Here is a 57671-nt window from a genome sequence, read left to right as displayed (position 1 = left end):
CGCAGATGATTAATCAGTTGATTAATTGCAAATTCGTCTTTCTGCAAGATATGAATATCAAGTAACAGTAAATACAACTCATGCTGTGAATTGTCTTTGTTTAAAGCCTGGTTAATTTGTGCTTCAGCAGAGAAAAAATTGTTTTCGTGAATTAGTTTTTCAATTTTATTGCGTACATCAGCAGCTAAAGGGGTGGTTTCTTTCTTGGTAACCACCGAGCTTTCCACAATTTGAGTTTTTTGCGGTGACTTTTTGGTTGAAGTGACTTTTTTCGCTTTTGACGCTTCTTCTGCCTGTTTATTTGAGTCACGTTTTTTTAATACAAATGCGATCACTAATAACAATATAAACGGAATCACATAAAGCAGCATGTTGTTACCCCTTGCAGGATTGAGTCGTTATCAATGGAACCCATCCTAAAAAATCAAATTGTATAACACCTTAGTGTGTTGGCTTTTTCTCTGCTTGCTGTGCTTTCAATTGTTGTTGCAATTGAGCAAGACGAGTATTTAATAATTGAATTCTGTGATCCTTTTGATGCAGTGCCAAATCTAATTGTGTTACGTTTCTCTGTAATTTAACGGTTTTTTCACGTGATGTCATAACTTTTAATGACAACTCGTTTGAAGTTTGATTTTTTTCCGTGTTCTTTTTGGCAGAACCGCTGGCTGAATCTTGTTCTTTCTCTGCAACCAGGCTCATTTCTGCCTGATTCAAGCGATATTTGGCCTTGGCCGACTGCTTAGACGGGTGGGATGGTGCTTTGGCTAAATGGGTAACTTTGGCTTTTTGCTCTTCTTTAGCGTTTCCTGCGGGATTTAAATTCAAAGCCGCTCCACGGCGTAAACGATTCACATCGCCTTGAATAAAGGCATGTTCGTTGTTGGTTTTGATTTGTTTCATTACTTCGCCAATCGGACGATTTTGCTCAGTCGCCACGCGTGATGCAATCGCCCAGAGCGATTCATTGGATTGCACTACATGCTTTGTGGTTTGTGCGGTAACAGCAGGATGAGGAGATGGAGTTGGCGCTGTTACTGCTGGTTTGGCTTTTACAGCAGCTTGCTGAGCCGGTTTTTCTGCACTTGTATTTGCCGCAAGCTGTTTAGAACGGGATTCGGCATATTGTTTCGCTAATGGATCTGCAGAAAACGGGCTGTTACTGGTACTTTTGATCGGATTTTTTGTGCTGGCAGATTCGGGAGTTGCCGTTTTTTGTGCAGCTGCTGCAGCTTGATTGGGCTGTACTACAGTTTGAGCTGCAGGCATGGCCATAGATGAAACGACTGTCGGTACAGATATGCCAGTATTTAAGCTTGGCGGAGCTGACTTTTGAAGCTTTAATGGTGTGCCAAAAGATGCAGCAGTGTTGGTTTGGACTTGAGCAACCTGATATTGCCTGCTTTCAGGCAGCTGTAAAGCAATATCTTTTTCATTCACAATAGTGATTGGGGTTAAAGGTTTTTCATTGCCAGTAATTCGTGCCTGAGCCTTTGCCGAGCTACGTTGCAGGGGTGTTTTAATATGCTGTAAACGTGTCGCGTTGCCTTCCTGAATTTTAATAATAATATTGAGTTCGGCTTCAGTTAAAGGGCGTGAAGAGGTAATAGTAATCACACCATTCCCCGAGCTATCGCGACGGGTAAAGAAATTGAGATGGCCGGGAGGTTGATAGGCAACCCCTAAAGTTGCAATATCTTCCGCATTTGCCAGGCTGGCTTGTATTTGTGCCTGAGGAGCAGCATTGCGAAAATTCATTTCGGCATACAGTAATTCACCTGGCGCAGATTGAATTTGAATAGGATCAATAGTAATCGCATGAATATTCTGCGAAGCAATAATGGCTAAAATGGCTATCTTTAATTTGTTATATACGGTCATCTTAATCTTTAGCTCGATTTTTTTATGGCATTGCGACGGTTATAGATTAACTAGCTGTTGAAGAATTGTAAAACAATAACATAAAGGATACATAAAAAAAGCCAATCAATTGAGACCGGCTTTTCTTTTTTTCTTGCATCTAGCAATTAAGCATTTTTGTAATCAATCAAAATACGTAACATACGACGTAAAGGTTCCGCAGCACCCCATAGCAGCTGATCGCCGACAGTGAATGCACCAAGGTATTCTTTACCCATGTTCAGCTTGCGTAAACGGCCCACTGGAACAGACAGGGTACCTGTGACTGCTACCGGAGTCAGATCAGTCATAGACGCTTCACGAGTGTTTGGTACTACTTTAGACCAGTCATTTGCATTTGCAATAATGTCTTCGATCTCGTTCAACGGAATGTCTTTTTTCAGTTTCAAGGTAATCGCTTGAGAATGGCAACGCATTGCACCAATACGAACACAGTGACCATCAATAGGTACAATCTGTTGATTGCCTAAGATCTTGTTGGTTTCAACCTGGCCTTTCCATTCTTCTTTCGACTGACCGCTTTCAAGCTGCTTGTCGATATATGGAATTAAAGAACCAGCTAAAGGCACACCGAAGTTTGCCGCAGGGAAACCTTCACCGCGTTGTAGCGCTGCAATTTTAGAGTCGATGTCTAAAATCGGTGATTTAGGATCGTCTAACAAATCTTTAGTGTTGTTATACAAGTAGCCCATACCGTTGATCAGTTCACGCATGTTTTGCGCGCCTGCACCAGAAGCCGCCTGATAAGTCATTGAAGTTGCCCATTCCACCAAGTTGTTTTGGAACAGACCGCCTAAGCCCATCAGCATCAATGAAACTGTGCAGTTACCACCAACGAATGTTTTAGTACCATTCACCAAACCATCTTTGATGACATTCATGTTGACAGGGTCAAGCACGATAATGGCTTCATCATCCATACGTAAGGTAGATGCCGCATCAATCCAGTAACCATTCCAGCCTTCAGCTTTCAGTTTCGGGAAAACTTCAGTGGTGTAATCGCCACCCTGGCAGGTAATAATGACATCCATTTGCTTCAGACAGTTAATGTCTGTTGCATCCATAAGTGCTGGGGCAGTCTTACCGCCAAACGCAGGTGCTTCACCACCTGCATTACTGGTAGAAAAATAGAATGGCTCAAAATGAGCAAAATCATTCTCTTCAACCATACGTTGCATAAGGACGGAACCCACCATCCCGCGCCAACCGACCAGACCTACTTTCATGCCACTTCGCCTCGGTGCGTTAAAAAAAATCAAAAGGGATTCGAGTGTATCAAAAAGGGACGTGACTGCAAGTACTACATAATCAAAACATCAATATTATTGAGAGAAATATCTTGTTTATGTTACATACAAAATTGATAAAGTTTTTCAACTGCAGATCGAATTACCAAGATAAACAGAGTAAAGCTGATGATTTGGGTGGAAATAATTGCAGTTTTAGTGATATGGCTGACATTCTGGTCACTGATTCCACGGGATGAGTGGTGGATTCGAGGTGCCGATTTTCCACGGTTACAAATTCTGGTTTTAGGGTTCATTGCTTTTATTTTATTGTTGGTCTGGGATCGACCCTGGAGTCTGCAGCGTGAAATACTTGTTATTGCCCTGATCGCGGCACTGGCATATCAGCTCAAAATGGTGCTGCCTTATACCTTTCTTTGGAAAAAGCAGGTCAAGCATGTTCGCAAACATCAGCTGAATCCTGACAAGCAAATCTCCCTGATCATTTCCAATGTACTGACGCCGAATAACCAATACCAGTTGCTGATTGAGCAGATTCAAAAGCATCAGCCAGATTTGCTGTTAACTCTAGAATCAGATCGGGTCTGGCAAAAAGCACTTTTCGTCATTGAAAAAGATTATCCCTTTCGTGTGGCTGTACCGTTAGATAATTTATATGGCATGCACCTGTATAGCCGTTTAGAGCTGAAGGATACTGAGGTCAAGTTCATTTTAAGTAATGAGATACCTTCCATTCATACCACAGTCATTTTACGTTCAGGCCAGCCGGTACAGCTTTATTGTCTGCATCCCAAACCACCGAGCCCCACTGAAGCGAAAGATTCGATGCTACGGGATGCGGAACTATTAATTGTAGGTGACCAGATCAAGGATCTGGATGAAAGCTGTATTGTGATGGGAGACTTGAATGATGTGGCTTGGTCGCGAACGACCCGACTGTTTCAGCGCATTAGTGGCTTGCTCGATCCACGGGTGGGGCGTCACTTTGTCAATACCTTCCATGCCGATTATCCCTTATTGCGTTGGTCACTGGATCATATTTTTCACAGTACCGATTTTGCGCTGATTAGCATGAAACGTTTACCGCATATCGGCTCGGATCACTTTCCGGTCTATGTAGTTTTACAGACAGGACGTGTTTTTGAACGGGTGCAAGAAGAACTGGAGCAAACGGATGCCGATGAGCAGCAGGCACAAGAAACAATAAAAGAAGGTATTGAAAAAGCTGAAAAAGAAGAAAAACCAGTCACCGATGAAATTGCCCAGAGCTATAAAAATGCAATCAAGCAAGCTGAGTAAATAATAGAAAAGTGTACGAAATGGCTTACATGAATTTAGGTCAATTGCGAATGGTTCTTTTTTCGAAACTTATTTAATCTAGACTCATCAGCCAAGGAGCCGGGAAAGGAAAATCCCATTATGGAAGATGAAACACATGGCTGATAGAAAGTCATCATGGATATGATGCAGCAATGGATAGCAATAACAGAATAAAAATAACATTTGAAAGCACAACCTCATGTACCCGAGTTTTGCAGGATGCAGAACTCGGGTCTATGCTTTTATATAACCTCTTGAAAATAAAATTTCAGCCATGTATTTATCAATATTTCAAGAACTTAAAATTTATGTCGTAAATTTTACTGAACTATCACGTGATGCTTTATATATTTATGCGGGGCTGGTGCTATTCTTTATCGTGGCGTTTTTCCACCATCCTCAGTTGAAGTCGAAGTGGGCGATTTTGGCTGTGGTTGTTGTTGCAATTGCTGCAGAGCTGTTGGATGCCCGTAATGATTTGATCAAGCATGGTTATTGGCGCGTGGGAGCCAGCATGCACGATATGATCAATACCATTTTCTGGCCTTTGCTGATCTGGTTAATGGCAAGGTTTAGAGTGTGGAAAGGGTATCAGGCTATGACTTTTGCAATATCCATGCATGATGAAGTTGATGAAGAAGAAGTCTTAAAAATTTATCGGGCAAATCATTGGTCATCCGCCCAGAAGCCAGCTCAGCTGATGGCGGTATTACATCACTCACATAGTCTGGTGACAGCCAGGCAGGTGGTGGTGTATTTTCCACATTTGCTGGTACATCCCAATTTTCAAAAATTGGGGGGCGATTAATGATGGAAGCAATGTTATTAAAATATAAAGATTTTCACCAAAAGATACTGGTTGCGGAACATCAAGCCATAAAATTTTATCAAGCAATCGGTTTTGTTCGTGCAGGACAAACTGAACCTATGTGGATTTATGCAGGAACAGAACATTGATGATTTCTAGATTGATTCAATTTTATATTTTGCCCAGTCCGCTTTAATCTGTTACGACAAGATGAAAAGCGGCCGGGATATAAATAGACTTAACTTTATTTCAGAATCTGATTATACAAATTCAGCGTCTGATCGCACATTTCTTTTAAGCTAAATATCGTCACCGGCTTAACCTCTTGAGGTTCATCCATATGATGCTTCACTGTATTGAAAAGCGCAGTTTGATCATTGACTTCAATTAAACCCTGCGGATAAAGCTTCGATAAAATTTCTGCTACACCGCCTCGGTTCCAGCCAATCACGGGCGTACCGACAGATAATGCTTCTAAAGCCGTACGGCCAAAAGTTTCCGCCTGATTGGAAAGCGATAAAACCACATCAGAAAAGGCGAGCCACTCCCGAATATCTGAACGGTGACCGACAAAGGTGATTTTTTCCGTGAGACTTTTGGCTTGAATGTTTTCCTGCATTTCTTTGAGGTAGGCCGCTTTTTTCGGGTCAGCTCCGCCCACCACCACCGCATGTAAATTGGGATAGTGTTGCTGTAATTTTTCAACCAATCCAATCAGGGTTTCATGACCTTTTAAGCGGGTAATCCGTCCGGGAAGACAGACTAAAAACTTGTTTTCCAGTTCAGGAAAATCTTTAAAGGTTTGATTCAGCCATTGCGCAGAAGGCTGATAACCATGCGGAAAAGCGGCAGGGTCAATGCCACGGTAAATCCGGACAATATCCTGTGCTGGGCAATTTTTGTAATTGTCAGTGATGTATTTGACCACGCTGTCCGATACGGCAATCACTTTTTCAGCTTGGATCATGATTGCGCTATAACGGTTAATCGAATAGAAACCATGCACGGTGCTGACCAGATGCGGACGACGCTCTGCAGGAATTCCTTTTAAGGCAAAATGGGTCAGCCATGCAGGTACACGGGAACGCACATGTACAATGTCGGGTTGATGCTGCTCAATCAGCTGACGTAATGGGCGAATTTGCCATAAGCTCGAGAGGGCTTTTTTATGAATGGCCAAAGTCAGATGTTTTGAGCCTTCTACTTCAAGTTGCGCTACCAGCCGGCCACCATTGGAAACCACCAAAGACTCATGACCTTCTGCAACTAGGGCACGGGCAATTTCAAGGGTGCCGCGTTCTACGCCACCGCTATTAAGTTCAGGAAGAAGTTGCATCACTTTCATGTCTTTTGCCTTTAGGATTGTCGCAAAGCGGAGTTTTACCGTTTATTTATCCAATATTTGGAGTTTATTCCTTACTTTTGTTTCGGCAAAAGTAACAAAACCATTTGTTGGACTGACGACACATCCATGATATCGCAGTCAAACGGGCGACATCCTTGTCGCCTTCACACGATAGCGGATTCTATGTGAGCTTTCTTAATTGTCTTATTAATAGATTTCCTCAAAGCCTTCAGGGCGGGTTTTAAAGCGACGGTGGAACCACATATATTGGGTTGGGGCAATACGTAGCTGATTTTCAATAATCCGATTGACGCGTGTGGCATCATCTACTTCATCTTCGCTCGGCAGATTTTCTACGGGAGCTTCAATCAGTACTTTATATCGGGGATTGGCAATATCACCATCACGATAAAAATACAGCGGAATAGCGGCAGCTTTGGTCATTTTAATCAAGCGACGATGTGCGGTCATCGTTGCAGCAGGCACACCAAAAAAGGGTGCCATCACGCCTTGTTTTAGGCCATAGTCCTGATCGGGACTGTACCAAATGGCACGACCATTTTTTAAATGACGAATTAAACCACGCATATCGTCATGATCAATCTGGTGGGTATAAATGGTGGCGCGGCAGCGGTAAATCAGCATATCCAGCAGTGGGTTATTCTGCGGACGATAGACCACATCCGGTTCGAAATACTGGGCGCAAAGGTAGCCACCAGCATCCAGCAAAGTAGAGTGAGTGCCTAACAATAAAACCCCTTTGCCTTCGGCTTGTGCTTTTTGGAGATGTTCCAGACCTTCAATACTGACACGACCCTTAAACCACTGTGGACAGTACCAGGCATTCAGAGTTTCAAAAATACCCATCATCTGGTCAACAAAAACCTGTCGGGTATTTTCCTGAACCTGTTCAGCTGACCATTCAGGAAAACAGAGTTCTAAATTTCGAATCGCGGTTTTACGGCGTGATTTAAGCTGATTAAAGGCAATATTGCCAATAAAGGTTGCCAAGCGGTGCTGAATGGCCCACGGTAAAATCGCCAAAATCATCAGGAACACAATTCCAATCCAGATACCCCAATATTGAGGTAGCAGGAATGACCATTGGAATTTTCCGGGTTGGTAATCTGGCTTTTTACTCATAGTGACCATTTTGAACAAAAGTTTTTTGCAAGTGTAACATGAAGTTATTTTTTAAATAAAAAAGCACCTGTAAGGTTAATTACAGGTGCCCGTATGATCAATCAGATCAGTTGCCGTTAACAAGATTTTCTAATTCTTCCCAACGTTCTAGTTTTTCCAGTAACAGCTCATCAATTTCAGTTAAGCGATTGGAAAGTTTCATGGCTTGATCGGCATCTGAAATAAACAAAGCACCATCTGCAAGTTGAGCGTTAATTTCAGCTTGCTCTTTTTCCAGCGCTTCCATTTCAGCCGGCAGCTGCTCTAAAGCACGCTGATCTTTATAACTGAGTTTCACTTTCTTCGGTGCTGCTGCGGCAGCCGCTGCTTCAGCTTTGGCCAAGGCTTTTTTCACATCACTTTTTTGATCAACAGCAGTTTGATCAGGACGTTGTTCCAGATAATCCTGATAACCACCGATGTATTCATCGATATTGCCTTTACCATCAAACACCCACGTCGATGTGACCACATTGTCCATAAATGCACGGTCATGCGAGATTAAAAGTAATGTGCCGGTATAACCACCCAGCATTTCTTCTAATAGCTCAAGCGTCACCATATCCAGGTCATTGGTTGGCTCATCCATTACGATCAGGTTCGATGGTTTAAGTAACAGTTTTGCCAATAGAATACGGTTACGTTCACCACCAGACAAGGCTTTTACTGGAGTACGCGCACGTTCAGGCGAGAACAGGAAATCTTGTAGATAGCTGTAGATATGACGACGGCCACCGTTGACATCGACAAAGTCCGAACCTTCAGACACGTTATCTTTAACCGATTTTTCCAGATCAAGTGCATTACGCAGTTGGTCGAAATAGGCAATTTCCAGCTGGGTTCCGGTTTTGACCGAACCACCGTGTTCAATTTCACCTAAAATGGCTTTGATTAGCGTGGTTTTACCCACACCATTGTCACCGACTAAACCAATACGGTCACCACGAAGGACCAATGCAGAGAAATCTTTGATGATTGGAGCATTGTCACCGAAGGTCACACTTAAGTGTTCGATATCGAAAACCAATTTACCCGAACGGTTGGCATCTTGCGTTGCCATGCTAACTTTGCCTTGCTGCGAGCGACGTGCTTTTGATTCTTCACGCAATGCTTTTAATGCACGTACACGACCTTCGTTACGGGTACGACGGGCTTTAATCCCTTGGCGAATCCAGACTTCTTCTTCAGCTAAACGTTTGTCGAATAAAGCATTTTGCTTTTCTTCCGCTTCCATTTGCTGCGCTTTAAGGTCAAGGTAACGTGAATAGTTGCCTTCAAAACTGCGCAATTGACCACGGTCCAACTCGACAATACGGGTAGCAATGCTGTCGACAAATGAACGGTCATGCGAAATAAATAATAAGGTTAAATTATTTTGATCGAGCAGGAATTTTTCCAGCCATTCAATGCTTTCAACGTCCAGATGGTTGGTCGGTTCGTCGAGTAGTAAAACATCGGGTTGCATCAGCAATGCACGAGCAAGCAGTACACGACGTTTACGACCACCAGATAAATCGGCTAAATCGGCATCCGGATCTAGACCCATTTTACTTAAAATGGAATTGACTTTATTTTCTAAAGCCCAGCCATCCAGCTGATCCATTTTATGTTGCAAGTGACCCATACGGTCGCAAGCTTCCATATCACCGAGTACACAGGCATTACTGGCTTCATGATATGCTTTTAATACTTCTGCGGCTTCACCTGCACCATCGGCGACAATGTCAGCGACTTTACCGGAATCCATCGGTACATCCTGAGCCAGCATGGAGATGGTGATACCATTTTGTAAAGAAACTTCACCACGGTCGGGTAGCAAGCTTCCCTCAATGAGTTTAAGTAAAGTAGACTTACCCTCACCGTTGCGGCCGATTAAACAGACTCGTTCACCGCGTTCCAAAGTGAAGTTCGCGCCGTCGAGCAGGGAAGGTCCACCAAACGCAAGTTGGACATCCCTTAAAGTAATATAGGCCATACTGTTTCCTGAAATCCCCAATGAGGACTTAAAATGACTAAACAAAAAAATCTTAATGATCAGGCGTCATTTTCCGCACCCATAGAAGATTTGCAAGTCCGAATTACATTTTTAGATGATTTAGTTGAACAATTAAATGAACAAGTGACGCGTCAACATATTGAAATTGAAGATTTAAAGAAACAAATGCGGTTATTGTATCAACGTGTGGAATCGGCAGATTTATCGGAAGGCATTGCTGCGTTTGACCCGATGACCAACCGGCCACCGCATTATTGAGCTTAATCAATCTGTGCATTAAAGCCCGGGTATATACCCGGGCTTTTTGTTTAAAGAAGGATTGAACTTTTTCTACTCTTTGACATTAGCCTTTAAAAGCAAGGCACTCAGGCTGAGTGAGGGTGCTGAATAAAAATTCAAAAGCACAAAAATATTTGACCTTTGCCATGGTTACCGTTCTAATGCACCGCATCTGCCTAGCTGAACTGTCTATTCGAAGATGAATCATAAAGTCGTTCTTCTTGATCTTGAAAATAATATGCCGACTGCACAACTGTTGCGTAATATCATTCAACATTATGCGGTGGTTTATCTATTTAATTGCCAAGGAAAATTTGAATATTCTCTTGAAGATTTAACTGAATTTTCAGGCTGGGTCAGCAGTGGGCAAGTGGTTATTCTGGAAACTGCGGAAGTCGAACACAAAGAGTTTGAATATGCGGTTGTGGTCGGGCAGCTGATAGCGCTGTTAGATGAGGATAGTTCTATTGAACTGATCTCGGCTATGCCAAGTAGTGAAATGCTGCTGGAAATGATGCAGTCTTCAAATCTGAATTGTAGCCTGATTCACATTCAGCCAGAAGAATCCTCGCAAAATTCAAAATATAAAATCCCCAGTACTGAAACCATCAAGCAAAAACCTGATTTGCTCTTGATTAAAAAATACTGTGATACTTTGGGGAAAATGAAGGGTAAGCCGAATACGCTTGAGAAACTGAAAAACTCAATCAGCAACATTTTGCAGGTGGAGGATAATCAGGCACAGCAACTGACTGGTTTATTGATTAATCTCAAGATTGTGAAACGTTACGACGAGCAGATCAGCTTCCGTAAAAAACTGCTGAAACAATGGATGCAACTGGATTTAGATCCGGACACTTCTGTAGAAAAAGCACCCAACCTTTCCTCCATTTTGACGGATTTATCTGCTGAATCTTCCCAGCAGGACGAATCAGCACCGGCAAATAGTCTTTATCAAGCACAAAAAGAGTTATTTAAAAACTTTTCCAAAATTGATCCTGTTCAGGTGATTGTGGCGCAAAAATTACGCGAATTAAAATCCGATAAACCCAAAGACATTTATGCCTTGCGTGATTTACTGGAGCAGATGTTCCCTAAATCGGATGTGCGATTGTTACTTAAAGAATTGATTGAGAAGGGATATATTTACTGGAATGGCAGTGAAATACTGTATAGTCATGAGATGTTCTTGAATTAATTTCATCGCTGTAACTTGCGTTTTGTATTCAGCTTATGCAACTCTAATAAAGGAATAAAAAGGTTGTACTATGGAAAATACCGGAATTTGGATTACAGTCTTCATCGTACTTTTTGTGCTGGGCTCAATTTTTGGACTTCGTGTCAGTCCAAGAGAGAAAGCTTTAGGATTGATGCGTGAAAGAGCGCGTAAGATGGCTTTGCATCCACGATTAGTTGCAGCTCCCGATTGGACTAAAATTCCAATGGCAACTGAGAACCGTGCCAGTATGGTTGCTTATTACAGTGTTTTAATTCCTGATGCCAGACTTCCCCTGATGCGTGCACGTGTAGAAGATCAAAAGCTGAAACTTGTGCAGGGTGATGAGAAGTTTAACGATTTGCCCATTGCATTAAAGGGCATTTATGCTATTGATATGCAGGCAAACTGTGTAGGACTCTATTGGGATGAAGAATCAGACCTTCGAGCAACGCAGTTAGAAGACATCAAAACATATTTACAGTCTCTGGCTGAATTTTAATTTATAGACCTCTTTACAACAGGAATGATGGTTAACTATGGCGAACGCTCCTCGGTCAACATCCAAAAGCACCACAGCAAAATCACCGAGTGCTGCGAAAAAACGTGCCTTAGTGATTGTGGAATCGCCTGCAAAAGCGAAAACAATCAATAAATATCTAGGTTCTGATTACATTGTAAAATCATCGGTGGGTCATGTCCGTGACTTGCCGACAGGTGGATCTAAAAGTACAGAAAAAAAGCCTGTATCACGTGCCAAACTCAGCGATGAGCAAAAGGCTGAAAAAGCCCAAACGGCTTTGGTTAATCGTATGGGGGTTGACCCTGAACACGATTGGAAAGCTCACTATGAAGTGCTTCCTGGCAAAGAACATGTGGTTGCTGAACTGAAAAAACTGGCATCGCAAGTTGATGAAATCTATCTCGCAACGGATATGGACCGTGAAGGGGAAGCCATTGCCTGGCATTTAAAAGAAGTCATTGGTGGCGATGATTCACGTTATCAGCGTGTGGTCTTTAACGAAATTACCAAAAATGCCATTCAGGAAGCCTTTAAACAGCCTTCACGTTTAGATATCGATAAGGTTAATGCCCAACAAGCACGCCGTTTCCTAGACCGCGTGGTCGGTTTTATGATTTCGCCATTGCTATGGGAAAAGATTGCCCGTGGTTTATCGGCAGGTCGAGTGCAATCGGTTGCAGTAAAATTGGTGGTAGAACGTGAACGTGAGATTCGCGCTTTTATTCCTGAAGAATACTGGCAGGTTTTTGCAGATACCAAATCTAAAAAAGATGACATTCGTTTAGAAGCAGTCAAACAAGGTGGCAAAACCTTAAAACTGCAAAATAAGGCACAAACGGATGCTTTATTAAAAGTCTTGAATGATGCCGAATATAAAGTATCGACGCGTGAAGATAAACCGACCAAGGTTAATCCAAGCGCACCTTATATCACATCGACCTTGCAACAGGCCGCAAGTACCCGTTTAGGCTTTTCTGTAAAGAAAACCATGACGATGGCACAGCGCCTGTATGAAGCAGGTTTTATTACTTATATGCGTACTGACTCAACATTCTTAAGTGATGATGCAGTCAATATGGTTCGTAATCACATTGAACTTGAGTTCGGTGAAAAGTACTTACCTGGCAAGCCAAACCGTTATGGTAATAAAGCAGGTGCGCAAGAAGCCCATGAAGCGATTCGTCCATCCAATGTTTCCCTTAAAGGGGATCAGTTGGTCGGTGTCGATCGTGATGCACAGCGCTTGTATGATCTGATCTGGCGTCAGTTTGTTGCATGTCAGATGACACCGGCAGAATACCTGTCTTCTACTATTTTAGTTGATGCCAATGGAGTGGAACTTAAGGCTAAAGGTCGTACTTTAGTTTTTGACGGTTTTACCAAAGTTCGCGGGGCAAACAAAGCCGATGATGATATTTTGCTACCGGCAGTTAAAGTGGGTGAAATTCTCAAACTTGAGAAACTTGATCCATCTCAACACTTTACCAAGCCACCGGCACGTTTTACCGAAGCTTCATTGGTTAAAGAACTAGAGAAAAAAGGTATCGGTCGTCCATCAACTTATGCGGCTATTATTTCGACCATTCAAGATCGTGGTTATGTAAAGCTCGACAATCGTCGTCTGTATGCCGAGAAGATGGGTGAAATCGTGACGGATCGTCTCGATGAAAACTTTAACAATCTGATGAATTATGCTTTTACCGCGGATCTTGAAGGTCAGCTGGATAAAGTGGCTGATGGACAGCGTAACTGGAAAGAATTGCTGGATAATTTCTACGGCGATTTTAAAAAACGCTTGACCACCGCACAAGGTGAAAGTGGCATGCGCCGTAACCTGCCTGTAGAAGTGGAAGCCGTACATTGCCCTGAATGTTCACGTCCTATGCAGATTCGTACCGGAACAACAGGCGTGTTCCTAGGATGTTCGGGCTATAACTTGCCGCCTAAAGAACGTTGTAAAGGTACGCTGAATTTAACCCCGGTAGAATCTTTGGCAGCACTTTCTGATGATGATTCAGCAGAAACCGCAGACTTGATGTCGAAAAAACGTTGCCCGATTTGTGAAACGGCAATGGACAGCTATGTGATTGATGGCGGTCGTAAATTGCATATCTGTGGTAATAACCCGGATTGTGCCGGTTTTGAACTCGAAGAAGGTGAGTTCAAAATTAAGGGCTATGATGGCCCAACCATTCCATGTGATAAATGTGATGGCGAAATGCAGTTGAAGACCGGCCGTTTCGGACCTTATTTTGCCTGCACCAGCTGTGACAATACCCGTAAAGTGTTAAAGAGCGGTCAGCCTGCACCGCCACGTGTAGATCCGATTAAGATGGAACAGTTGCGTTCTACCAAGCATGATGATTTCTTCGTCCTTCGTGATGGTGCAGCAGGTTTATTCCTGGCAGCAAGTAAATTCCCGAAAGTCCGTGAAACACGTGCCCCTAAAGTTGCTGAACTGCGTACTGTGGCCGATCAGCTTGATCCAAAATATCAGTTTATTCTGCAAGCGCCCGATGTCGATCCTGAAGGGAATCCGACTTTGGTGAAATTCAGCCGTAAGAACCAGTCTCAATATATTGGTTCGGAAAATGCTGAAGGCAAGCAAACCAAGTGGAGCCTGGTATTCCAGGATGGGAAATGGGTTGAAGCTTAAGTTTTAAGTTCTGAAAAATGCTGACGAAAGTCGGCATTTTTTATGTTAATGGCACGACTAGGGTTTACCGTGAATAGCTTAGATGGGAGGAGCTTGTATGTTACTTTGGTTTCGCCCTGAGAAGCATTGCTTCGTAAGACCAAAGGCAGTGTCATCCACAGAATTCGCCAGTTACCGTCAGCTTTTTCATCCTTCGTAGAAACATTATATATTTTAAAAGGTCTGACTCGAACAGCTGTGGATGACGTCGGCGCATATCTAATTGGGAAAGTAGACATTTTTTAAAATAACGAGAAAAGAGATGTGGAAAAACATTCGGATACTGTGCTTGCTCATCGTGCTATTGATTGTTGCAGTCAATGCTTATCGTGATCAAAATCAGGACTGGTCGAAACCTATTATTGTTAAGTTGCATCCCATCAATGCAGATGGGCGGTCGGCAACTCAAAATTATATCCAATCACTTCATCTGGCGGAGTTGAGTGGCGCTCAAGAATATTTACAGCAGATGTCGGCACAATATCGTGGACAACCAATAGCACTGTATTTTCAAATGGGACGTGAGCTTAAACGAGTACCTCCTAAAGTGCTTGAGCATGCAACACTGATTGATACCATTTTATGGAGTTTAAGATTCCGTTTTTATGCCTGGAAACAGCATGAAAGTGCTGACGGTTCACCCAGTGTGACCCTGTATTTAAATTATTATGATCCCGAACAGACTAAAGAATTAAAACATTCCACAGCCCTGCAAAAAGGCCGAATTAGCTCGGTGAATTTATTTGCATCAAAAAAGCAGTCTGCACAAAACAAGATTGTATTGGTGCATGAGTTACTACATGCTTTTGGGGCAAGTGATAAATATGATTTAGCGACAGGGCAGCCCATTTATCCGCTAGGTTATGCCTATCCAAAGCAACAGCCTTTATTTCCTCAAGCCAAAGCCGAGTTGATGGCGGGGCATATTCCGCTATCTGAACAAAAAAGCAAAATGCCAGATCGCTTGGAGCAGACTTTAATCAACGAAATTACTGCAATCGAGCTGGGCTGGAAAAAATAGTATTGGGGATAATGTTGCTTTTATCCCCAGTTGAGCAGGTGGCTGTGGATAAAAATGCATCTAAAGAACTGACTTTTGTGCTGAAATCAGATACAACTAACAGTATTCCTAAACAAAAGACTTGAGAAAAACATGAAAACAGTAGGAAATGACTTAGTCCGACATCAGCTGCATGAAAATCGAAAGTGGTATTTGGGTTTGGGTATTCTGCTCACACTGTTTGGGATTGTGCTGCTTGCATCTTTGCCTTTTGCCACACTTTCTGTGGTGTTCCTGTTTGGCATATTGATGATGATTGGCGGTGTGCTGCACTTTATTGCAGCTTTTAAAATTTTTGAAGGTGGCGCTCGCTGGTTATGGGCATTGTTTGGTGTGCTGTATCTTGTTGCCGGATATTATGCTTTTAGCACACCGGTAAAAACTGCCATTGTATTGACCAATTTGCTGGCGATTGTGCTAATTGTGGCGGGGGCCATCCGGGTGATGAGTGCCTTTATTTTTAAAGCCTATCAAGGTTGGGGATGGATATTATTTTCCGGCCTGCTGACCCTGATTACAGGCATCATTATTTTAATATCACCGGATGCATCCTTCTGGGTGTTGGGGCTGTTCCTTGCCATAGATATCTTGTTTCAGGGCATTAACTATCTGACTCTGGCGTCTTATATTAAACGTGAATTACCGCCAAGTTCGGCTGATATATAAACTGTATTTGGTACAAGAGCGCTTTATGCGCTCTTTTTTATTATTTTTCCAGGTTGTATAAAAGATTTGTTCATTTCACTTGTTAAAGATTATGCCTAAAACCTTTGTGCTTGCTCCCGACTCATTTAAAGAAAGTATGACCGCTGAACAGGCTTGTCAGGCCATGCAACGCGGCATCCAGAAAGTTTTTACAGATGCACATTTTATTCATGTACCTATGGCGGATGGCGGCGAGGGTACTGTGGATGCTTTGATTACTGCACAGGGCGGACAAAAAATTGAGTGTGAAGTGACTGGCCCATTAGCCTCACAAAAAATCCACACTTACTTTGGCCTTGTGGATGAGGGAAAAACAGCCATTATCGAAATGGCCAAAGCCAATGGCATCCATCTTTTAGAACCCGTTCAGCGAAATCCTTTGCTCACCACCACATTGGGTACGGGAGAAATGATCAAGATGGCACTGGGTTTAGGCGTATCTAAAATCATTATCGGTTTAGGCGGTAGTGTCACCAATGATGCCGGTGCGGGCATGCCGCAGGCTTTGGGTGTGAAATTCCTCGATGCAGCAGAATGCGATGTTGTTGTAGGTGGTGGTCAGCTTGATCAGATTAAAAAGATTGATCTTTCCGGTTTGGATGCGCGTTTAGCACAAACAGAAATCATCATTGCCAGTGATGTGAGTAATCCTTTATGTGGTGCAAATGGTGCATCCTATGTTTTTGGCCCGCAGAAAGGGGCTACGCCTGAAATGGTGAAAATTCTGGATAATAACTTAAATCATTTTGCCGATATGATTGAGCAGCAACTTGGAATAGATTGTCGAGAGATTGCGGGAGCCGGTGCAGCAGGCGGTTTAGGTTTTGGCTTGATGGTGTTTGCGGGGGCAAAAATTCAATCTGGAGTTGAACTGATGATTGAGCAGACTCATCTGGTCGAAAAAATTGCCCAAGCCGATTATGTGTTGACCGGTGAAGGTAGAATTGATTTCCAGACCAAGTTCGGTAAAACGCCTTATGGCGTGGCACAGGTCGCGAAGCGATTGAATAAGCCTGTGATTGCCTTTGCTGGTTTGGTGGGTGAGGGAATAGAAGAGCTTTATGAGGAAGGTTTTACTCAGATTATAGGTATTAATCCACCAGATTGTGATTTGGAGGATGCATTAAAAAATGCGGAAAGGCATTTGGAGGATGTGGTAATGAACATTGCTTTAGAGGTTATTAATAATTTGGATACAGCCCCATTTGGCGTACAGAAGACAGAATGATTTTTGTAGGCATTGCTTTACTTTTCAAGGATGAAAAGTAACAAAAATCCTTTGTTGAACTGATTCAACATCCATGTTTCACAGTTCAACAGGCGACATCCATGTCGCCTTTCTGGATGGCAGAATATAGGGATAGCTTCAATTTTTAAGTAGATCAATCTCAGATTTATGGCCAGCTCTGTTAAACTATTCGTCTACCTAGCACGATGAGACACCATGAGTTTAGCCACCCTGATCAATGAATTAAACCCGCAACAAAAACAGGCTGCCACGACTGAATCAAAGCACAGTCTGGTACTTGCAGGGGCAGGCTGTGGCAAAACAAAAACCATTGTGGCTCGGGCAGCCTATCTGATTGATCAGGGCGTTCCAGCGAATCAGATTCAGATTCTGACCTTTACCCGTCGTTCCGCCAGTGAAATTGTGGCACGGGTGGAACTGGCTTTGGGTGATCAGGCCAAGGGCTTGCGCGCATCCACCTTTCATACTTTTTGCATGTATTTGCTGCGCCGTATTCCGAAAGCCTTTGGTCTGGAACAGTTTTCGATTATTGATCGTGATGATCAGTTGATGATGTTTCGCCTGATTCGCGGCAAGGATGATAAGAAAAATCCCAATGCACTGCCCAAGCCTCAGCAGCTGTGTGACCTATATTCCTTTGCGCGAAATACCCGACAAAAACTCAGCATTTCTTTAGAAAAACAGCATCCTGAATTTCTGGAATATAAAGATCAAATCGCTGAAATCATGAAAGAGTATGAGGCACGAAAACGTGCACGCAGCTTTCTGGATTATGATGATATCTTGGCGGTGGTGGCTTCTGCACTGGCGCAATCCGAAGGACTCACCGATTATGTGGCCTCGATTTGCCAGCACATGCTGGTCGATGAAATGCAGGATACCAATCCCTTGCAATGGGCATTGCTGGAACCTTTAAAAGATAAAGTCCATTTATTCTGTGTCGGGGACGATGCCCAGTCCATTTACGGTTTTCGTGGTGCGGACTTTGAAAATATCCACCATTTCAAGGAACGTGTGCCAGATGCGAAAATTTTTAAACTGGAACAAAACTACCGTTCTACTCAGGAAATTCTGGACTTGTCGAATTGGTTGCTTGATCAAAGCCCAATTCAGTATGACAAACGTCTGGATGCGCATCGTGGCGAGGGCATTAAACCCAAACTGCATATTTTCCCAAACGAGTTTGATGAAGCAAAGTGGATTGCCATCGACATCAAAGAGCGACATTTTCTGGAAGGCACGCCGTGGCATGATCATATGGTGCTGGTGCGTTCCAGTTTTGCGGCACGTCACATCGAAGCGGCTTTTATTCAGGCCAATGTACCGTACCGTTTTATTGGTGGCATGAAGCTTCTGGAAACTGCGCATGTTAAAGACCTGCTTAGTTTGTTGCGGGTGATTGCCAATCCTCTGGATGATATTGCCTGGATGCGTTTCCTGACCTTATGGAATGGCGTGGGCGATGTAGGAGCAAGCAAGCTGGCACAGCAATTATTGCAGCAGCCCGATCAGGATCTGATTTTCGAGAAACTGGAAAAATTCGGACGGATTCCTGAAAAAACCCTGCTGATCATGAAGCAGATGACTGTTTTGAAAGATCAGGTGCAGGCCTGCGTGACTTTGGGTATAGAAGCCCTGCTGGAGCAGCTGGAAGAAAATTACGCTAAGAAAGACTGGTCGAAACGCATGGGTGATTTTGATCTGGTCAAACAGCTGGCCACCAAACAGGATCAGCTGAGTGAATTTCTGGAAGAATATGTACTCGATCCGGTATCGATCAGTGAGATTGAACGCCAGTCTGAAGATGATGTGGTGACACTGATTACCATTCATTCTGCCAAGGGTACTGAACAGAAGATTTGCTATGTGGCCAATGTTTCTGCCGGACAGTATCCGCATGCACGTGCACAAGGCAATTTTGATGAAGTGGAAGAAGAGCGCCGTGTGTTATATGTGGCGTTAACCCGTGCCAAAAATGAACTGATTTTAACCAAGCAGAATCTGAATCTCTGGGCGCGGGATCAGGTGGATGAACAGGGACGCAAAATTGAAAGCTATTTCTTCAATGATTTAACCCGTAACCTTTGTACCACCGAAACCCATTACAAGCCGCGTCAGCAAACCGTGAAAAGTGCCTTAATTGAACGGCAATCGATTAATTTAGATTTTGGTATCGATCTCGATTAAACTATCCCGATATATTGAAGTGCAAAAAGTAAGTAGGCGAGTGCTTTTTGGTTTTTTTAGCCTATTTTAAGGTCATCAGATGAAAATTTTAGTTCGAAATTTAGAACGTACAGTGACAGAAGCTGAATTGCTTGAGTTGTTCAAGCAATATGGCACGGTAGATTCATGCACTTTGGTTTTAGACGCTGCAACAGGTAAATCAAAAGGTTTTGCTTTTGTGGAAATGCCGCATGGCCGTGAAGCAGTTAAAGCGATTAAAGGCTTAAATACTTTGCGTTTGCATGGACAGGGCATTCGCGTCAAGCAGGCTGAAGACAAGCCTGCAGCAGAATAAACAATAAAAGGAGCTTGGCTCCTTTTTTTATGGATAGAAAATGAAACGGACTTTAGCTGCACTTTCAATCGTTACACCGGCTGGATAGCGCATTGCTCAAGGGCAAAAGCGACTGGAAATACGCTCATGGCAACCTGAACAGTTACCCTTAAAAGATTTGGTAATTGTGGAAAATAAAAACTACCTGAGCAAAGCAGGGGATGAAGAAGCAGGCATAGCTGTGGCAATTGTGGATATTGAATCCGTTCATCCCTGGGGTAAAGATGAAATTGAAGCAGCGAGCGCTACATACTGGGCAGCAGGATATTGGGCTTGGGAAATCAGCAATGTGCGTCCTATTGATCCGCCCATTGCAGTGCAGGCAAAGCGCAAAATCTATTTCATTGAAATGGATCATGCATAATTTTTATTGTGAATTGGACAAGATTAAGTTTAATCTTAGCGATGTAACTCACGCCAAAATTTAGGAAATCACCATGTCTCGTGTTGCGCGCTTTCATGCGGATCGTACCAATCAAAAATTGTATTTTGCCCGTCTTGCATGCCAACAAGCAGAACAAACAGATCATGTTCAACAGGCGCAGGCCCATCGCGAAGCTGCTGTATTTCACCTGCATGGTGCAGTATTGGCATTTCTGCAAGAGTTGGTGCGTTACTACCGTTTAAACGACTTTGCCCCAACATTGAAGTCTATTGAAGAGCACATGGCAGAAAAAGGACAGATCTCGCCTGAAGTGACCGTAATGCAGCAGCTGGCTAAACAGGGCTTTATTGCCGAGCTAAAACGTGCCTACCGTATGTGCCAATATGCACCGGAACCGAGTGCACCGGAACCTGAAGATGAAACATCTTCCAACCTGATTATTAAAGTGACCCAAACCCCACAGGCCTGGTTGCCGGATACCAAAATATTGCGTGAATGGCATCGCGATTTGACTCAATTAATTGACGGTTTTCGCAATGAGATGGTGGAATTTTAAACTTTACGACCAATGCTCTTGAAGTTTCTGGCATCGACCTTATATAAAATAGTCTAAGCAATGCAAAGCGCAACAGCCCTTTGCCACCATGTTGAACATGGAGGATATATGTCTATAGAACATTTGAAAGAATTATTTGGTAATCAAGAAGCGATTTTAGAGCTTGTTCAACTTGAAGGTGGTGAGTTGGCATTGCGAAATGCAGGCTCTGAAAAAGAACCACTGGTCAAAATTCAGTTTAATGATGAAGTCAAAGCGTTACTTGGTGATCAAACGCCAGTGATTGCCCAGCATATGGTGCAAGCTGCCTTGTTTGCAATGATGGAAAAGCAGGTCAACGAATGGCAGGCTGAAATTGTTGATGAACAACCCCAATATATGAGTTAACTCTCTGTAAATGTAAAAAAGCGCACCGATGTGCGCTTTTTTATGGGCGGTTCATTCACACATCAGTTAGTGGGTGGGCGCCTGATGATGAGCCAGCTGGATTTGATTTAAAATATGATTGGTCATATTTTTCGCCATTTCTTCTTTGGCAAAATAAACTTCACCAATATTTTCACGACGAATCACTTCAGCTTCTTCCTTGCTTTCGGCACAGACCAGCACCTGAATCTGTGGATTCAATGTTTTGGCAATATCAACAATTTTATGAATATCCAGAATATCCATTGGAGAAAGCACCAGAAGGCGCGCATGTTGTATATGCGCCTGAATGAGTACACCGGCTTCGGTCGCATGCCCCGACACAGCGGCAATGCCTTTGGCACGTAAACTTTCAACGATCTCACGATTTTCTTCGGCAATCACCACTTTAATATCTTGCTTCATTAAGGCTTTGGTAATGCGACGACCGACTTCACCATGACCGACAATCACCACCTGATCTCGCAAGTACTCTTGAGAAACTTCATCTGGCAACATGGATAGCGGGTCACCACTACGTTCAAGCAGGCGCGCCAAATGCGAGCGTTCACGAATCCAGTTTTGTACCGGTTCAATGGCAGAGAAGATGAATGAATTAAGCGTAATCGAGATGAGTGCACCAGCTAAAATCAGATTTTGTCCCTCTAAAGACAATAGATGTAGTGAAACTCCCAAGGTTGCCAAAATAAAGGAAAACTCGCCAATTTGTGCAAGACTGGCACCGACTGTTAAAGCGGTATTAATTGGATAACGGAAGAACAGTACCAGTGCCATCGCGGCAATGGTTTTGCCAATCATGATAATGGCCACCACGGCAAGCACATGCCACGGTTGCTGCATTAAAATCATCGGATCAAAAAGCATTCCCACCGACACAAAGAATAAAATCGAGAAAATTTCACGTAAAGGTAAGGTTTCTTCTTCTGCACGGTGGCTGAAATCAGATTCTTTCACCACCATCCCGGCAAAGAATGCCCCCAGTGCCATGGATACCCCAAAGATTTTATAGGCACCAAATGCAATGGAGACTGCGGCTGCTACTACGGTTAGGGTAAACAGCTCACGTGATCCCAAGCGTGCCACGACCTGCATAATCCATGGCACCAGACGTTTCCCTACAATCAGCATAAAAGCAATAAAGCCGGCGACTTTAAGCAGGGTAATGGCCAAGGTCATCCAGATATTGGCATTGGGATCTGAGCCAGCAATCGCTGTGCCACCTAGCAAAGCGGCTGTAGCAGGAAGCAGGACCAAAACCAGCACCATGACCAGATCTTCAACCAATAACCAGCCCACGGCAATTTTACCGTTCACGGAGTTAACCAAGCCCCGGTCACCCAAAGCTTTGAGTAATACCACAGTACTGGCACAGGACAGACTCAGACCAAAAACCAGTGCCGAGCCAAAGTTCCAGCCCCATATCATGGAAACACCTATGCCCAGTAAGGTGGCTACTGCAATTTGCAGCACTGCACCTGGTAAGGCAATACGCCGTACCTGCATCAGGTCGCTTAGGGAAAAGTGCATCCCGACACCAAACATCAGGAACATGACCCCAAGTTCAGCTAGCTGGTTGGCAAGGTGAATATCTCCCACAATACCTGGCGTATTCGGGCTAATCACAATACCCGCAACTAAATAGCCAATTAGGGGAGGAAGACGAATACGTGCAGCAATATAGCCAAAAATAAGCGCCAGTCCAAAGCCAACGGCTAATAATATGATGAGATCTACGTCATGAGGCACTAAAAACTCCTTAAGCTTGAGCCAAAGTTAAGGGTAAAAAAGAATAAGCACAAAAAGTGCCAAAAAAGAATGCCTAGAAGTGTAACAAGCTGAATAAAAAAAATGCAAAAAAAACGACCCAGAGGGCCGCTTTTTTTAAGAAGTCAAAATTATTTAATTTTAGCTTCTTTGAAGATTACGTGTTGACGGATTTTTGGATCAAATTTTTTGATTTCCATTTTTTCCGGCATAGTACGTTTGTTCTTAGTCGTAGTATAGAAATAACCTGTACCAGCTGAAGAAACTAGACGAATTTTATCACGCATTGTACTGACTCCTTAGATCTTTTGACCTTGAGCACGAAGATCAGCAACAACCTTTTCAATGCCCAATTTGTCGATAATACGCATACCCTTAGTGGTTAAACGAAGACGTACGAAACGTTTTTCGCTTTCTAACCAGAAACGGTGGTGATGCAGGTTCGGCTCGAACCGGCGTTTGGTTTTGTTATTGGCGTGCGAGACGTTGTTGCCAACGACTGGACGCTTGCCGGTAACTTGGCAAACCTTAGACATGGTGAACTCCATTGCTAGACAGCACCGATTGTGCGGCTAGTCATTAAAAGTAAACGGATGAAATCATTCAAGGGGCGTTTTATACCAAAAATACGCTTAAAAGACAAGCGAATTTAAGAAAAACGTGGCATGATCAGGTGTGATAGATCATGCCTTGATCAGTTAACGAAGAAGGGTCTTCGAAATTAGTTTGTGAATCGGCTTATTAAACGGCGGGAGAATGAATTTTAAGCTATACAGCTTTGGATTAGACATCACTGACCGTTCATGCGACAAACTGAAGAAACCTTCTGGACCATGATATTTGCCCATTCCTGAAGCACCGACCCCACCAAAAGGTAAGTCATCCTGTGCTACATGGGTCAATACCATATTCTGCCCGAAATGCCCTGAATGAGTATGCTGTGCGACATAGTCGGCACGAGCTTGATCAAAGTCGAAATAGTATAATGCAAGAGGACGAGGACGGCTATTAATAAAGTCAATAACATCGTCAATTTGATCATATTCTAGAATAGGAAGGATTGGGCCAAAGATCTCTTCTTTCATAATGCGCATTTCAGTCGTAACGCCAGTCACCAGAGTTGGGGCAATTTTCCGAACTTTGCTTAAATCTTCATGTGCTGGATTTAACTCAATAATTTTTGCACCTTGCGTGTGTGCATCTTCCAGATAACCTTGCAGGCGGTTGTATTGTTTGTCATTAATAATGGAAGTGTAATCCTGATTATATTGAATACTTGGATACATCTCTTCTACGCAGGCTTTAAAGTGGTCAATAAATTCGGCAGTTCTTCCTTTAGGCAGAAACATATAGTCAGGAGCCACACAGGTCTGACCTGAATTCCAGAGTTTACCCGCAGCCAGGCGCTGTGCCACATCTTCTAAATCAATAGAAGGATGAACCAGTACCGGTGATTTGCCGCCCAGCTCTAAAATTACCGGCACCAAGTTTTCTGAAGCTGCTGCCATGACCGTTTTACCAATCTCGGTTGAACCGGTAAAAATAATTTTATCGAAGGCCAAATGGCTAAACGCATCGGAAACTGGACCGCCCCCATTGATCACAGCCACAAGTTCAGTTGGAAATGCTTCGCCTAATGCTTTTTCCAGTGCACGACCAAAATGGCTGGAAGCACTGGAGATCTTGATCATGGCATGATTGCCGGCCGCGATAGCACAAATTAATGGACCAACCGACAACAATAAAGGATAGTTCCATGGGGCAATAATACCGACTACACCCAAGGGTTGATATTGAACCCAGGCTTTTGCCGGCTGATGGATAATTCCAACATGACGTTTCGATGGTTTCATCCAATTGGTCAAATGCTTGCTATAATACTTAATCTGTTCAAGACAGGTGAGTAATTCACCGATTTTGGTTTCGCTAATAGAACGGTTACCATAGTCTTGATTAATTGCTTCGGCAAATTGATCTTGATATTTAACTAAGATACGCTTTAGACGTGCTAAACGATCAATCCGTTCTTTTGCCGATGGTAAGGGATAACGTAGATAGGCATGCTTTTGCTGTGCTAGCACGTCGTGTAAGTGCTGAATATTAAACGAATGTGGTGTCATTGAAGTTGTTTTTGTTTGACTGTTCATGACCTGCTACCATTAAATAAAAAGCGATTAATTTAATTTTTAGAGTAAAAGCTCTAAATAGTCAAGTTACTTTATGTGTTAGCTCGCTAACCTATTGAATGAATGGTTACTTTAGGATGTCTCACTCCAAAACGGTGAAAACCAAAGAACGTATTTTGCAACTCAGCTTACAGTTATTTAATGAGCGCGGTGAGCGTTCAGTAACAACCAATCATATTGCAGCTGAACTAAATATGAGTCCGGGTAATTTGTATTACCATTTTCGCAATAAAAACGAAATTATCAAAGAGCTGATGGAGCAGTACCAAAGCGAAACTTTGGAGATGCTGGCTCTGCCTGATGATCGTGCGCTCGATGCCAATGATAAAATTCGCTATTTTCAGGTGCTCAGCAGCCAGCTTTGGGCCTATCGATTTTTGCATCGTGATGTTTATCATCTGGTTGAAAGTAATGAAGATTTTCGAAAAATGTACCCACGCTTTGCCGGTCAGGTGATGCAGCAGGGACAAAAAATCTATAAGGCCTTCGTCAATGCGGGCTTGATGGAAATGACGGATTCAGAAATTGAAGCCCTGATTATCAACTTGTGGATTGTTTTGACCAACTGGACCAACTTCCTGTACATGTCGGGTCATATTACCGATTCGAACCATCTGGAAGAAAAATGGGTGTGGCAGGCATTGCGTCAAATGGTGTTCCTGGAAGGGGCTTACTTGCGTGGTGAAAGCCGTCATACCTATGAACATTTACTCGAAACATTTGGCCCTTCAGAGCTTTTTGAGAGTTTATCCTCAAGCAAAAAACATGATGCGAGCTAGCCTATTTAGAAAGCCTGCAAAAAGCGTTAGAATACTCGGCTTGTTTTTCAATTTAACTGATTAGTGATATTAACCAACATGAATATGTCCACTGCTAACACAGCACGTTTACTGATTACTTGTGAAGATAAACCAGGTATCGTGCAAGCTGTTTCAAGCTTTTTGTATCATCAGGGAGCAAATATTACCGCACTTGATCAATACGCAACGGAAGCTCAAGGCGGGCGTTATTTCATGCGTGTTGAGTTTGAACTGGACAATTTGCAAAGCCGTAAAGAAAGTCTGACCCAGACTTTTGCGACCAATGTAGCCGAACGCTATGAAATGCACTGGCGTCTGGCACTGGTCAGTGATGTGAAAAAAGTCGGGATTCTGGTTTCTAAAGTGGATCATGCCTTGCTAGAACTGTTATGGCGCCATGCGCGTGGCGGTTTGCCATGCGAAATCACCAAGGTGGTATCGAATCATGACACCTTGCGTGAAGCGGTAGAAAACTTTGGCATTCCATTTGAAGTTGTGCCGGTCAATAAAGAAAACAAACGTGAAGCCTACAGCCAGATTGATGAAATCATGCAGGGTAACGATTTACTGATCCTCGCGCGTTACATGCAGATTTTGGACGAAGAATTCGTGCAAAAGTGGGAAATGAAAATCATCAATATTCACCATTCCTTCTTGCCAGCCTTTGTCGGTGCCAATCCCTATAAACAGGCCTATGACAAAGGGGTGAAACTGATTGGTGCAACAGCGCATTATGTGACTGCTGACCTCGATCAGGGCCCGATCATTGAACAGGATGTAGAACGTGTAAATCACGATTTTACCGTAGAGCAGTTGCGTGAACTTGGACAAGATGTGGAACGCAATGTTTTGGCCCGTGCGGTAAGATGGCATCTTGAAGACCGTATTATTGTGGATGGCAACAAAACCGTTGTTTTCCAATAAGTATTGTTATACCTATCAATTTAAAAGGCATGTTTTAGGCATGCCTTTTTTGTTTTTGATTCAAAAAACTCATCAAAACTGACATTTTAATAGTTGCAAATGAAAACACTTCTCATTTATTATTGGCATGCTTTAATTGTACTAACCGATGAGCTTGATTGCTTAAATCTTAATTGATCAACAATCGCTTAAATTAGGTAACTGATTTTAATGAGTCAATCTTCCGCTCTAAATATGCAAACTCCCAATCCAATGAAAAAGAAAATTATCACGGCGCTTATTGCTGTTGTGGTTGGTCACATGGGTGTGTTGTGGGCGGTAGGGCAGATGAAAACACCAGAATTGAAGCCGATTGAAAAAGAACCGTTAAAGGTGCGTTTTGTAAAAATTCAAGAGCCAGCAAAACCGTTACCATCTAAGCCGAAAGCTGAACCTAAAAAAGAGCAGCCTAAGCCTAAGCCGGTGAAAGAAGTTAAAATTGTCGAAAAACAGCTTCCGCCACCGCCGAAAAAGGTAGAGAAGGTTCAACAGGTTAAAAAGGCAGAAACAGCAAAACCGGTGATTAAACCGGTTGAAGCACCGCCTAAACCTACAGTAACAACAACAGTTTCTGAAACCAGAGTGGTGAAACCTGCACCGGTAACTCCACCACCCGCACCGGTTACACCGCCAGCGCCAGTCGCACCACCATCGCCACCTGCACCGCCAGCTCCGAAAAATGTCTCAATTGGAGGTTCCGGGGTGCAATGGAGCCGTTCGCCACGACCGTCCTATAGCAATAGCGACTTGGAAGGTCAAACGCGTAATGCCATGGTATATATTGAAGCAAATGAAAAAGGGGTGATTACTTCAGCGCGCATTACACGCTCAAGTGGTTTGCCTGCTTTAGATGAAAAGATTTTACGCTCAGTGCGTAGTTCCAAATTCAAACCGTACAAAGAAAATGGCGTGGCTTATCCAATCAAGGCTAACCTGCCATTAGAATTGACCTTGAATCCTAACGGCTAACATTTATCAGGAGTTCGAGTATGAACTTTTCAGTTTATTGGCAACATGCTGATGCAGTGAGTAAAACCCTGTATTTCGTGTTATTGGCAATGTCAATTACGACATGGACCATCTTCGTTTTACGTGTAATGGGGACTCGCCAACTGAAGCAACAGGCTTATGCTCAACTTTCTCAGGCCTTAAGCAAGTTAAAAGCAAAATTTGCGCATTTAAATTTTGAACAACGTAAAGCCGTAGCAGAACAGGCTTTGTTGCGTCAAATCTCAGCTGAAAAAGCCCATGCAGAAAAAGGCGTGGCAGTGCTGGGTACAATTGCTTCACTGGCACCTTTTGTGGGTTTGTTTGGTACGGTTTGGGGTATTTTCCACGCACTGGTTGCAGTAGGTAAAAGCGGTCAGGCAGGCTTGGCTCAAGTGGCGACACCAGTAGGTGAAGCCTTGATTATGACCGGTCTGGGTTTGGCTGTAGCGATTCCTGCAGTATTGGCTTATAACATTTGTACCCGTGTGAACCGTGGTTTGTCACATGAGCTACAAGACCAGGCACACAGTTTATTGATTGATACCATGTTGCAACAAGACAGTTCAGCTCAGGTAGCATCTAAAGCAACAACAAATAATTTGGTTGGAGGTCAAGCTTAATGGGCTTTCAATTGGGCGAAGACAACGATGTAGGTATGAATGAGATGAACCTCATTCCACTGATCGATATTATGTTGGTATTGATGATCATCTTCCTGGTGACAGCAACCGTTGCTAACCCATCAATTCCATTAACCTTGCCAAAAACCACGGCGGAAATTACCGAACCGCCACCGAAGGCCATCACTATCAGTATTAATGCCAAGGGTGAAGTGGCCTGGAATGATCAGGTGATTAGCCTTGAAGAACTGCAAACCCGTTTTAATGAAGCGGGGCAGGCGGAACGTAAACCAACCGTTCAACTTCGCGCAGATAAAGAATCACGCTATGACACGGTTGCACAAGTGATGTCACGTGCGAGCGAAGCCGGGCTCAGTGATATTGCTTTTATGAGTGATAACTAATTGGTGTCTAGTCTTAAAAAAGCGACCTTAAGGGTCGCTTTTTTTATGTCTGATTTCAGCTGAAAAGAGCATTTATTCAGATTTAAGCAAGTCTTGAAACTTGCTACGCAATTTCATTAATTTCGGTGGAATGGAGAAATTACAGTAGCCTTGTGCAGGGTTTCGGGCAAAGAAATTCTGATGATATTCTTCCGCCGGGTAGAACTTCGGTGCAGGACTGAGTTCAGTCACAATATTCAGGCCTTCAGCTTTTAAATGCTCAATCGCTTGCTCTGCCTGCTGTTGTTGTTCAGCATTAAAATAATAAATCACGGAACGGTATTGGGTGCCAATATCATTGCCTTGACGGTTGAGTGTGGTTGGATCATGCGTGGCAAAAAACACATCCAACAGCTGGGCAAAGCTGATTTGGGTTTCGTCATAATCAATCAAAATGACTTCTGCATGGTGGGTGTCGCCACGACAAATATCATCATAACTTGGGTGTTCTGTATGGCCGCCGGCGTAACCGCTGACCACTTTTTCCACCCCTTTTAGCTGTAAAAATATGGCTTCGACACACCAGAAGCATCCACCACCCAATAAGGCCTGTTGCATAACTTTATCCTGTATTTGTTTATTGTTTTTAATATAGGGGCTTTCTATGAAGCTAAAATGTATTTAAACATTTTAAACACAAAAGCCTGAGCTTTCAGGCTTTTATTTGAACGATTTAACGTGGTTGCACCGGGCTGGTAAATTGCAGTACCACATTGCCGTGGCGATCAAGCAGTTTAAGGGTTTTGCCAAAAACCTGATAGTTGGCGACTTTTACCAAAGCTGCATTAAATTGTTCAGACAGGTTGTTATTGTCCAGACAGGCCATTTTGGTGCCTGCCATTTGACTGAGTAGCAGGGTATCTCGACCGGCTTCATAGCTGCCCATAATACGGTTACAACCATCGGCACCACTGATCCGTTTGCTTGCTGCATCAAATTGTAAGCTTGGAATATTACGGGCGGTTGCTGCTGTCTTAATTTCAGTATTGCCAATATAGGTGGCAATCCAGCTACGATTTTGTAGTTGCACCAAGTTTGCCGCCTCAATATTAGAAGTGGCATTTGGTGTGCTTTGACAAGCTGTCAAAGCAATTGCAGTGCCCAGTATGCCTACAGCAAAGAATTTTTTTAACATATTGGATTCTCGTTCTTGATTTAATCTATGGTCTATATAAACAAAAAAACAGTCTTTTCACTAGGGTTAAATCTATGTTTTATCTATTTTTACTTTTTTAAATTCAGCTCATTTGTCCGGTATTGGTTTGGGTGCGCCCTGACGAATCAGGGTCGAATACTGGCTACTGGAAAGATGTTTCAAATGGCTCACGCGAGGGTTGATATAAGCAATGTCGTACCACTGTTTCATGCTTAAGTCATGTGAAATGGCGTTCAAGTCATAAAGATAATTGGGTAAATAGCCTGAAGCCAGCAGGCGGTAATCTGTGGGTAAAGGTCTTTTAGATATCGCCCGGATCATGTCAAACACCAGCGTGGTACAGTTACTGGTCAGGCTGTTATACCATTTCGGCTGGTGGTTTAATTCATTGGCTTTACGCAGATATTCTTCAAACAGGGCTCGTATTTCGCTTTTCGACATATTCACCGGGAAGAAATAGACATGTTCGCCACGAATATTGCTGCGGGTATAGATCAGGTCCTGTTCATCTGCCGCAATCAGGCTGAGTTCGTATTTTCTAAAAAAACCACCATAGGTGGAAAACTCTTCATTTTTTTGTTTGCGAATTTCAATCGAAAAGGTCAGCGGCTTGCTATTGGCAAAATCAAAGCTGACCAGGGTGTGGGCAATCCGTGGTCCCATCCAGTAGGAAGTAATGATATTGACACCGGTGATCTGGTTTAAATCAAAATGCCGAGTTTCCCAGCGCTCATCATAACTGCCATCAGCATGCCAGTTAAAGTTGCGTACCTTGTGTAAGGTCACTTGATCGCCCTGCTGCTGATAAGTCAGCACTTGGGCAACTTCAGGATTCCAGTCACGATCTTGCCTGGCTTCCAGAGCAAAATACCAGAATAAGCCGATGAGAAAAAACACAACATAGATCAGGACATCAGTTTGACGGTTAAACCAATGCTGGCTGATATAGATACCGAGAATGCTCAAAGCAAAGGCAATCCAGATTCCAATCAATACGCGGGTCATTAACCAGCCAAGCGGTTCCTGAAACCACAAGGCCAGACACAGCCAAATAGAGGACATAATAACGAAAAGACTGAACACGCTATGGAATAGCACCATGCCCAAAGCAAGAAGGAATTCTCTTGTTTCAATATTATGCATATTTGACTGTTATCTATAATTATTGCCTTTATTTTCGGTAAGTTGCGAACTCAAAAGCAATCCCAGTTTTGTCGTCAATATGTTGTTCAGACGCGACTTTTTTAAATTCAGCCGGAATTTCCGGGTAGTAGGCATCCCCTTGAACATTCAGTTCAACGTGGGTGAGTTCTAAGCGGTCTGCAATATTCATGGTCTGCTTAAAGATTTCTCCGCCACCAATCACAAAGATCGCATCAGGTTTTTCTGAGGCTTTGACATCGGCTACTGCTTGAGATAAAGCATCTTCAATCGAGTGGGCAACTTTAGCGCCTTCAAATGACCAGTCATTGTCCCGAGTAATGACCCAGTTAACACGTTTCGGCAAAGTGCGACCCATAGACTCTAAAGTCTTGCGACCCATGACCACCACACCACCTTGAGTGATTTCCTTAAAGTGCTTAAGGTCAGCAGAAATATGCCAAGGCAAGTCATTATCTTTACCAATGCAGCGTTGCTGATCCATGGCTACAACATGCACAACTTCTAAATTCTGGAAGGTCATTTATTTAATCCTTGTGAATAATCCCAAAATCCTTTCTACAATTTTCCCCTTTAGTAAAGGAGGGAAGAGGGATTTAAAGTTTTGATTTTTAATTCCTTCTCTTGCGCCATATATGGCTCAGTGAGGAGGTTAGGATGAGGGTACTAATTTACCTCTTCCTAACCCTCACTTGCAGAATTGTTTAAAGCAGTGCTTAAACAATTCTTCAGGAGAGGGAACTCTAAAAAGGAAAATTAAACCGCAACTGGTGCCTTAATTGCAGGATGTGAGTCGTAACCAACCATTTTAATATATTCAAATTTAAAATCGAAGATGTCTTGGATTTCAGGATTTAGCTTTAATTGGCAAAGTACCATCGGCTCACGGCTGAGCTGCAATTTGGCCTGTTCAAAGGGGTTAGCATACAAATATGTATCACCTCTAGCTCAGACAAAATCGCCGACACCCTAAACCGCAGACTTGCGCAATCATATGTGTGAGCAGCGCGTAGCGGGCAATATAAATGGAATGCCTAGAAACCTTATACCCCCAAGTTGCTGCACATTATGCTTGGATAAGTAGGTAATTAATACCGTATGCTAAATGGGCATTTTTTATTTTGCACAATTAGTCTATCCAAAACATTGTTAAAAAAAGCCTAAACTAAATTATACCTACAATCTACACACAGTCGGTTGCTTTCTAAGAAGCTTATTATAGATATATCTAGCACACTTAACCAATCCTGTAGTTCTATGAATAGAATCCTGAGTTCTTTCCAGAGTACACGACCTTACTAGATGCAACCGGTTTCTAATAATGGAAAAAGTATCCTGAAATACACTCATGACTTTATAGGATTTAGAAATATCTAAAAGTTATTCAACTAAATTGAATATGCTAATGATTTGATTATGAATAGGTAACATTAAAAAGTTACCTTTATTTGATTGAGATATGCTCCTTTATCACAATAGGGAACTTTCTCTTTTTTAACCTCAATGTCATATCAAGTTGAGACTAATTCACTTAAGCTCTAATTAAGTTTATTCCTTAATAATCATCCAATAAGAAATTAGATAAACCCCCTCTCTTTTGATTCGGACAATCTAACCTAGAAGTCATTATTTATGCCTACAGTCTGCTTTTGTGCTGATGATTTTGCTATGAATCCCCAAATTGATCAGGCAATTTTCCACTTAATTGAACGGGGTTCCTTACAGGCAACCTCCTGCATGACACAATCACCTTTGTGGGCAAATGAGGCATTAAAATTAAAACAATATGCGACAACGATTGATATTGGCTTACATTTAAATTTGACCCATGTCTTTGATGCTCAAACCTTTAGTTATCCACTTGCGCAACTCATGCTGCGTGCATGGTTCCATCAGCTCGACAAAACATTAATCCGAAAAAGCATTCAGCAGCAATGGGATCATTTTGTTGAAGTCCTAGGACAGCAACCACACTTTGTTGATGGCCATCAGCATGTCCATCAGTTTCCGGTCATACGAGAAATCCTGATTGACTTCTTAAAAGAGCAGCGGTTTAAAGGCTGGATTCGTAGTCTGAGTCACACAGTCAATATTGCTCCCTATCAATTCAAAAGTCAGTTGTTGCAAATGTTAGGAGCAAAGCGTTTAACACGATTATGCCAAGAAGCAAATTTTGCCCAAAATGAACAGTTCGCCGGTATCTATGATTTCTCTATGACTAATTATTCAAACCTGTGTCAGCAATGGTTCAGTCACGCTGAACATCAGTTACTGATTATGTGTCATCCATCTATTGGAATTCCAGATACTCCGGATTCGATTTATAGTGCACGCATACAAGAATATAATTATTTAACTTCAGAACAATTTTTTCATGACTGTACTAACAACAATATAAAACTTGGTCGTATTGGTGGATATAATGTCTAATTTTAATCCTTTTTTATGCTGCGTTGTTCCTGCTCACAATGAAGCAGAAAACCTGAAAAATTTTATTCCAGCATTATCTAAAATGCTTAAACAAGAAAATATTCGATTTGAAATCATTGTTATAGATGATGGTAGTAAAGATAGCACTATTGAAGTATTACAAGGCATGCAGAAAGACTATCCTTTACGTGTGCTAGAGTTTTCCCGTAACTTTGGTAAAGAAGCTGCTTTATATGCGGGTCTAGATCATGTTGATGCTGATCTGGCACTCTTGATTGATGCCGATTTCCAGCATCCGATCAATGTAATCCCGACCATGTTGAGTTTATGGAAAGAAGGTTATGAGATGGTTTATGGCATCCGTAACCGGGAAACCGAGTCCTGGCTAAAAAAATTATTCACCCATATTTACTACAAAATTCTCAATGCCAGCTCTACATTAAATATCCCGGAAAATGCTGGTGATTTTAGATTGCTCGATGCCAAGGTGGTGCATGCCATCCGTGACTTGCCTGAACGTAATTTGTATATGAAAGGCCTTTATGCCTGGGTGGGTTTTAAAAGCATCGGCATTTTGTTTACCGAAAAAGAACGCCAATGCGGTCGGTCGAGTTTTAATTTTAAATCTCTGCTCAATCTTGCCATTTCAGGTTTAACGGCCTTTTCTGATTTACCGTTAAGGATCTGCATTTATTTAGGCATCCTTCTGGGTATTTTCTCTTTTAGTTATGGCTGCTGGATTACAGTACAAACCCTATTCGAGGGAGCCAAAGTACCCGGTTGGGCAACGCTAGCCGCTGGTTTAGCCTTTTTAGGGGCAATCCAGCTGATTTTTATTGGTATTTTAGGGGAATACATCAGCCGAATTTATTCAGAGGTCAAAGCCCGACCCAAATATATTATTGCTGCTGAACATTCAAAAAACAGACAGGCCGTGCCTGAAACAGAATCAAAATCATAAAGCCTTAAGTTATGTTATCCACCCACTTATTTTTTCAATTTCTGCGTTTTGGAATCATTGGTTTACTGGCCGCTTTGACCCATTATGCCTTGGCAATGCTGCTTATTCATCAAAAGATGAACATTGCAGTGGCGAACTTATTGGGTTTTTTGACCGCATTCTGGGTGAGTTATTTTGGCCACCGCATCTTTACCTTTAATGTCGTCCAGATTTCACACCGCCAGACGCTGCCTAAATTTATTATTGTGGCAGTTACTGGCTTTGTTTTTAATGAAACGATGCTCATCGCGTTGCATCATTTCACGCCTTATCCGATTTCAATTTTACTAATTATCACAATTATCGTTACTGCCTTATTTACTTTTTTTCTTAACCGGATCTTTGCATTTAAACCTTAGGGAATTCCGCTATGAAGCCACTTTTCCGTTCATCAAAATTAATGCTGTGGTGCATCAGCATCTGGTTGATCGCTTGTGCCGGTATTCGTTATTTTTCCCTTCCGGATGAAGGCCGTTATGGGGATATCAGCCGGGCTATGCTGCAATCGGGTGACTGGTTAGTGCCTCGTCTTAATGGTCTGCCTTTTATGCATAAACCACCATTGTTGCATTGGATCAGCAGTGTGTTAATGGAAATTTTTGGAGTGCATGTCTGGGTACTCCGCCTCGTACCTACACTGGCCGGGATCATGATGCTCGTTGGCTTGTTCTGGTTTCTAAAAAAACATTGTAATGAACGGATTGCCCAACTTAGTGTAGTGATCTTGGCTACCAGCCTGCTTTTTTTCGGTAGCAGCCAGTATGTTAATCATGATCTGTTGCTTGCTTGCTGGATCAGCATCACTATTCTATGTTTTGCCGACTTTACTCTTTCAGGAGAAAAGTCAGTTCTGTGGATGGGATATGTGGCATGTGCCTTAGGTTTTTTAACCAAAGGGCTGATCGGTATTTTAATTCCAGGAATGGTCATTTTGCTCTGGGTTCTCGCAAACAAACAATGGAAAAAAATTCCTTCTCTGCTTAACCCCATCGGTTTAATTATTTTCTGTGTAATTGCACTGCCTTGGGTTTATCTGATGCATTTAAAATACCCGGCCTTTTTGCAGTATTTTTTCATCGACCAGCAATTCAGCCGCTTTAGCTCGGATCAGTTTAATAACAAGCTGCCTTGGCCATTTTATTTACTCTGCTTGTTGATCAGCTTTTTACCCTGGTTCTTTGTTTCACAATTTAAATTCTCAAAACAGGATTTCAGCCAATCACTCGGTTCAAGTATTTTAACCTTAATGCTAATCTGGTTTGTTTCTGTGACGACCTTTTTTTCAATTCCTCCATCAAAACTTGCAGGTTATATTCTGCCAGCAACGCCTCCCTTGGCGGTATTCATCGCCATCATGGTGGATCGAGTCCTGACCAGTAACAAAATAAACCGTTTTCAAACATGGGCAACGCCTGTTTTGGTGCTTGTTGTAGGTCTAGCTTTTATTAGCTTACCTTTTACCGCAAGGCCAAAAAATCTACTCTATGTCAATATTACCGCACTCTATAGTTTGGGAGCTGGAATTCTTATATTCAGTATTCTGCTCATTTTTTATTATCTCAAACAGCGGATTTCCTATTTTTCACTGATGTTCAGTATGGCAATAATACTCTGTATGAGCGTGAGTCTTGGGGTCAGAATTCTTGATGTTCAAAATAATGCTAATCAGGTTTCTTTCCAGAAAAATATTACGGCAAATATGCCAATTGTGTTTTATCACAACTATTTTTATGATGTTCCATTCCTTCTCAATCTACAAAAACCTGTTTATTTGGTGGATGACTGGGAGAATGCCAGCCAGGACAGTAGTTCAGAACAACTCAAGGATGGCCTGATTTTTGAACCCGAACGTAGGCAATACCTGTGGTCCGATTCCATCCTAGATCAAAAAATCGAATCTGGAGAAGCCCTTGTCGTGCTGGCTCGCAGCAACTCCTTTAACCCTCATTATGCGAATGTTCAAGTTTTACATTATCGCAATTATGATGTGTATTTTTTTAATAATATCGGTCCAGTACAAAAATAAGACCAAGCCTGCATTTGCAGGCTTTCCCCAATCCAATGTCTGAAATAACATTTATAAGCTGCCTATTAAAAATAAATCTTCGTACCCAGAATTTCTAAGCGTCTGGCAATGTCTTTTTAAGACTATAGCAGTACCCTTTATAGGCTAGAAATAAGGTATGTTGAAATTACAAAAGATCTTCAACTTAGGAGATGATATGCAGCCAACTTGGGCTACCACTACTTTACTAGACAAATTTTATCTATTCTTTTTTATCGGTTCAGTTTTATATAAATATTTAAAATTCAGGAAAAATCATGAACAATAACTATCCAAAGCCTATGATAATAATACACTGGATTACCTTTGTTTTAGTTGTAATTGTATATTTGACAAGTGGAGATCCAACAAGAACAGGTGTCCAGGGTCAGATTCATGTTATAGGTGGAATTTCAATATTTATTCTATTTTTCGTGAGATTGAGTTTTGTTTTTCTCTATAAAAGAAATATTCCTCAAAATGAGATCATTAATTCGTATCAAATAAAATTATTTAAAATTGTCAGATTTACGCTTTACGTAAGTTTATGTGTCGTTCCAATAGCGGGCTGGCTTGCATTATCGAGTTTCACGGATAATTTCAAAATTTTATCTTTAAATTTGCCACTTTTGAGCAGTGTTAGAGAGGTTAAATATCTTGGTCAGATACATCAATTTTTAGGTAACTTTTTTATTGCAGTCGTAGGTTTACATGCTTGTGCTGCCTTAATCCACCATTTTATTTTCAAAGATAATGTATTAAAAAGTATGCTTTTTAAAAAAATGAAATGATTTAGATCTATAACTATAAAAAATAGGCATATTGTTCACCCAGAACAACATGCCTTATTGATATAAAGCATGTCAGACAGGTCAGGTATTTTTATAGACTTATTATCGATACTCCTCATGGATTGGGAGTATTTGGATCATATAAAAAAAGGTATCTTATGCCACCGCAACATTAAATAATGATCCAATCCAAGCACTGAATAACATGGCGATAATGCCCCAAAGCATCACCCGAATCGAACCTATCCAAATACTTGCACCGCCCGCATAACTGGCCAAGGCACCCATAATTCCGAGACTTAATACCCCAATCAGCATGACGCCTTTCTCTAAGTATTGCTCAGGCAGCAGCATAATTGAAATTAAAGGAAATAATGAGCCTACAGTAAATGCAATGGCTGAAGAGAATGCAGCATGAAAGGGCTGGGCAGAAGTATGATCTGAAATACCAATTTCATCACGCGCATGTGCATCTAAAGCATTGTGTGCAGTCAGTTGTTGCGCGACTTCTTGCGCTAAAGTGGGTTGTAATCCACGCTGTATGTAAATATTTTTTAGCTCATTTAATTCATGTTCAGGATGGCGCTGCAGTTCACGTTGTTCCATCTGCAGATCATTCTTTTCAATGTCTTGTTGAGATTTAACCGAGATATATTCACCCGCCGCCATTGATGCAGCCCCAGAGATCAATCCGGCAATACAGGTCACCAGTAGGGTATGGGTAGATGCTCCACTGGCCGCGATTCCCACCACCAGACTGGTGACTGAAATAATCCCGTCATTTGCCCCCAGCACAGCTGCACGCAACCATCCCGCACGTTCGATGTAATGTTTTTCAAGATGATAAGAATGGCGTACAAGGTATATCCTTTTTTGTTATCAGGATGATTATAATAAATTTATTTCTTAGATTAGCATTTGTAGAGATTGTTATTGGCTCATTTCAAAATCGTGTTTAACAAGAAGGAAAAATAGTTAATAGCTCAGCGCCCTACAGCACAAATACATGTAAGAAATAAAAGGCTTTTATCATAACCTCAATTAGCATAGGTCTTTGTCTTTAATGCTTCAGCGATTGTTTGTTGAGACAGCAGGGATACACGCTTGGACTGCTCCCCGTATACTGAATAAGCCTTATCAATAGATTTGTGAAATAAAGCTCTTAAACTCTATAATACTGAATGACCTCATCAGGGAAAAAATGTGTTGTGGCCACACATCACTAGAAAAATTGCCTGATGGGAAAAAATTTAGCTCAAATTAACTTGGTAGGCACTCTAAAAAGGGTAACTGCCAGATCAGTTTTGAGTTAGTGCAATTAAGGTGGTTGAATGAAACAATATCTAGATTTGTGTCAACGCATAGTTGATGAAGGCGTATGGGTTGAAAATGAACGAACTGGAAAGCGTTGTTTAACCGTTATTAATGCTGATTTGGAATATAACGTAGGAGCTAATGAATTTCCTTTAGTGACTACCCGAAAAAGTTATTGGAAAGCAGCTATTGCAGAGTTGTTAGGGTATTTACGTGGGTATGATAATGCAGCTCAGTTTCGCGCTATTGGTTGTAATACCTGGAATGCCAATGCCAACGATAATGAAGCCTGGTTAGCTAATCCTCATCGTCAAGGTGAAGATGATATGGGCCGAGTATATGGGGTACAAGGACGTCATTGGCGTAACTCAGCAGGAGAAGAATTCGATCAGCTTCGTAAAATCTACGATGATTTGCGTAATGGTATTGATGACCGGGGTGAAATTCTAACATTCTACAATCCAGGCGAGTTTCACATGGGATGTTTACGTCCTTGTATGCATACCCACACGTTTTCTTTGGTGGGGGATACGCTTTACTTAACTTCATCGCAGCGTTCATGTGATGTGCCATTAGGTCAAAATTTTAATCAAATTCAAGTTTTTACTTTGCTGGCTCTAATGGCTCAAATTACCGGACATAAGGCTGGAAAGGCTTATCATAAGATCGTAAATGCACATATTTATGAAGATCAATTAGAACTCATGCGCGATGTGCAATTAAAACGAGAGCCGTATCCTGCACCGAAACTTCATATCAATCCTAATATTAAGAGTCTTGAAGATATTGAAACATGGGTGACATTAGATGACTTTGAAGTTGAAGGTTATCAGTATCATGAAGCAATTGCTTATCCATTTTCAGTATAAATAAATGTTTTCGAATAAGAAGGGAGTTTCTTTTTAATGAGGATTCGAAACTTTCCTCAAAATGAAACACTTTCTTATTTTTCAACTTAATGTCTAAGCTGATCTGAACTAATACCCCTTCAAGCATATCAATGTATGGATGAAAGACTCTAAACCCCAAGACAGCATATTGCTGATGAAGTGAGCATAAATTAAATTTATAGATTTCTGTATTTATAAAAGTTAACAAAAATTAATCATTTAACTCGATTTTAAGGGGTCTGTTCATATTTGATTACATTTATTAGATGAAAAATCACATTTTAGGAGTTACTATCTTGCCGTCGAAATGAATGAAAAGCCGGTCGTTGAAGGCTTAGGAGTGTTTGGTAAAGAATGGCTTATGATCATAATGTAAACATGAGTGAAGTACATGCTCCTGTTCAGGCAAACATCATAATTCGTTCCCAATCGGGTAGAAATTCTAAAAAATCTAAAGAATTTCAGACTGTCGAAGCAACACAAAAAAATAATATGCTTGCCAAAAGTGGACAGCGAATTGATATTAATAAATTTACTGATTTCTTGCAGGGCGTTTCTTCTAATAGCAGTTCAAAAAAGTGTGCCAAAAGTATCAGACTTGCTTTGGAATCAGCCGGTGCAAGATTTCAAAGTCATCCCGTCGCGGCGGCAGACTGGGGAAATACGTTGATGAACATTGGTTATCGACAAATTAATCCTAAGTTCGATGCCCCGAAAGAAGGTGATATTTATATTATTGATCGAACCGGCAAGCATATGTATGGACATATTGCAGGATTTAACGGCAAGCAATGGGTATCTGACTTTAAGCAAAGAAGTTATGATGTTTATAATGAAAAAGGTTTGACCTACAAATATTACCGTCCGAGCTTTTAGTTTTTAAAAGTTAAAACATTTAAAACAGAAAAGTTCAGCAGGAATTTTTCTGATAAAAAAAGATGCCACTTGGGCATCTTTTTTTATTTCACTTTTAACTTAAGGCAATGGCTTGATTGGGCTACCGCCTAAAGACTGCATCAAGGTGACATAAGCATTGTATTGGGTCTGTTTAGTCTGAACCAAAGCCAAACGTGCATTACGTGTGGTTTCCTGAGCATCAAGCAGATTTTTCAGGGCGATGGCACCGTTACGGTAGCGTACTTCAGTCAAACGTTCAGTTTTCTCGGCAAGCTGCACATTGCGTTCTTGCAAAGCCACCTGTTTGTTTAACTCGGTACGGGCCGATAGTGCATTTTCAACATCGGCAAAGGCCTGATACAGACTTTGACGATACTGGATAATCGCTTTTTCATAATCCAGGTCACTAATCGCCAAATCTTTTTTCATGTCGTTATATTGCAGGAACGGCAGGCTAAGGTTCGCACCTAGGGTTAATACCGGGTTTTGCAACAGGTTGGTTAAAGATGTGCTGGAAGAACCCAGGTTTCCAGTCAAATTAATCGAAGGGTAATAACTGGCTTTGGTGGCATCTTTATTGGCAAGTGCCTTGCGTAAACGCAGTTCACTGGCTTGCAAGTCTGGACGACGTGACAACAGGTCTGCCGGTAAGCCGGCTGAAATTGCCGGTAAGGCAATACGCGGTAAACGCTGCGGCTCAGTAATACTGAGTTGTTGCACCGGTTGCTGCATCAAAACAGCTAAAGCCGTTCTGGTTTCTACTTTTTGCTGTTCTATCTGGCTTAAGGTCGCTCTTTGGCTTTGCACCGACTGTTCAGCTGAAGTTAAGTCCAGACCGGAAACTGCACCGGCACGGTATTGGGTACGAACCAGCTCAAAGGTTTTTTGCGTACTGGCCAGGTTTTGCTGGGCAATTTGATAACGTTCATTCAGATAACCCAACTGCCAATATAAATTTGCCGTAGTGGCAATCAGACTTTGTGCAGTAGCTTGCAAGTCCTGTTCGGTGGCTAAGGCTTCCCATTTACTGGCTTCAGTTTGTCGAGCCAGTTTCCCGAACAAGTCCAGTTCATAGCTTACGCCACCACTTACAGACAGACCGCGTGAAGCATCATCACCAGAATTTAAGTCAACCGTATGTCCTGCCGATACGCTTGAGCTGACCCGTGGACCTTGCTGGTTTTTTGCCAAACCAGCCTGTAAACGTGCCTGCTGCAAGTTAATCCCGGCAACCGCCAAATCGGTATTGCTGGCTAAAACTTGATTGACCAATTGATTTAGCTGCGCATCGCCAAATAAAGTCCACCATTGATCGGCATAGACATCGGTATGCACTTGCTGACTCATGGCTTTACTGTTCTGGAAACTGCCTGGAATATTCACGCTTGGTTGCTGATACGGGGTTTTCACCACCGCAGCACAACCGACCAGTGATCCACTCAGCATCAGGGCAGTGGCAAGTTGGGTAACATTGATTTGCATTCTATCTATCCTTATTCGCGAGAAAGTGCATCCACCGGGTTGAGCTGTGCTGCATTACGGGCAGGGATAAAGCCGAAGATAATCCCGATCATGCTTGAGCAGACAAAGGCCGCTACAATAGAGGTGGTGGAATAGGTCATCTGGAAGGTACCGCTAGCAAAATGGCTAAACAGCTGTCCAATGCCTAAAGATAAAAGCACCCCCAATATCCCGCCTAAAATACACACCAACACGGCTTCAATCAGGAACTGCTGCAAGATGTCACTTTGACGGGCACCGACGGCCATACGCACCCCAATTTCCTGAGTACGTTCAGTCACTGATACCAGCATGATATTCATTACCCCGATACCCCCAACAATCAATGAAATCACCGCAATTGCAGAAACCAGTAAGGTCATGGTTTGTGTGGTTTGCTGGATGGTTTCACGAATACTGTCGGCATTTTGGGTAAACACATCCTGTGCGCCGTGGCGTTGTACCAGCAAATTCAGAATGGCATTTTCAGCTGCTGCACTCGGGTATTCATCTTTGATACGCACGATGATACTGCGTACATTGGCCTGACCCAACATGCGGCTCATCACGGTCGAGTAGGGCAGATAAACATTCAGGCTGTCAGAATTACCCATCATCGATTTTTGTGCTTCAATCACACCAATGATACGACTGGGAACACTACCGAGCAGAATGACCTGACCCACAGGATTGGTGCCATCGCTAAAGAATGTTTTTTGGGTATTGTTGTCAATCACCACATCTTGGGTACGTTCAGTCACACCTTCTTTGTCAAAAGGCTGTCCAGACTGAAAGTTCATGCCTTTGACATAGAAGAAGTCTTCACTGACGCCATTCACTGTGGCAGAGGCTTCGGTATCTTTAAAACGTGCAGTAATGTTATTGGTGACAGAAGGGCTGGCCCCATCAACATAGGGCTGCTCAGCGAGTGCATCGGCATCCGCAGGAACCAGCGTTTTTACCTGTGCCGTTTTGGAATTATCACCAAAGCCACGACCCTGATAAACAGTAATGGTATTGGTTCCAAGACTGCTGATATTTTCCAGAATCTGTTTTTGAGAACCATTGCCCAGCGCCACCACAGAAACCACCGATGCAATACCAATGATAATCCCGAGCATGGTCAGGAAAGTGCGCATGCGGTGTGCATTCATGGCCAGCAGCGCCATACGAAAGGCTTCGCCTAACCGGTCTGCAGCCGAGCGCCAGGACGGCGTTTTTTTCTGTGTGGTTTGTTGTAGCGTTTGTTTCTCTAAAACTTCATCTTCGGCAACTTCAGGCACATTCGGTTTATCTGAAATAATGTTGCCGTCACTAATTTCGATAATACGCGAAGCGTTTTTTGCAACGTTGTGATCGTGGGTCACGAGAATAATGGTATGACCTTTGGCATTCAGCTCTCGTAAAATACGCATTACCTCAATACCACTATTTTTATCCAATGCACCAGTCGGTTCATCGGCCAGAATCACATCGCCACCGTTCATCAAGGCACGGGCAATCGAAACACGCTGTTGCTGACCACCGGACAACTGACTGGGACGGTTCTGGGTTTTTTCAGCCAATCCCAGATCTGTGAGCAATTGGGTCGAACGTTGCTGACGGGCAGAGGCATCTACGCCGGCATAAATTGCAGGAACTTCAACGTTACCTGCCGCAGTTAAATCACCCAATAAATGATAGCGCTGGAAAATGAAACCAAAGTATTCACGGCGCAATTGCGCCAGTTCATCTGCTTCTAATTTTCGGGTTTCCCGCCCTTTAACCTGATAGCTACCCGCAGTCGGTTGATCTAAACAACCGAGGATGTTCATCAGGGTCGATTTTCCCGAACCTGATTGCCCGACAATGGCCACCAGTTCTCCGGGGTAAATTTCTAAATTAATGCCCTTCAGAATCTGAATGGTGCCTTCCCCGGCAGGGAATTCACGAGTCAGATCTGTGACCTTGAGCAAAGGTTGTTGATCTTGACTCATGATTACATTCTCACTGGACCTGCACCACCACCCACACGGTTACTGCGTTTGGCAGCATCATTTGAGGTATCGGAAGCATCTGCAATCACCACTTTGTCACCTTGTTTCAAGCCTTTAATCACTTGAGCAGTGACACGATTATTTAAGCCGATCAAGACAGGTTGCGGTTTGGCCGTACCATCGGCCTGAACCATGCGAACCATCGACATAGATGCTTTGCCTTGTTCAATCAGTGATTTTTCTTCCGCAGACAGTTCCAGGCGTTTAGGGCGTTCAGTTTTAGCTTGATCATTATCAGTTGGATTTTGTTGTTTTGCCTGGTCTGCATTACGATCAGCACGTTTGCCTTGAGGGCGATTTGAACTTTGCAAAGCTGCTGCAGGTACAGTCAATACATTTTTTGCTTCAGCCAAGACTATATAGACTTGCGCAGTCATATCAATACGAAGTTTGCCATCTTCATTGGGTACATCAAACAGGGCGTTGTAGTACACAGCCGTGTTTGAAGACGACGTGGATGAATTATTGCTTTCCGTATTGATAGAGTTCGGTGCCGGTTCTACCTGACGTAGTTTGGCATAATGTTTTTTATCGCTATTGCCCAAGGTGGTGAAATAAACGGTTTGACCTTCTTCAACTTTCATCACGTCGGCTTCTGAAATTTCAGCCTTAATGGTCATGTTGTCGAGTTTGGCCAGTTTGACAATGGTCGGTGCACTTTGGTTGGCGTTTACGGTTTGACCTTCTTCAGTCACAATCGCCACAATGGTGCCATCCATAGGTGCAACAATTTGGGTATAGCCCAAATCTTCTTTTGCTGTGGCCAAGGTTAAACGAGATTGTTCAATTTGCGCATTAATCGCCAAAATGTCAGCTTGTGCTGTTTTGTAGCTCGCCAATGCGGACTCGAGTTCAGCACGTGATGTCGCATCCTGTGCATACATGGCCTGCTGACGTTGATATTCAGCTTGAACTTTTGCTAAGTTGGCTTGTTTGACTGCCAGTTGAGCCTGCTGGTTTTTAATACTCGCTTCAGCCGTTTTCAGGCCATTTTCCTGACGAATCGAATCAATTCGGGCAATCAGTTGACCTTGTTTCACTTGGTCGCCCAATTTCACATACATCTTTTTGACCTGTCCAGATACCTGTGCACCGACGCTGACCATTTTGGTCGCTTCAAGTACACCAGTTGCAAGCACCGAATCTTCAATGTCACCGCGGCTGACTTCGCTGCTAATGTATTGAGGAGGCTGCTCTTTGGGTTTCAAGAAAAACCAGGCTGTGACTGCAATAGCAAGAATACAGACCACCGCAACAACTATTTTGGACGGTTTTATTTTTGGCATAGTGAGGTGATAAATGAGGAAAATTAGACCAATTATAAAAGCTAAATAAGGATAAAACGTGAACTTTTTAAAAACAAATGAGAATTATTTTCTTTTTGGAGATCTTTTGAAAAAGTCACTAAAGATATTATAGGTTAATGTTGAAGCAGCATTTTATAGAGTGATTTGTAGATAAGGGGCACTTTATTGAAGTTTAATTCAATCAAATTTCTGAAATATTATTTTCTGTCTGAGGGTTAAGTTTCGCAGAATTGCTGTGGTGAGAATGTATTTTTGCGAACTGATCTTAGTCATCTAGACAGATTAGATTTTAGTCGAATGATGCTAGATTTATTTAATGATTTTTATTTGAATAACTTTTTATGTTCGATATTGTTATTTGTTTTTTATTTTACCGCCCTGAGTTTCCAACTGGTAGACATAATTTTAAAAATCTTTGTTTTATCTCTAGATTTAAATAAAAAAAGTTTGTATTATTAAATCCATAAAATAATTATGGGTTTAATAATAAGAGCATTAATCCCCATAATTATGCGAAAAAGATCATAACTTTAATATGAAAATTTGTAAGGGGTAAGTGATGGAATGGAATGAAACTTATAATATTGGGATTGATGTGATTGATAATCAGCATCGTCAGATATTAGATTACATTAATGCGTTGGAAAAAATTAGAGGGAGTGGGGATCGCAACCAGATCAAGGAAGTCCTGGATGATTTGATTGATTATACCCAATCGCATTTTAGCTTTGAAGAAAACCTGCTTGAGCAGGTACGTTATCAGTATTTGCCTTCTCATAGAGGTATACATGAATTATTTGTTAAACGGCTAAATGATTATCGTCATAAATTTGACAAGGGAGAGTCGGTTGAAAATGATTTATATCGACTATTGTCAAAGTGGTTGATTAATCATATCCAGCATGACGATCAAGACTATGTGGATGCAGTGCGTGACAATATGCTGCACTATCTGCGTACACAGGAACAAAAGAAAGGCAAAAGCTGGTTTTCACGCTTTTTTAGTTAAGCATTTGATTCAAATAAGTTTTGACCGCACATGCTACTGATGGCTTGTAGAACCAGATGTTCGGGATTCTCGTCCCCCAAACCTTTAATGGATGCATCAATGCGCAACAACAGGGATGGCCAAGTCAGGAAACAGTTTGGATTGAGCCGTCTTAAGGCCTGTTGATATTGACTGACTTTATTTTTCCAGATTCCAAGTTGCAAGGCATTTTGCGGCTGTTCAAACAATTGCATCAGTAAACGCATTTCTTTACTGATGCTCCACAAAATCAGGCTCATCGGCTCACCTGAAGCAATCAGATACTGGAAAATTTTAATCGCTTGAGCCAGATTGCCGGCAAGTAGTGCATCATTTAAGTCATATGTAGTATAGCGAGATTGGTCTTGTAAGCATGAATACAAATGATCAATCTGAATCACGTCTACATCGGCAAAAGTATCGCTGACGCGCATTAAACTGTTTTTGGCAGCCAGCAGGTTGTGCTCATGGTGTTGTTCCAGCCAAGCCCAAGCATCATTGGCCAGTTTAATCCCCAGCTTTTCTGCCTCAATACTTAAAATTCGCTGCCGGTCTTGCGGATAGTTTGCGGTAAGCGGCACAGTAACACCATTGGCATCGACCACCTGGAAAAAACTGGATTTTAAGCTGCTGCTGTCCTGTTTGGGCATCACCACCAATAGCAGGTTCTGCTCATTGTGCTGGATATAGCTTTTCAGTTGCTTGATGCCGTTGGCATCGGGCTTGATATTGCCATGCACTTCAACAGCCAGTTGCGTAGAAAATAATGACAGGCTATTTAAAGCATTAAAGACATTTTTCCAGTCACTGACATTGCTAACGTCATAACGCTGACGTTCAATTTCCTGTTTGTGCCAGCTTTGACGAAAAGCATCCAGTAAATTCTGTTCAAGCAAAGGTTCTTGACCATACATAATCCAAGCACCACGAGCTTCATCAACACGTTTTAGGGCTTGGGGATAGTCAAGTTTCATAGCGCTGTTATCTATATTTAAGGTTGTGTGGTTGAGTTGGCCGGTTTGGTGACCACTTTCGGTAGGCGGTTGGATGAAATCTGACGCACAATTTGCTGTGCCACATCATCAACAATCACCTGATTAAGATATTTTTGTTCCTGATCATCGGTGTTTACAGTGGCCACATCATATTGATAGCTGTGTGAAGCGGTAATGGTGCGCGGTTCAGTCACCGGATTACCTTGTGCATCTTCAATACGGAAAGTCACCGTTAAGCGCAGTAAGGTTTCTACCAATTTACCGTTTAACTCATGACGTTGTGGTGTGTAATCCAGTACACGCAACACGTAGGCATCAGAACTATCGCTGAGCTGAATGCCTGTGGCACCTAAATAAATTGCAAGTTTTTCATATAAGTCTTCTGTGTTGTTCGGCAAGACCAATTTCATTTTAGAATAAGCCACAGGAGCAGTTGCCGGATTGGTGCCTTTTAAATGGAAGCCACAACCCACTAAGCCTGCACTTAGACCACAAGTTAAAACAATTGCTGCTAAACGTTTGCCCAAATGCATGCGTTATCCTCTGTATTGTTTTTCAAAGAAAAAGGAAGATTGAAATATTTAGTGATTGTATGTGCAAAGCCCGTTGGCTGGCAACGGGCTTTGTTTGAGTTTTGTTTATTCCTTTATTCCCTCTCCTTTTAGGAGAGGGTTAGGGAGAGGTCTATTTGTTTAATCTCCCTTTATCAAAGGGAGGCTTCAAGGCAATTAAACCACCAAGTTCACTAATTTATTCGGTACCACAATTTCTTTCTTGGTTGGACCAGTCAAGAATTGTTGAACTTCAGGTAAGGCTTTTGCTTGAGCCAAGATCTCATCTTTCGATGCATCTACAGAGACTTCAAGTTTGCCACGAAGTTTGCCGTTGACTTGTACCACAATCGTTTGAGTATTACGCGTTAACGCAGATTCATCCACAGCAGGGAATAAAGCATTTGTTAATTCGATACCAAACTCAGCCAATAGGGTTTGGCTTAAGTGCGGTGCAAACGGAGCAAGCAAAGTAAGCAGGGTAGTGATGGATTCACGTGCGACAGCAACATCATTGTCATCTTTCGCTTCAAACTTGTTATTGGCATTTAAAAGTTCCATCAAGGCAGCAATAGCTGTGTTAAATGCATGACGACGTTCGATGTCATCACCCACTTTCTGGATGGTTTCATGCGTTTTACGACGTAAGTCCTGCGCAGCTGTTGAAAGTTTTGCTGCATCAAATGCAGTTGCAGCATTGCCTTGCTCAAGGAAGCTTGTAGCTAAACGCCATACACGTTTCAAGAAACGGTTTGCACCTTCAACGCCTGCGTCAGACCATTCAAGTGACTGATCAGGTGGAGCCGCAAACATCATGAACACACGTGCAGTATCTGCGCCGTATTGGTCAATAATGGCTTGCGGGTCGATACCGTTGTTCTTCGATTTCGACATTTTTTCCTGACCGCCAACCACAACTTCTTGACCGTCACCGATGTATTTCGCAGAAAGCACACGGCCTTTTTCGTCTTTTTCAAGTTCGATGTCAGCAGGGTTAAACCAGGTCTTCTTGCCTGAATCCGCTTCACGGTAGAAGGTATCTGCCAGCACCATGCCTTGGGTGAGCAAGTTGGTGAATGGTTCATTGCCTTGTACCACGCCTTCGTCACGCATCAATTTATGGAAGAAACGCGCGTATAACAAGTGCAGAATCGCGTGTTCAACACCACCAATATATTGATTTACTGGAAGCCAGGTTTGAGCAGCTTCCGGTTTCACCATACCGCCAGTGAAGTCTGGAGATGCATAACGTGCATAGTACCAAGAAGATTCTACAAAGGTATCCAAGGTATCTGTTTCACGACGTGCATCGCCGCCACAGCATGGACATTTAGTCTCGAAAAATTCAGGCATTTTGTTGAGTGGGTTACCAGAACCATCTGGCACAACATCAGTTGGTAGAATCACTGGAAGCTGTTCTTCAGGTACAGTGACCTGACCACATTTTTCACAGTTGATCATCGGGATTGGACAACCCCAGTAACGCTGACGAGAAACACCCCAGTCACGTAAACGGAACTGAACTTTGGTATTTGCAAGGCCTTGTGGTTCTAATTTTGCGATAAATGCATCAAAAGCACACTGGAAGTCTAAACTGTCAAATTCGCCTGAATTGACCAGTTTACCTTCTTTAGAACCGTACCATTCCTGCCATTGGGTTGAATCAAAGTCTGCATCATCTGCACCTTTGGCATCAATCACTTGCTTGATGGTCAAACCGTATTTGTTGGCAAATTCGAAGTCACGTTCATCGTGTGAAGGCACTGCCATCACCGCACCTGAACCGTAAGACATCAATACATAGTTGGCAATCCAGACCGGAACAGCTTCACCTGTTACAGGGTGTTTAACTGAAAGGCCAGTAGCCATACCTTTTTTCTCGGCAGTGGCAAGGTCAGCTTCAGCAACCGAACCCATACGGCATTCTTCAATGAATGCTTTTAATTCAGGATTTGTTTCAGCAGCTTTAAGCGCCATAGGATGTTCTGCTGCAACAGCAACATAAGTCACACCCATCAAGGTATCACCACGAGTGGTATATACAGTTAAATCATCGGCATAGATTTCTGGATTTGCTGAAGGAAAGGTAATTTCCATCCCTTGTGAGCGACCAATCCAGTTGCGTTGCATGGTCAAGACTTGTTGTGGCCAGCCATCTTTTAAGGTGTCTAAATCGTCTAATAATTCTTGCGCATAGTCAGTAATGCGGAAGTAGTACATTGGAATATCACGTTTTTCAACCAATGCACCTGAACGCCAGCCGCGACCATTTTCAACCTGTTCATTTGCTAAAACGGTTTGATCCACTGGATCCCAGTTTACGGTTGAAAGTTTACGGTAGATCAGGCCTTTTTTATAAAGCTGAACAAATAGCCATTGTTCCCAGTGATAATACTCAGGGGTACAGGTCGCAAATTCACGATCCCAATCTACTGAAAGACCTAATTTTTTGAGCTGATTACGCATGTAATCAATATTTTCAAAGGTCCATTTTGCCGGTGCCACTTTATGTGCAATTGCAGCATTTTCAGCAGGAAGACCGAACGCATCCCAACCCATAGGTTGCAGCACAGTTTCACCTTTTAAACGGTGGAAACGGCTGATTACGTCACCAATAGTATAGTTACGCACATGACCCATATGCAGTTTGCCACTTGGGTAAGGGAACATCGAGAGGATATAACGACGTGGACCTTCTACAGTGTCGGCAACTTTAAAGGCTTTGCGAGTTTCCCAGTCTTGTTGGACCGTTGGTTCAATCGCACTGGCTTGATATTCAGGGTCAATGTGAGTAGTCATAAACGTATATAAGAACAATGGTTAAAAAGTTTGTTGCACAGCATAGCGCAAATTACTATGCAATGTCAGTTTCCAGATCAGGATTTTATCTTCCTGGTCATTAGAAATGAAACTTTGGAGAATCCCATTTAATGAGGTGATGCTTTTGAATTCACAAGTTTCTCTTTCTTTTGTAAATAAGCTGATTCTATCGATGAGCGGATGTCTTGTTCTGTTGCGCTGTCAAACATATTGGCATATGGATCTTGTTTTAACGTTTGTTGGTTGTTTTGGAGCTGCTATTTCACTTGAATTTCAATTGCAGCTCGTTCTGCTGCTGTTAATTCAATTTTAGCTGTTGTGGGAAATGAATAAGGATTGTGTATTTGTTCTTTGGACCTTGGTACTTTTTTAGATTGTTCAGTTTTATTTTGATAGGTTGATATTGAGCCAAGTCTCTTGGCATTTTTCGGCGGAGGTGTGCTGGTGTAGTGCGTTGAACCATTTGCATCTCCCCATTTATAAAAATCTTGAGCATGAAACATGATGAGGCGAATAATATTAGACTCAATACTAGATAATTGAATAAAAAGGAAAAAATATTCATTTGTTGAGCATGGCAAGTGATGGCAAGCAGCTGCCACCACTTCTTTCTTATTTTATTCGGCGCGCTGAGCAGCTGAAACGGATGGCGATTTTTTCATAGGGATGCTCGGGGCTTCAGCCGCATTTGCCGCCGCTAGTCCTGCATTTGCATGATTTTGCGCCTCTTTTTCCGCTGCTGCATTCTGCGCTTCTTTATCAGCATTTGCATGCGCCGCGTGACTAGCAGAACCTGCCGCGCCATAAGTATCCACTTTACCTTTCTTCTTTGCAGATTTTGGTGGTGGTGTGGTGGTGTAATGGGTAGACCCTTTGGCATCCACCCATTTGTAATATTCTTTAGCAAAACTTGTGGTTGAACTTAAGCTTAAGATTAAGCCAGTCGCTATAAATCCAATTTTGATGCAAGATGATGCCATAATAATCAAGTCCTTATTGTCATAATCAGTTGGATAGAGTGGGGGGAGAAATAGAACTCCTGATTGCTTGAGTATTTTATATGATCTTGATGGTTTTGCAGAAAAAAAAGATAAACTGTCCCAAAATGCAGACAAGTGAATGGTATTTATTGAGGATTACCATTAGAGGAAGAGATTTAATCAGCAAAAGTTTCTCTTTTATCGACGGTTGTCGCGTTCATTTAGTACAAAAATGTATCAGAAAATACAATTAGAACTTAGAAAATAGATTTAAATTAATAAAAACATGTTTCAATAAAATAAATATTCATTCCATTTTATTATAGTTTTTATACTTATTTTTCATGAAATTTTTTATTATTTATTTGAAATATATAAATATTTTAAATTTTATTGATTGTTCTGCAAACAGTTTTAAACAAAACAAACCAATAAAAAGTGAATTATTCGAAAATAATGCATAAAAAGCTAATTTTTAAACTTGACTTTAATACTCGAAACCACAAAAATGCTGCTTTAGTTTTATATGCCTTAGATCGATCACCCTTCGAATAAGTGTCTTTTAGCAATGGACTTCTTCTCTAGCCGAGAAGCTGAACAAAGCCAACAAAATATGTTTATCCCAACATGTTTTAGACCTCATATTGCTCAAACAGCAACCAGGTCAGATTTTTTTCTTATTGCTATGAAAACTATGAAATTTGTGTGCTATAACAGAGCAGACAGTTAATGAATTAATCACCACAAATGCCCTCCATTTGTGCGTGAAAAAGATTAGGGTGAATCACGTTGGAACTTTTATCTGGTGGTGAAATGCTTGTTCGCGCATTGGCGGACGAAGGCGTTGAGCATTTATTTGGATACCCAGGCGGCGCAGTACTACATATTTACGATGCGCTCTTTCAACAAGACAAAATCAATCATTACCTCGTACGTCATGAACAAGCTGCCGGTCATATGGCCGATGCCTATTCGCGTGTAACAGGTAAAACTGGTGTGGTACTTGTCACATCAGGTCCCGGTGCGACAAATACCGTAACTCCAATTGCAACGGCTTATATGGACTCAATCCCAATGGTGATTTTGTCTGGTCAGGTTGCAAGCCATCTCATTGGTGAGGATGCGTTCCAAGAAACCGATATGGTCGGTATTTCTCGTCCAATCGTAAAACACAGTTTCCAAGTGCGTCATGCCAGCGAAATTCCTGCGATTATTAAAAAGGCATTTTATATTGCATCTTCAGGCCGTCCAGGTCCTGTAGTGATCGATATTCCTAAAGATGCGACCAACCCAGCGGAAAAATTTGCCTACGAATACCCTGAAAAAGTGAAGATGCGTTCGTATCAGCCGCCACACCGTGGTCACTCAGGTCAAATTCGTAAAGCGATTGATGAATTGATTAGTGCAAAACGTCCAGTCATTTATTCTGGCGGTGGTGTAGTACAGGGTAATGCTTCAGCATTATTGACTGAACTGGCTCATTTATTGGGCTATCCAGTAACCAATACTTTGATGGGCTTGGGTGCATTCCCAGGTAATGACCCGCAATTTGTCGGTATGTTGGGTATGCATGGTACTTATGAAGCCAACATGACCATGCATAATGCAGACTTAATTCTCTGTGTCGGTGCGCGTTTTGATGACCGCGTAACCAATAATCCGGCAAAATTCTGTCCAAATGCCAAAGTCATTCATATTGATATTGATCCGGCAACGATTTCTAAAACCATCATGGCGCACATTCCAATTGTGGGTGCGGTAGAACCTGTATTGCAAGAGATGTTGGTTCAGTTGAAACAAATGAATGTTTCCAAGCCAAATCCTGACGATATTGCAGCATGGTGGAAGCAAATTGATGAGTGGCGTGCAGCGCACGGCTTAAAAGTTGTGGCACCGACTGATGGCACAATGAAGCCACAGCAAGTCGTTGCAGCTTTAGATAAAATCACCAATAGCCAAGCGATCATTACTTCCGACGTTGGTCAACATCAAATGTTCGGTGCGTTGTATTACAAATACACACGTCCACGTCAATGGATCAACTCAGGTGGCTTGGGCACCATGGGTGTAGGCTTGCCATATGCAATGGCTGCGAAACTCGCGTTCCCGGATCAGCAAGTAGTGTGTATTACTGGTGAAGCGTCGATTCAGATGTGTATCCAAGAGCTTTCTACTTGTAAGCAATACGGCTTGAACGTAAAAATATTGTGCTTGAACAACCGTGCCTTGGGTATGGTGAAACAGTGGCAGGATATGAACTACGAAGGCCGTCATTCAAGTTCTTATGTTGAATCATTGCCTGACTTTGCCAAGTTAATGGAAGCTTATGGCCATGTCGGCATCCAGATTGACCATGCCGATGAGCTTGAATCCAAGCTTGAAGAAGCCATGGCAATCAATGATAAATGCGTATTTATTAACGTAATGGTTGACCGTAGCGAGCATGTATATCCAATGCTGGTTGCAGGTCAGTCTATGCAAGATATGTGGTTAGGAAAAGGGGAGCGCACTCAATGAGACATATCATCTCTGTTCTCGTAGAAAACGAAGCGGGCGCGCTTTCTCGTTTGGTAGGTTTATTTTCTCAACGTAATTATAATATTGAGACTTTGAACGTTGCGCCAACCGAAGATCCAACCATGTCGCGTTTGACCCTGACCACTTATGGTGATGATCATAAAATTGAACAAATCACCAAACAGCTCAACAAACTGGTTGAAGTGGTTAAAGTGGTTGATTTGTCTGAAGGTGCGCATATCGAGCGCGAATTGATGCTGATTAAAGTGAAATCACTTGGATCGGCACGTGCTGAAATTAAACGCACTGCAGACATTTTCCGCGCGCAAATTGTGGATGTAACACCAACTACATACACGATCCAGATTGCTGGAACCACTGAAAAACTGGATGGTTTCATCGATGCGCTTGCAGAAAATACCATTCTTGAAGTGGTACGTTCTGGTGTATCAGGCATCGCACGTGGCGAAAAAGTTTTAACAATCTAATTTTTTAACACATTCTACTCATCGTACAGATGGGTATCCAAGTCAATGAATACCGATAACATCATTGACTTGGATAAAAGGAAACATAAGCATTTAAGCGGAGACAGCAATGCAAATTTTTTATGATAAAGACTGTGACTTATCTATCATCCAAGGCAAAAAAGTAGCGATCATCGGTTACGGTTCACAAGGTCACGCACATGCGCTTAACCTTAAAGACTCTGGCGTTGACGTAACTGTAGGCTTACGTGCTAACTCTACTTCTTGGAAAAAAGCTGAGAATTCAGGTCTTAAAGTTGCTGAAGTTCCTGCTGCTGTAGCACAAGCTGACGTAGTAATGATCTTGACTCCGGACGAATTCCAATCTCAACTTTACCGTGACGTAATTGAGCCAAATATCAAGCAAGGTGCGACTTTAGCATTTGCTCACGGTTTCTCAATTCTTTACAACCAAGTTGTGCCACGTGCTGACTTAGACGTAATCATGGTTGCACCTAAAGCACCAGGTCACACAGTACGTTCTGAATACCAACGTGGTTCAGGTGTTCCTGACTTAATCGCGATTCACCAAGATGCTTCTGGTAATGCACGTAACGTAGCACTTTCTTATGCTTCAGGCGTAGGCGGTGGTCGTACTGGTATTATCGAAACTTCATTCCGTGAAGAAACTGAAACTGACCTTTTTGGTGAGCAAGCAGTTCTTTGTGGTGGTGCTGTTGAATTGGTTAAAATGGGCTTCGAAACTTTGGTTGAAGCTGGTTATGCTCCAGAAATGGCGTATTTCGAATGTCTACACGAACTTAAATTGATCGTTGATTTGATGTTTGAAGGCGGTATCGCGGACATGAACTATTCAGTATCTAACAATGCTGAATATGGCGAATACGTAACGGGTACTGAAGTCATCAATGAACAGTCTCGTGAAGCAATGCGTAATGCGCTTAAACGTATCCAGTCTGGTGAATACGCGAAGATGTTCATCCAAGAAGGTGCGTTGAACTATCCATCTATGACTGCACGTCGTCGTCAAAATGCGGCTCACGGTATCGAAGTAACTGGTAACAAGTTACGTGCAATGATGCCTTGGATTCAAGCGAATAAAATCGTTGATAAAGAAAAGAACTAAGTTCTAATTTCTAAGTCAAAAAGCCCTTGTTTTATAACAGGGGCTTTTTTTATACAAAGTTGTGCTTTCCTTTCTTGCGCTTCATTCAAAGCAGTGCTTTGAATTCGCTCATACCTTGGATCCAAGTAAACAAAATCGTAGATAAAGAGAAAAACTAATTTCTCGAATCAATTGATTTGAAAAAACCATTCTTTTTGATTGGTTTTTTTTATTGATTAAGATATTTTTAGTTTTTTGAAGAGGATTGGTCTCTTACCAATTCGCAACAAAACATCAGGTATAGAGATAGATTAGAGGTGATTTTAAGTGTGATAGAGTAGACATAATTTATTTTATTGTTGAGTGTGGCTGAGCAATGAAAACTCAAATCCTGCTATATATTACAGCTTTATCGCTTTCCTGCTTAAGTTTTGCAGAAACAGTTACTGCATCAACTACTGAGAACCTGAAACCTTTCACAAATGTCCGTGTTTCTATGCAACGAATGCTACGTTCAGATGATGGCCGCTATTTTCTTGATTTATATGCAGGGATCTGGAATCCACACGGCACGCTTCATGATTTGAGTGATCAAAAAACGATTGCCTTTAAGGGTTTGCAAAAAGGTGATCAGCTTAATCTTAAGTCGGTAAGTGTAAATGGTGACGTAGCAACATCTGAACAATATCAGTTAAATGGAAACTTAAATGCAAATACTGGAGATATGCCAGCAGTTTTCAGTGCAGCAAATAATAATGAAAATATTCCAATTCAATTTGGACCTGCATTTACAACAGATGTAGAAATAGAAAGGCCGCTATTTATATTTAAATTTTATGGTGTGGAAAATGCCCAACAACCTTATGGGAAGGCTTTAAAACAAGTGCAGGTATTGAATAAAACCACCAATCAAGTGGTGCAGAGCCTGACAGGTTTTACCGCTTATCCTAAGAGTATTGGCTATATGGATATTAATTTTGATGGCTACTACGACATCGTGTTGTCAGATACTTCAAATGATCGCAAAGTTGAAGATAAGCGTTTTATTTACTGGATGTATAATCCTAAAATCCATCAATTTCAGCGTTCACCACAATTGGAAAATATCACTGGATTTCCAGCAATTCATGGAGAAAAACAGCAAATTGATTTTGGGGATGGTCAGGTTTATCAGGTAAAAAATGGCTTATTGAATCGAGTTGAAGACAACTGATAGGATATTATAAAAAATGATTTTTTTAATAATAACCTGAATCGCGGATAAGAAATTAACTTGAAAAAAAGGTGGCTGAAAACCATTAGGGAGTTACCACACCTCCTACGCCTTCAGCCACCATGTTCGATTTTACATATTTCTTCTGCATGATCGATGACTTTTTTCAAAAATTCGAAGCAACCTATTTGCAATTCTTAAAACACAGCAA

Annotated in this window: 55 protein-coding genes and 1 pseudogene (1 of these 56 running past the window's edge); 32 read left to right on the top strand and 24 right to left on the bottom strand. The window is 42.1% G+C overall.

Features of this window, described 5'->3' with window-relative positions:
- The 3 genes from B9T29_RS00280 to asd form a co-directional block, all read right to left on the bottom strand.
- Positions 1 to 371, bottom strand: partial view of a hypothetical protein gene (locus B9T29_RS00280; RefSeq protein WP_171263934.1) — the start only. The gene continues 1027 nt to the left of window position 1, outside the view; 371 of the gene's 1398 nt are visible here — the first part of the coding sequence; the start codon lies at positions 369 to 371; its stop codon lies beyond the left edge, outside the window.
- A 70-nt stretch (positions 372 to 441) separates the two neighbouring features.
- Positions 442 to 1881, bottom strand: coding sequence for a FimV family protein (locus B9T29_RS00275; RefSeq protein ID WP_086174000.1), 1440 nt, complete (start codon positions 1879 to 1881; stop codon positions 442 to 444).
- 146 nt (positions 1882 to 2027) lie between these two features.
- Positions 2028 to 3146: an aspartate-semialdehyde dehydrogenase gene (gene asd, locus B9T29_RS00270; RefSeq protein ID WP_086173999.1), complete on the bottom strand. Its 1119-nt coding sequence runs from the start codon at positions 3144 to 3146 to the stop codon at positions 2028 to 2030.
- A 189-nt stretch (positions 3147 to 3335) separates the two neighbouring features.
- Between asd and B9T29_RS00265 the strand changes: the two genes are divergently transcribed.
- The 3 genes from B9T29_RS00265 (at position 3336) to B9T29_RS16410 (ending at position 5444) form a co-directional block, all read left to right on the top strand.
- A complete protein-coding gene (locus B9T29_RS00265) occupies positions 3336 to 4466 on the top strand; it encodes an endonuclease/exonuclease/phosphatase family protein (RefSeq protein WP_086173998.1) in 1131 nt (376 codons plus the stop codon).
- A 295-nt stretch (positions 4467 to 4761) separates the two neighbouring features.
- Positions 4762 to 5295, top strand: coding sequence for a hypothetical protein (locus tag B9T29_RS16415; protein ID WP_228146538.1), 534 nt, complete (start codon positions 4762 to 4764; stop codon positions 5293 to 5295).
- A complete protein-coding gene (locus B9T29_RS16410; RefSeq protein ID WP_228146537.1) occupies positions 5295 to 5444 on the top strand; it encodes a hypothetical protein in 150 nt (49 codons plus the stop codon). Before B9T29_RS16415 ends, B9T29_RS16410 begins: the two co-directional genes overlap by 1 nt.
- Before the next feature lie 95 nt (positions 5445 to 5539).
- Here the strand turns inward: B9T29_RS16410 and B9T29_RS00250 are convergent, their stop codons facing one another.
- From B9T29_RS00250 to B9T29_RS00240, 3 genes are all read right to left on the bottom strand, one after another.
- Positions 5540 to 6640 carry a glycosyltransferase family 4 protein gene (locus tag B9T29_RS00250; RefSeq protein ID WP_086173997.1) on the bottom strand — a complete coding sequence of 367 codons (1101 nt, stop codon included), beginning with the start codon at positions 6638 to 6640 and terminating at the stop codon, positions 5540 to 5542.
- 207 nt (positions 6641 to 6847) lie between these two features.
- Positions 6848 to 7783, bottom strand: a complete 936-nt coding sequence (lpxL, locus tag B9T29_RS00245) for an LpxL/LpxP family Kdo(2)-lipid IV(A) lauroyl/palmitoleoyl acyltransferase (protein ID WP_086173996.1) — start codon at positions 7781 to 7783, stop codon at positions 6848 to 6850.
- Positions 7784 to 7889: 106 nt separating this feature from the next.
- Positions 7890 to 9797: an ATP-binding cassette domain-containing protein gene (locus B9T29_RS00240; RefSeq protein ID WP_086173995.1), complete on the bottom strand. Its 1908-nt coding sequence runs from the start codon at positions 9795 to 9797 to the stop codon at positions 7890 to 7892.
- 33 nt (positions 9798 to 9830) lie between these two features.
- Here B9T29_RS00240 and B9T29_RS00235 point away from each other — a divergent pair, with 33 nt between their 5' ends.
- From B9T29_RS00235 to B9T29_RS00180, 12 genes are all read left to right on the top strand, one after another.
- On the top strand, positions 9831 to 10076 hold the full coding sequence (locus B9T29_RS00235; protein ID WP_086173994.1) for a SlyX family protein: 246 nt from the start codon (positions 9831 to 9833) through the stop codon (positions 10074 to 10076).
- A 220-nt stretch (positions 10077 to 10296) separates the two neighbouring features.
- Entirely contained in the window at positions 10297 to 11295 is a 999-nt protein-coding gene (locus tag B9T29_RS00230; protein WP_086173993.1) for a hypothetical protein, read from the top strand.
- A gap of 70 nt (positions 11296 to 11365) precedes the next feature.
- Entirely contained in the window at positions 11366 to 11815 is a 450-nt protein-coding gene (locus B9T29_RS00225; protein WP_086173992.1) for an ammonium transporter, read from the top strand.
- Positions 11816 to 11852: 37 nt separating this feature from the next.
- Positions 11853 to 14492, top strand: coding sequence for a type I DNA topoisomerase (gene topA, locus B9T29_RS00220; RefSeq protein ID WP_086173991.1), 2640 nt, complete (start codon positions 11853 to 11855; stop codon positions 14490 to 14492).
- Positions 14493 to 14793: 301 nt separating this feature from the next.
- Entirely contained in the window at positions 14794 to 15552 is a 759-nt protein-coding gene (locus B9T29_RS00215; RefSeq protein ID WP_086173990.1) for a hypothetical protein, read from the top strand.
- A 132-nt stretch (positions 15553 to 15684) separates the two neighbouring features.
- On the top strand, positions 15685 to 16257 hold the full coding sequence (locus B9T29_RS00210) for an HdeD family acid-resistance protein (protein ID WP_086173989.1): 573 nt from the start codon (positions 15685 to 15687) through the stop codon (positions 16255 to 16257).
- A 91-nt stretch (positions 16258 to 16348) separates the two neighbouring features.
- On the top strand, positions 16349 to 17524 hold the full coding sequence (locus B9T29_RS00205) for a glycerate kinase (RefSeq protein WP_086173988.1): 1176 nt from the start codon (positions 16349 to 16351) through the stop codon (positions 17522 to 17524).
- A 216-nt stretch (positions 17525 to 17740) separates the two neighbouring features.
- Complete coding sequence (locus tag B9T29_RS00200) at positions 17741 to 19732, top strand: ATP-dependent helicase (protein ID WP_086173987.1); 1992 nt, start codon at positions 17741 to 17743, stop codon at positions 19730 to 19732.
- Between the two features lie 79 nt (positions 19733 to 19811).
- Positions 19812 to 20066: an RNA recognition motif domain-containing protein gene (locus B9T29_RS00195; protein ID WP_086173986.1), complete on the top strand. Its 255-nt coding sequence runs from the start codon at positions 19812 to 19814 to the stop codon at positions 20064 to 20066.
- A gap of 91 nt (positions 20067 to 20157) precedes the next feature.
- Positions 20158 to 20469 carry an ASCH domain-containing protein gene (locus tag B9T29_RS00190; RefSeq protein ID WP_228146542.1) on the top strand — a complete coding sequence of 104 codons (312 nt, stop codon included), beginning with the start codon at positions 20158 to 20160 and terminating at the stop codon, positions 20467 to 20469.
- A gap of 73 nt (positions 20470 to 20542) precedes the next feature.
- On the top strand, positions 20543 to 21046 hold the full coding sequence (locus B9T29_RS00185; protein WP_086173985.1) for a DUF6586 family protein: 504 nt from the start codon (positions 20543 to 20545) through the stop codon (positions 21044 to 21046).
- A gap of 108 nt (positions 21047 to 21154) precedes the next feature.
- Positions 21155 to 21433, top strand: a complete 279-nt coding sequence (locus B9T29_RS00180) for a hypothetical protein (protein WP_086173984.1) — start codon at positions 21155 to 21157, stop codon at positions 21431 to 21433.
- Positions 21434 to 21499: 66 nt separating this feature from the next.
- On the opposite strand, the gene B9T29_RS00175 is transcribed toward B9T29_RS00180, so the two are convergent.
- The 4 genes from B9T29_RS00175 to B9T29_RS00160 form a co-directional block, all read right to left on the bottom strand.
- Positions 21500 to 23218 (bottom strand): cation:proton antiporter, encoded by a 1719-nt coding sequence (locus B9T29_RS00175; protein ID WP_086173983.1) that lies wholly within the window; start codon positions 23216 to 23218, stop codon positions 21500 to 21502.
- A 149-nt stretch (positions 23219 to 23367) separates the two neighbouring features.
- Complete coding sequence (gene rpmG / locus B9T29_RS00170; protein ID WP_001205031.1) at positions 23368 to 23523, bottom strand: 50S ribosomal protein L33; 156 nt, start codon at positions 23521 to 23523, stop codon at positions 23368 to 23370.
- A 12-nt stretch (positions 23524 to 23535) separates the two neighbouring features.
- Positions 23536 to 23772 carry a 50S ribosomal protein L28 gene (gene rpmB, locus B9T29_RS00165; RefSeq protein WP_000048256.1) on the bottom strand — a complete coding sequence of 79 codons (237 nt, stop codon included), beginning with the start codon at positions 23770 to 23772 and terminating at the stop codon, positions 23536 to 23538.
- A gap of 162 nt (positions 23773 to 23934) precedes the next feature.
- The gene (locus tag B9T29_RS00160; protein ID WP_086173982.1) at positions 23935 to 25383 is read right to left on the bottom strand and encodes a coniferyl aldehyde dehydrogenase; all 1449 of its coding nucleotides are present in this window, start codon (positions 25381 to 25383) and stop codon (positions 23935 to 23937) included.
- A 116-nt stretch (positions 25384 to 25499) separates the two neighbouring features.
- Between B9T29_RS00160 and B9T29_RS00155 the strand changes: the two genes are divergently transcribed.
- The 5 genes from B9T29_RS00155 to B9T29_RS00135 all read left to right on the top strand — a co-directional run bounded on the left by B9T29_RS00155 (position 25500) and on the right by B9T29_RS00135 (position 29199).
- Positions 25500 to 26201: a TetR/AcrR family transcriptional regulator gene (locus B9T29_RS00155; RefSeq protein ID WP_086173981.1), complete on the top strand. Its 702-nt coding sequence runs from the start codon at positions 25500 to 25502 to the stop codon at positions 26199 to 26201.
- Positions 26202 to 26279: 78 nt separating this feature from the next.
- Positions 26280 to 27146: a formyltetrahydrofolate deformylase gene (gene purU / locus B9T29_RS00150; RefSeq protein ID WP_086173980.1), complete on the top strand. Its 867-nt coding sequence runs from the start codon at positions 26280 to 26282 to the stop codon at positions 27144 to 27146.
- Between the two features lie 210 nt (positions 27147 to 27356).
- A complete protein-coding gene (locus tag B9T29_RS00145) occupies positions 27357 to 28154 on the top strand; it encodes a TonB family protein (protein ID WP_086173979.1) in 798 nt (265 codons plus the stop codon).
- A gap of 20 nt (positions 28155 to 28174) precedes the next feature.
- Entirely contained in the window at positions 28175 to 28795 is a 621-nt protein-coding gene (locus B9T29_RS00140) for a MotA/TolQ/ExbB proton channel family protein (RefSeq protein WP_086173978.1), read from the top strand.
- Positions 28795 to 29199 (top strand): ExbD/TolR family protein, encoded by a 405-nt coding sequence (locus B9T29_RS00135; RefSeq protein ID WP_086173977.1) that lies wholly within the window; start codon positions 28795 to 28797, stop codon positions 29197 to 29199. The genes B9T29_RS00140 and B9T29_RS00135 overlap by 1 nt, the downstream gene beginning before the upstream one ends.
- Positions 29200 to 29271: 72 nt before the next feature.
- Here the strand turns inward: B9T29_RS00135 and msrA are convergent, their stop codons facing one another.
- The 5 genes and pseudogenes from msrA to thyA form a co-directional block, all read right to left on the bottom strand.
- Entirely contained in the window at positions 29272 to 29796 is a 525-nt protein-coding gene (gene msrA / locus B9T29_RS00130; RefSeq protein ID WP_086173976.1) for a peptide-methionine (S)-S-oxide reductase MsrA, read from the bottom strand.
- A gap of 115 nt (positions 29797 to 29911) precedes the next feature.
- Positions 29912 to 30373, bottom strand: a complete 462-nt coding sequence (locus tag B9T29_RS00125; protein WP_086173975.1) for an META domain-containing protein — start codon at positions 30371 to 30373, stop codon at positions 29912 to 29914.
- Positions 30374 to 30481: 108 nt separating this feature from the next.
- Positions 30482 to 31537: a DUF4105 domain-containing protein gene (locus tag B9T29_RS00120; RefSeq protein WP_086173974.1), complete on the bottom strand. Its 1056-nt coding sequence runs from the start codon at positions 31535 to 31537 to the stop codon at positions 30482 to 30484.
- Positions 31538 to 31565: 28 nt separating this feature from the next.
- Complete coding sequence (locus B9T29_RS00115) at positions 31566 to 32078, bottom strand: dihydrofolate reductase (protein ID WP_086173973.1); 513 nt, start codon at positions 32076 to 32078, stop codon at positions 31566 to 31568.
- A 233-nt stretch (positions 32079 to 32311) separates the two neighbouring features.
- Positions 32312 to 32596: pseudogene (gene thyA / locus B9T29_RS00110) on the bottom strand (thymidylate synthase); the annotation flags it as partial.
- Positions 32597 to 33187: 591 nt separating this feature from the next.
- On the opposite strand from thyA, the gene B9T29_RS00105 reads away from it, so the two are divergent.
- The 5 genes from B9T29_RS00105 to B9T29_RS00085 all read left to right on the top strand — a co-directional run bounded on the left by B9T29_RS00105 (position 33188) and on the right by B9T29_RS00085 (position 37820).
- Positions 33188 to 33985, top strand: coding sequence for a ChbG/HpnK family deacetylase (locus B9T29_RS00105; RefSeq protein ID WP_086173972.1), 798 nt, complete (start codon positions 33188 to 33190; stop codon positions 33983 to 33985).
- Complete coding sequence (locus B9T29_RS00100; protein ID WP_086173971.1) at positions 33978 to 34946, top strand: glycosyltransferase family 2 protein; 969 nt, start codon at positions 33978 to 33980, stop codon at positions 34944 to 34946. Before B9T29_RS00105 ends, B9T29_RS00100 begins: the two co-directional genes overlap by 8 nt.
- Positions 34947 to 34957: 11 nt before the next feature.
- Positions 34958 to 35344, top strand: coding sequence for a GtrA family protein (locus tag B9T29_RS00095; RefSeq protein ID WP_086173970.1), 387 nt, complete (start codon positions 34958 to 34960; stop codon positions 35342 to 35344).
- An 11-nt stretch (positions 35345 to 35355) separates the two neighbouring features.
- Positions 35356 to 37011, top strand: a complete 1656-nt coding sequence (locus B9T29_RS00090; RefSeq protein WP_086173969.1) for an ArnT family glycosyltransferase — start codon at positions 35356 to 35358, stop codon at positions 37009 to 37011.
- Between the two features lie 296 nt (positions 37012 to 37307).
- Positions 37308 to 37820, top strand: a complete 513-nt coding sequence (locus B9T29_RS00085) for a cytochrome b (RefSeq protein WP_086173968.1) — start codon at positions 37308 to 37310, stop codon at positions 37818 to 37820.
- A 156-nt stretch (positions 37821 to 37976) separates the two neighbouring features.
- Here the strand turns inward: B9T29_RS00085 and B9T29_RS00080 are convergent, their stop codons facing one another.
- The gene (locus B9T29_RS00080; RefSeq protein WP_086173967.1) at positions 37977 to 38687 is read right to left on the bottom strand and encodes a VIT1/CCC1 transporter family protein; all 711 of its coding nucleotides are present in this window, start codon (positions 38685 to 38687) and stop codon (positions 37977 to 37979) included.
- Positions 38688 to 39151: 464 nt separating this feature from the next.
- Here B9T29_RS00080 and B9T29_RS00075 point away from each other — a divergent pair, with 464 nt between their 5' ends.
- On the top strand, positions 39152 to 40003 hold the full coding sequence (locus B9T29_RS00075; protein WP_086173966.1) for a thymidylate synthase: 852 nt from the start codon (positions 39152 to 39154) through the stop codon (positions 40001 to 40003).
- Between the two features lie 375 nt (positions 40004 to 40378).
- Positions 40379 to 40900 (top strand): CHAP domain-containing protein, encoded by a 522-nt coding sequence (locus B9T29_RS00070; RefSeq protein WP_086173965.1) that lies wholly within the window; start codon positions 40379 to 40381, stop codon positions 40898 to 40900.
- A gap of 99 nt (positions 40901 to 40999) precedes the next feature.
- On the opposite strand, the gene B9T29_RS00065 is transcribed toward B9T29_RS00070, so the two are convergent.
- From B9T29_RS00065 to B9T29_RS00055, 3 genes are read right to left on the bottom strand one after another with little or no spacing between them, the layout of a single operon-like run.
- A complete protein-coding gene (locus B9T29_RS00065; protein ID WP_086173964.1) occupies positions 41000 to 42403 on the bottom strand; it encodes an efflux transporter outer membrane subunit in 1404 nt (467 codons plus the stop codon).
- A gap of 11 nt (positions 42404 to 42414) precedes the next feature.
- Positions 42415 to 44397, bottom strand: coding sequence for a MacB family efflux pump subunit (locus B9T29_RS00060; RefSeq protein ID WP_086173963.1), 1983 nt, complete (start codon positions 44395 to 44397; stop codon positions 42415 to 42417).
- A 2-nt stretch (positions 44398 to 44399) separates the two neighbouring features.
- Positions 44400 to 45743: a MacA family efflux pump subunit gene (locus B9T29_RS00055; RefSeq protein WP_086173962.1), complete on the bottom strand. Its 1344-nt coding sequence runs from the start codon at positions 45741 to 45743 to the stop codon at positions 44400 to 44402.
- 580 nt (positions 45744 to 46323) lie between these two features.
- Here B9T29_RS00055 and B9T29_RS00050 point away from each other — a divergent pair.
- Positions 46324 to 46773 carry a bacteriohemerythrin gene (locus tag B9T29_RS00050; protein WP_086173961.1) on the top strand — a complete coding sequence of 150 codons (450 nt, stop codon included), beginning with the start codon at positions 46324 to 46326 and terminating at the stop codon, positions 46771 to 46773.
- On the opposite strand, the gene holA is transcribed toward B9T29_RS00050, so the two are convergent.
- The 5 genes from holA to B9T29_RS00025 all read right to left on the bottom strand — a co-directional run bounded on the left by holA (position 46770) and on the right by B9T29_RS00025 (position 52137).
- Complete coding sequence (holA, locus tag B9T29_RS00045; protein WP_086173960.1) at positions 46770 to 47765, bottom strand: DNA polymerase III subunit delta; 996 nt, start codon at positions 47763 to 47765, stop codon at positions 46770 to 46772. The genes B9T29_RS00050 and holA overlap by 4 nt on opposite strands.
- A gap of 17 nt (positions 47766 to 47782) precedes the next feature.
- A complete protein-coding gene (gene lptE / locus B9T29_RS00040; RefSeq protein ID WP_086173959.1) occupies positions 47783 to 48319 on the bottom strand; it encodes an LPS assembly lipoprotein LptE in 537 nt (178 codons plus the stop codon).
- Positions 48320 to 48514: 195 nt separating this feature from the next.
- Complete coding sequence (gene leuS / locus B9T29_RS00035) at positions 48515 to 51136, bottom strand: leucine--tRNA ligase (RefSeq protein ID WP_086173958.1); 2622 nt, start codon at positions 51134 to 51136, stop codon at positions 48515 to 48517.
- A gap of 278 nt (positions 51137 to 51414) precedes the next feature.
- Positions 51415 to 51702, bottom strand: a complete 288-nt coding sequence (locus B9T29_RS00030; RefSeq protein ID WP_416202472.1) for a DUF4124 domain-containing protein — start codon at positions 51700 to 51702, stop codon at positions 51415 to 51417.
- A gap of 72 nt (positions 51703 to 51774) precedes the next feature.
- Entirely contained in the window at positions 51775 to 52137 is a 363-nt protein-coding gene (locus B9T29_RS00025; protein WP_086173956.1) for a DUF4124 domain-containing protein, read from the bottom strand.
- Positions 52138 to 52926: 789 nt separating this feature from the next.
- Here B9T29_RS00025 and B9T29_RS00020 point away from each other — a divergent pair.
- From B9T29_RS00020 to B9T29_RS00005, 4 genes are all read left to right on the top strand, one after another.
- Entirely contained in the window at positions 52927 to 54654 is a 1728-nt protein-coding gene (locus B9T29_RS00020) for an acetolactate synthase 3 large subunit (protein WP_086173955.1), read from the top strand.
- Entirely contained in the window at positions 54651 to 55142 is a 492-nt protein-coding gene (ilvN, locus tag B9T29_RS00015; protein ID WP_086173954.1) for an acetolactate synthase small subunit, read from the top strand. The genes B9T29_RS00020 and ilvN overlap by 4 nt, the downstream gene beginning before the upstream one ends.
- Positions 55143 to 55251: 109 nt before the next feature.
- Positions 55252 to 56268, top strand: a complete 1017-nt coding sequence (gene ilvC, locus B9T29_RS00010; protein ID WP_086173953.1) for a ketol-acid reductoisomerase — start codon at positions 55252 to 55254, stop codon at positions 56266 to 56268.
- Positions 56269 to 56623: 355 nt separating this feature from the next.
- The gene (locus B9T29_RS00005; protein WP_086173952.1) at positions 56624 to 57460 is read left to right on the top strand and encodes an XAC2610-related protein; all 837 of its coding nucleotides are present in this window, start codon (positions 56624 to 56626) and stop codon (positions 57458 to 57460) included.
- The last annotated feature ends 211 nt before the right edge of the window (positions 57461 to 57671 follow it).

It is taken from the genome of Acinetobacter sp. ANC 3903 (assembly GCF_002135315.1).
GTDB lineage: Bacteria > Pseudomonadota > Gammaproteobacteria > Pseudomonadales > Moraxellaceae > Acinetobacter.
This window is presented reverse-complemented; position numbering and strand designations above follow the sequence as displayed.

What these genes read in the sequence shown, in the direction of transcription:
- B9T29_RS00125 (WP_086173975.1), bottom strand. Translation starts at nt 30,373, where the DNA reads ATGTTAAAAAAATTCTTTGCTGTAGGCATACTGGGCACTGCAATTGCT.
- B9T29_RS00090 (WP_086173969.1), top strand. Translation starts at nt 35,356, where the DNA reads ATGAAGCCACTTTTCCGTTCATCAAAATTAATGCTGTGGTGCATCAGC.
- B9T29_RS00105 (WP_086173972.1), top strand. Translation starts at nt 33,188, where the DNA reads ATGCCTACAGTCTGCTTTTGTGCTGATGATTTTGCTATGAATCCCCAA.
- B9T29_RS00195 (WP_086173986.1), top strand. Translation starts at nt 19,812, where the DNA reads ATGAAAATTTTAGTTCGAAATTTAGAACGTACAGTGACAGAAGCTGAA.
- B9T29_RS00055 (WP_086173962.1), bottom strand. Translation starts at nt 45,743, where the DNA reads ATGCCAAAAATAAAACCGTCCAAAATAGTTGTTGCGGTGGTCTGTATT.
- B9T29_RS00180 (WP_086173984.1), top strand. Translation starts at nt 21,155, where the DNA reads ATGTCTATAGAACATTTGAAAGAATTATTTGGTAATCAAGAAGCGATT.
- B9T29_RS00095 (WP_086173970.1), top strand. Translation starts at nt 34,958, where the DNA reads ATGTTATCCACCCACTTATTTTTTCAATTTCTGCGTTTTGGAATCATT.
- B9T29_RS16415 (WP_228146538.1), top strand. Translation starts at nt 4,762, where the DNA reads ATGTATTTATCAATATTTCAAGAACTTAAAATTTATGTCGTAAATTTT.
- lpxL (WP_086173996.1), bottom strand. Translation starts at nt 7,783, where the DNA reads ATGAGTAAAAAGCCAGATTACCAACCCGGAAAATTCCAATGGTCATTC.
- B9T29_RS00065 (WP_086173964.1), bottom strand. Translation starts at nt 42,403, where the DNA reads ATGCAAATCAATGTTACCCAACTTGCCACTGCCCTGATGCTGAGTGGA.
- B9T29_RS00070 (WP_086173965.1), top strand. Translation starts at nt 40,379, where the DNA reads ATGGCTTATGATCATAATGTAAACATGAGTGAAGTACATGCTCCTGTT.
- B9T29_RS00135 (WP_086173977.1), top strand. Translation starts at nt 28,795, where the DNA reads ATGGGCTTTCAATTGGGCGAAGACAACGATGTAGGTATGAATGAGATG.
- B9T29_RS00200 (WP_086173987.1), top strand. Translation starts at nt 17,741, where the DNA reads ATGAGTTTAGCCACCCTGATCAATGAATTAAACCCGCAACAAAAACAG.
- leuS (WP_086173958.1), bottom strand. Translation starts at nt 51,136, where the DNA reads ATGACTACTCACATTGACCCTGAATATCAAGCCAGTGCGATTGAACCA.
- B9T29_RS00215 (WP_086173990.1), top strand. Translation starts at nt 14,794, where the DNA reads ATGTGGAAAAACATTCGGATACTGTGCTTGCTCATCGTGCTATTGATT.
- B9T29_RS00210 (WP_086173989.1), top strand. Translation starts at nt 15,685, where the DNA reads ATGAAAACAGTAGGAAATGACTTAGTCCGACATCAGCTGCATGAAAAT.
- B9T29_RS16410 (WP_228146537.1), top strand. Translation starts at nt 5,295, where the DNA reads ATGATGGAAGCAATGTTATTAAAATATAAAGATTTTCACCAAAAGATA.
- B9T29_RS00265 (WP_086173998.1), top strand. Translation starts at nt 3,336, where the DNA reads ATGATTTGGGTGGAAATAATTGCAGTTTTAGTGATATGGCTGACATTC.
- B9T29_RS00145 (WP_086173979.1), top strand. Translation starts at nt 27,357, where the DNA reads ATGAGTCAATCTTCCGCTCTAAATATGCAAACTCCCAATCCAATGAAA.
- rpmB (WP_000048256.1), bottom strand. Translation starts at nt 23,772, where the DNA reads ATGTCTAAGGTTTGCCAAGTTACCGGCAAGCGTCCAGTCGTTGGCAAC.
- B9T29_RS00240 (WP_086173995.1), bottom strand. Translation starts at nt 9,797, where the DNA reads ATGGCCTATATTACTTTAAGGGATGTCCAACTTGCGTTTGGTGGACCT.
- rpmG (WP_001205031.1), bottom strand. Translation starts at nt 23,523, where the DNA reads ATGCGTGATAAAATTCGTCTAGTTTCTTCAGCTGGTACAGGTTATTTC.
- B9T29_RS00230 (WP_086173993.1), top strand. Translation starts at nt 10,297, where the DNA reads ATGAATCATAAAGTCGTTCTTCTTGATCTTGAAAATAATATGCCGACT.
- B9T29_RS00050 (WP_086173961.1), top strand. Translation starts at nt 46,324, where the DNA reads ATGGAATGGAATGAAACTTATAATATTGGGATTGATGTGATTGATAAT.
- B9T29_RS00185 (WP_086173985.1), top strand. Translation starts at nt 20,543, where the DNA reads ATGTCTCGTGTTGCGCGCTTTCATGCGGATCGTACCAATCAAAAATTG.
- B9T29_RS00140 (WP_086173978.1), top strand. Translation starts at nt 28,175, where the DNA reads ATGAACTTTTCAGTTTATTGGCAACATGCTGATGCAGTGAGTAAAACC.
- B9T29_RS00025 (WP_086173956.1), bottom strand. Translation starts at nt 52,137, where the DNA reads ATGGCATCATCTTGCATCAAAATTGGATTTATAGCGACTGGCTTAATC.
- holA (WP_086173960.1), bottom strand. Translation starts at nt 47,765, where the DNA reads ATGAAACTTGACTATCCCCAAGCCCTAAAACGTGTTGATGAAGCTCGT.
- B9T29_RS00005 (WP_086173952.1), top strand. Translation starts at nt 56,624, where the DNA reads ATGAAAACTCAAATCCTGCTATATATTACAGCTTTATCGCTTTCCTGC.
- asd (WP_086173999.1), bottom strand. Translation starts at nt 3,146, where the DNA reads ATGAAAGTAGGTCTGGTCGGTTGGCGCGGGATGGTGGGTTCCGTCCTT.
- B9T29_RS00115 (WP_086173973.1), bottom strand. Translation starts at nt 32,078, where the DNA reads ATGACCTTCCAGAATTTAGAAGTTGTGCATGTTGTAGCCATGGATCAG.
- B9T29_RS00060 (WP_086173963.1), bottom strand. Translation starts at nt 44,397, where the DNA reads ATGAGTCAAGATCAACAACCTTTGCTCAAGGTCACAGATCTGACTCGT.
- B9T29_RS00100 (WP_086173971.1), top strand. Translation starts at nt 33,978, where the DNA reads ATGTCTAATTTTAATCCTTTTTTATGCTGCGTTGTTCCTGCTCACAAT.
- lptE (WP_086173959.1), bottom strand. Translation starts at nt 48,319, where the DNA reads ATGCATTTGGGCAAACGTTTAGCAGCAATTGTTTTAACTTGTGGTCTA.
- B9T29_RS00160 (WP_086173982.1), bottom strand. Translation starts at nt 25,383, where the DNA reads ATGAACAGTCAAACAAAAACAACTTCAATGACACCACATTCGTTTAAT.
- B9T29_RS00120 (WP_086173974.1), bottom strand. Translation starts at nt 31,537, where the DNA reads ATGCATAATATTGAAACAAGAGAATTCCTTCTTGCTTTGGGCATGGTG.
- B9T29_RS00235 (WP_086173994.1), top strand. Translation starts at nt 9,831, where the DNA reads ATGACTAAACAAAAAAATCTTAATGATCAGGCGTCATTTTCCGCACCC.
- ilvN (WP_086173954.1), top strand. Translation starts at nt 54,651, where the DNA reads ATGAGACATATCATCTCTGTTCTCGTAGAAAACGAAGCGGGCGCGCTT.
- B9T29_RS00275 (WP_086174000.1), bottom strand. Translation starts at nt 1,881, where the DNA reads ATGACCGTATATAACAAATTAAAGATAGCCATTTTAGCCATTATTGCT.
- ilvC (WP_086173953.1), top strand. Translation starts at nt 55,252, where the DNA reads ATGCAAATTTTTTATGATAAAGACTGTGACTTATCTATCATCCAAGGC.
- B9T29_RS00085 (WP_086173968.1), top strand. Translation starts at nt 37,308, where the DNA reads ATGAACAATAACTATCCAAAGCCTATGATAATAATACACTGGATTACC.
- purU (WP_086173980.1), top strand. Translation starts at nt 26,280, where the DNA reads ATGAATATGTCCACTGCTAACACAGCACGTTTACTGATTACTTGTGAA.
- msrA (WP_086173976.1), bottom strand. Translation starts at nt 29,796, where the DNA reads ATGCAACAGGCCTTATTGGGTGGTGGATGCTTCTGGTGTGTCGAAGCC.
- B9T29_RS00225 (WP_086173992.1), top strand. Translation starts at nt 11,366, where the DNA reads ATGGAAAATACCGGAATTTGGATTACAGTCTTCATCGTACTTTTTGTG.
- B9T29_RS00155 (WP_086173981.1), top strand. Translation starts at nt 25,500, where the DNA reads ATGTCTCACTCCAAAACGGTGAAAACCAAAGAACGTATTTTGCAACTC.
- B9T29_RS00250 (WP_086173997.1), bottom strand. Translation starts at nt 6,640, where the DNA reads ATGAAAGTGATGCAACTTCTTCCTGAACTTAATAGCGGTGGCGTAGAA.
- B9T29_RS00075 (WP_086173966.1), top strand. Translation starts at nt 39,152, where the DNA reads ATGAAACAATATCTAGATTTGTGTCAACGCATAGTTGATGAAGGCGTA.
- topA (WP_086173991.1), top strand. Translation starts at nt 11,853, where the DNA reads ATGGCGAACGCTCCTCGGTCAACATCCAAAAGCACCACAGCAAAATCA.
- B9T29_RS00205 (WP_086173988.1), top strand. Translation starts at nt 16,349, where the DNA reads ATGCCTAAAACCTTTGTGCTTGCTCCCGACTCATTTAAAGAAAGTATG.